This window comes from Halorussus salinus (genome assembly GCF_004765815.2).
GTDB classification, from domain to species: domain Archaea; phylum Halobacteriota; class Halobacteria; order Halobacteriales; family Haladaptataceae; genus Halorussus; species Halorussus salinus.
Genome location: NZ_SBIS02000008.1, coordinates 220,702 through 278,187 on the forward strand (window position 1 = coordinate 220,702; position 57,486 = coordinate 278,187).

A 57,486-nucleotide genomic window follows, 5' to 3' on the forward strand; every position below is an offset into this window, starting at 1 on the left:
CGAGTCGCTCGTCGTCGGCAAGCGCGACCACGGCGACGCGCACACGACGTGGGCCGCCGGGGGCATCAACGGCTCGCTCGGGAGCCTCGACCCGGACGACGACTGGACGATTCACGCCGCGGATACGCTGAAGGAGGGCCACTTCCTCAACGACCCCGTGGCCGTCGAGACGGTGACGAAGGCGATGCCCGACCGACTCCGAGAACTGGACGAGTGGGGGACGAACTTCGACAAGACCGACGAGGGCCGCATCAATCAGCGGTACTTCGGTGCCCAGTCGTTCCGCCGGACCGCGTTCGTCGGCGACCGGACCGGCGAGGCCATCCTCGACGCGCTCGTGGCGAAAGCCCGGTCGCTCGACGTTCCGTACCGCGAGAACGTCATGGTCACGGACCTGTTGAGCGACGGCCAGCGCGTCTACGGCGCGGTCGCGGTGGACCTGACCGACGGCCGCTTCGTGCTGTTCGCGGCCGACAGCGTGGTCGTGGCCGCGGGCGGGTTCTCGGCGCTCTACGGCCGCCACTCGTCGCGTGACGACGAGAACACCGCCGACGGCCCGGCGCTGGCGTACGAGGCTGGCGCGGACCTGATGGACCTCGAATTCGTCCAGTTCCACCCGACCGGCATGGTCGGGAACCGCTACGGCGAGGAGTGGTCCGGTCGCCTCGTGACCGAGGCGGTCCGGGGCGAGGGCGGTCGCCTCTACAACGCCGATGGCGAGCGGTTCATGGAGCGATACTCGCCCGACCAGATGGAACTCGACGCCCGCGACGTGGTGGCCCGCGCCATCGCTCGGGAGGTCCGGGAGGGCCGGGGCACCGAGAACGGCGGCGTGTATCTCGACATCAGCCACCGCGACGCCGACTACGTGCGCGAGCGCCTGCCGAAGATGGTCGAGCGATTCGCGTCGCTCGGCGTGGACATCACCGAGGAGGCCGTCGAAATCGCGCCGACCGCCCACTACACGATGGGCGGGGTGGACATCGACTGGACGACCGGCGAGACGCGCGTGGAGGGTCTATACGCCGTCGGCGAGTCGGCGGCGGGCGTCCACGGGGCGAACCGCCTCGGCGGGAACTCGTTGGCCGAGACGGTGGCGATGGCTCCGGTGGTCGGCCGCCACGTCGCGGAGCGCGACCCCGAAGCCCCGGACCTCGGCGACGCGGACCCGGCAGACGCCGACTTCCCGAGCGGGATGGTCGCGTACGCCGAGCGCGCGATGGGCGCGCTCGCGGACCTCGAAGCCGCCGACGGCGACACGCGACCGGCGGAACTAATAGCCGACCTGCGGAAGCTGATGGACGACCACGCGGGCATCATCCGTGACGGCGACTCGCTCCGCGAGGGCCTCGCGGACCTCCGACTCCTGCGTGACCGGACCGCGGAGGTGCGCGTGGTCGGCGACCGGACCGGCGAGGACTTCGAACTCGCGCTCGACCTCGCGTTCATGCTGACGCTGGCCGAAGGTCTCCTCCGGGGCGCGCTCGTCCGCGAGGAGTCCCGCGGCGCGCACTTCCGGACCGACTACCCCGAGAAGTCGCCTGCGTGGCGACGGAACATCTTGTTCCGCCGGGGCGACACGGGGATGGACCACTTCACCCGCGAGGTGGCCGCGCCCTCGCCCGAGGTGCAGAAAGCCCTCGACGCGGGGTACGAACTGGACTACCACCACCTCGAATAAGCGCGGCGCGTCGGACGCTCCGATGCGACCGACTCCCGGACGCTCCGATGCGACCGACTCCCGGACGCTCGCGCCCGACCGATTTTCCGTCCGGCGCGTGCGGGCGTGGCCGCTCGTGGCCACGCCCGTTCGCGTGAGGGATGAGCATCGCAAGGAGCGAAGCGACCGAGACGCGCAATCGGTTGGGGAGGGTGTGGCCCGCAGTCGCGGTGCGGTGCTTTGCGGTAGACTCGTCGGAGTCGGCGATAATCCGCTTCGCTGTCGTCGCTGTACCGTTCCGGTTGTGTCGATTCGATGACTAAAATTCCCCCCCAGTTCGAGTTTACACTCCCTCGACCGTCTCGCGGTACGACCGGACCTCTTCGCGGGCCGACTCGACATGCACGGACTCCTCGCCCTCTAGCGCCGACGAAATCTCTCGAAGCCCGTGCATCACGCGGTCGAGTCGGCCGTGGTCCGGCCCTCGGTCGGCGTCGGCCATCGACCGGAGTTGGTCGGCGAACGAGCCGAGTCGGTCGGCCGTCTCGTCGTCCGAGATACTGTCCCGCACGTCGCTTAGCGTCTCTGCGGCGGTCCGGAGGTCGCTTCTGTCGTCTGCCATGCGCGAGGCTACGACCGAAGGCGGGAAATGCGTTTGGCTCCTCGCCCGCTCGGCTATCACCGCCCGCCCGCGAACTGCGTCTCCGATTCGGTCGCAATCGGTGTTCTCATTTACCGGCGGTTCCTACGCCGGGGCATGGCCTCCAAACTCAAGCGCGGACTGTACGCACTGGTCGGACTCGTCGGACTCGGCTTCGCGGTCCACTACGCCCTGTTCGGGTCGCTCCCGCTCGGAACGCCGGAGCTGCTGAAAGACGACGACGCAGACGAGGTGCAGTGGCAGGAAGTCGACCCCTGAGCATCGCGCCCCGAACGGCAGCTACATTTAAGTTTTCGACCGCGAAATAAAGCGGTATGGAACAGCGACTCAAAGCGGCGCTCCTGTACTTCGGCGGCGGCCTCGTCGGCCTCGCGTATCTCGTCGGCGTGATGGGTGACCCGCTGGCTACGTCGGGACCCCAACGGTTCCCGCCTATCGTGTACACCGTGGCGATGACGCTCGGTCTCCTCGTCGGTATCGGTCTCTTCCTCGACTTCGACCCGCTGGTGAACCTGCTGGTCGGCGAGTGAACCTGCTGGTCGGCGAGCAAAGAAGGAGTCGAAACGCCACACCGAAACGCGACCCGGAGACGGAACGCGGGGTCCCGATTCAGCAGGCTCCGGCTTCGTTGCAGACCCAATCGGCGTTCTCCTCGGTGTTCGGGAGGTTACAGAGGAGACTCACGAACGTGGCGCACGCGACCAGTCCGACGCCGCCGCTGGCGATGCCCGCCGCGCCGCAGATGTACGGACTCGCGTAGCTACAGCCGATATCCCAGCCCAGTTGGACGGCGGCCGCACAGCCCGAACACGAGTCGATGTAGCCGTGATCGAGCAGTTGCTTCGCGGCGTCAGTCTGAGCGAAGGTGATGGCGGAAGTCCACAGGAACGTCGCGCCCTTGAACCCGCGGGGGAGGTCGCCCTCGTCGGAAAGCTCCTCGGCGAGGTCGAACTTGACGGTGTGAGACGTGATGGCGAGGTCGCCGCCGATCTCCTCTAAGTCCTTGGTATCGACGCTGGAGAAGGCGTTCGTACACCAGTTGATGGCGTCCTGAACCGCGCCCCAGAAGTCGTTCCAGAGACCCTGCGTCCGCACTTGGTCGCCCGCCTGTTGGTGGGCGGTCCGGAACGCATCGACGTTGAACGTGACCGAAGTCGTCGCGAGCGTCGCGCCCGTGCTGGCGACGCTGACCCCGTTCTCCTCGACGCCGTACGACTCGATGAACGCGTTCGACTCGAACACGGTGTTGTCGGCCGACTGAGTGCCGACGCTCTGGCCGTCGAAGGAGTCGAACTCCTGTTGCTTGGTGAAGCCGTCAGAGGTCTTCCACTCGTAGCTAGCGTAGCCGTTCGTGGCGTCCGCACTCGCGGTCGCCAGAACCTGCGCACCGTCGCCGCGCTGGAGGTCCGTCAGGTCGAACACGACCGTCTCGCGGTCGATGTACTCGCTCCCCTCGGGCGGGGAGACGGCGGTGATGCCGCCAGCGTCGTGGCGAACGCGGCCGTACTCCGAGGCGGCCCCGAGTAGCGTCTGGACCTTCTCGCGTCGCTCCATCTCGGCGGCGAGTTGGAGCGCGACCGAGCTATCGACGCGCTCCTCGTCGGCACCGTAGTCGAGCGAGACCGTGACGCTCCGGTTGCCTTTCGAGGACGAGACGACGATTTCGGTCGGTCGGCCCGTAACGGAGACGAGGTCTATCTCGCCGCCCTCGACGGTAACCTCCCGAGCGCGCTCGCCGTTCGCAAACTGGCCCGTGGTGCGAACAGTGAACTCCGCGGCGGTGTCACCCGTGGCTTCGAGTTCGAGTCGCTGGGACCCCGGCGGCGACCTGACGCTCCCCACGCCGGGAACGTCCAGCGAGACGAACCCGCCGATGTACCGTACCGTCGACGTGCCGCCCTTGGCCTGCGATTCGACGACGGCGCGGCCCGAGGCGGTCGCGGTTCCGTCACCCGACACGGCGGCGTCGTGGCCGAAGGTGAGTTCGTAGGACTCGCCGCGGGCCTCGACGGTCGCCTCGCCGAGGTCGGTCAGCGGGAGCGGCGTGTCGGACGCGACTTCCGTCCCGTTGTGGACGAGCGTCGCGTCGCCGTCGAGGTCGAGATAGGTCAGTTCGCCAGCGTACGAGAGAACGTGTGAACCGCCCGAGAGCGTTCCCTCGACGCGTCGGTCGTCGCGTCGGGTCGCGGTGCCCTCGCTCACTTCGAGCGCGCCGCTCGCGGACACGTCGTAGGAGACCGACCCGTCGGCGACGATTTCGAGCGTCTCGTGGGGGAACGACTCGTAGTCGAACGGACGGCCGTCGACGGTGACGTTCGCGTCGCCGTCAACTTCGAACTCGGTGAACTCGCCGGTGAAGGAGAACTCGTGTCGTCCGCCTTCGAGCGACGCCTTCGCGGTGCCCAGTTTGACGCCCCTCGCGGGGGCGTCTACGGCCGAGAGGAGACCGGTGACGCTGAACTCGTAGGTGACTTCGCCGCTGGCCTCGACGACCAGCGTCCGGTCGGCGGCGCTCTTCTGTGCGCGAGCATCGCCGAAGACTTGCAGGTCGCTGGGGCCGACCCCGGTTGCGGTGGCGGTCGCGGCTCCAGCGACTCCGAGCGAACGGAGAACGTTACGTCGAGAAACGGTATTTGAATTCGTATCTTTCACTGCGAATAATTAACCCTACTACTATAATTTAAAACTTTGGAATATAGAAATATTATTGGCGAGGAGACCCGCCGCTCACACTCGTCGTTGGAGCGTCGCGAACGGAGACGCGGAAATCGAGCGTCAGAAGTCGGTTACGGCCTCAGCTCCCGCCCAGAACCCGTTTGAACAGCGTGAACGTCAGCAGGGTGAAGAACAGGCCGTTCAACATCCCTTGTCCCGCGGCGAGAATCTTCGCCAGCCAGCCGACCGGTCCGATGTCGCCGTAGCCGATGGTCGAGAAGCTGATGTAGCTGTAGTACAGTCCCTCGAAGAGCGTCGTCGCCGGTTGCTCGGCCTCCCAGACGACACCGGCCTGCGTCTGGAGCGGGCCGCCCAGCACGTAGAGGACGCCGAACACCGCCGGGAGGAGGAAGGTCCACACCGCGATGCGGGGCAGGCGGTTGCCGTACCCGCAGGTCAACTGCATGAAGAAGTTAAGTCCGACGCTGGAGGCCTTCTTGGCGCGACCCCACGTGTTCAGCGAGTACTCGCGCAACACGATGTCGAGGTTCTTCCGGCGGTTGTAGAAGTACCGCTTGAACTCGAACTCCCGCATCGCGGGCGTGTCGCCCACCGCGTCGGCGCTGTCTTGGGCTTTCCGGTAGGTCTCTTCGACCACTTCGCTGGTCATCTCAACGTCGTAACGACCCGACGACTCGTCGCCGAGGAACCCGTGAACGTTCCAGTCGTTGCGCTCCAGATAGGCGTGGTGGTCGCTGAAGTCGAAGTGGTCGAAGTTCGTCAGGCAGAACCGGAAGTGGTCCAGCAGTTCGTGTTCGCTCCCCTCACTCTCCAAACTGACATCGCCGATGGTCGCCTTCGTCAGGTCGTAGATGACGGCGGTATCGCCCGCGATGACGACGTGTCCGCCTTCGACGGTGGCTTTGGTCAGATCGACGTAGGTATCGGCGCTCCCGCCCGACAGGACCCGGAACTCGACGCCGTTGTGGAACTCCGACTCGCGAAAGTCCGACTCGTCGTGGAACGTCACGCTCTCGAAGGAGCCGTTGGTGAAACTCGACGACTGGAAGTCCGCCAGCGCCTCGAAGGTCGTCTCGTCGAAACAGGCGTTCTCCTCTAAGTGCTTGGCCTCGCCCTCGAAGAGGGTGCCCCGGAAGATGGCGGCGTCCTGAAACTCCGACTCGCGGAACGTCGCGTCCTCCAAGAAGCGGGCCTCGGTGAACCGGACCCGCGAGCGGAAGGTCACGTCCACGAAGTCGGCGTCACCGTGGAACTCGGCTTCGACGCCGACCACGTCGCCGTCGAACCGACTCCCGTCGAAGGTTACGCCGTCGCGGAACTCGACGCGTTCGAGCGTCGCGGCCCCGCCCACCTCGATGCGGTGACAGTCCGCGCGGGCGTCGAACTGCGCGCGGTCGAGGTTGAACTTCCCCCGGAACGACGCGTCCTTGAAGTCGGCGAACCGGAAGCGCGCGAGTTTGAAGTCGGCCTCGCCCTCGAAGATGGCGGCCTCGAAGGTCACGTCGTCGTTGGTCGTCCGACTCCCGCCCTCGAACTCGACGCCGCGGAACTCCGCCAACGCCTTGAACCGGGCCTCCTCGAAGCACACGTCGTCGTAGAACCGCGCCTCGTCGAAGTCGGCCATCCGGTCGAAGACGACGCCGCCGAATCGGGTGTCGCCCTCGAAGGCCGTGTGTTCGAAGTCCGATTCGGCGCGGAACCCGGCGTTCTCGAAGGTGACGTACTGGAAGGTCGCCTGCCGGAAACTCGCGTCGTCGCGGAACTCCACGTCAGCGAACGAGACGTGGTCGTCCAAGACGTGGCTGGTGCCGGTCGTCTCGGCGTTCCGGAAGTGGGCGACGCCGTGGAACGTCGCGCCCGCGAAACTCGTGTCGTCGGCGAACGTCGCCTCGTCGCAATCGACCTCGCCGTGGAAACTCGCGCCTTCGAGGCTCACGTCCTCGCGGAACGTCGTCTCGTAGGCCGCGAAGACGCCCTCGACCGACAGGCCGTCGGCGTCCAAGAGACCGCCCAACGTCGCGCCCTCGAACTTGAGCGCGCCGACGGTCGCTCCGCGGAGGTTCAACCCCTGTTCGAGGCGACCGTGGGTGATGTCCAACCCCTCGATGTCGGCGTACTGGAAGTTGAGGACGTGGTTGGTCCCGCCGTTGATGTCCTGATAGGTCAGCGAGAGGTGCGGGAGGTCGGCACCGACGTACTCGTTGTCGCGCACGTCGCCCGATTCGAGGTTGGTCTTGATGCGCTCGACTATCTCGTCGGGAGACACGTCGTTGCTCGCGCGTTCGTCCCGAGACATGTGGAAACAGCAGTAGTCGCTGTCGCCGTAGGCGTCGTGAGGACACTCCCACGTCGTCTGGAGGTGGGCCTCGGTCCGTCTCGCGGGGTCGAAGGTGTACCGACAGGTCGCAGTCGAGTCGGCGGCCGTGCGTTCTTCAGTTCGTGCCATGGTGTTCCGGCGAGGAGGGCCGGTCGGCGAGTGGCGGTCGGCCCGCCGACCGAGGTCGATTCGCGGGCGACGCGGAGACGAGAGTCATAACGGTCCGTTGCTCACCCCACCGATATATAGATTTGGTCACGTCGGCGCTGTTCCAAGTCGAGGAGCTACCGAACGCAGGTCACTTCAGCACGTCCTTGCGCTCGCGTTCGGAGAGGCTGGCGTCGAAGGCGCTCCGCGAGCAGTGTTCGCACTCCTTGGCGGGGTTCGTGGACTGGTCGTAGGTCTTGAGGGGGTAGCCGAAGACGAAGAACGCCTCCATCTGGTGGCGCGCCACGATGGCGTCGGCGGGTTCCCCGCAGTTGGGACACCAGTCGTCGCCCTCGGCGGGCACCTGATAGGTGACTTTCCGGCGGCCGAACCCGGCCCGGTCGAACGCCTCGTCCTTCGAGGTCTCTATCAACTCCTCGACCGGGTAGGGTTCCTCCACGACCTCGTTGTCGAATCCGGTGTCGGCGACGACTTCGCCCGAGAGGTACGGCCCGAGCGTGACGGTGTTGTCGTACCCGAGGAGGTGAACGGACACCGAGGCTCCTCGGCCGGTAATCTCCACGTCGTGGTCGTGGCCGACGACGTACACGTCGAGGTCGGTCCGGGCCTTCTCGACCGTCACGTCGTGGTGTGCGCCCGAGACGCGAACGCCAGTATCGGGGTCGCTGGCCGTGCCGGACTGCTTCCACCCGGTGAGCGACACGTCGTAGTCGTCGGGGTCGCGGGGCGCGTCCACGTCGTCGGAGTAGACGTTCTCGGGCGCGACGACCGCGAGGTCGCCGCTCGCGGTCCCGGCCGCGACGAACACGTCCTCGGCGTCCGCGACCACCGCGTCGCCGGTCACGCCGCCGGGTTCGGCGTAGCCGTCGCCGAGGTCGCCGCTGACCACCGTCTCGGGGTCGCCGGGACTCGCGTCGCCGGTCGGTTGGTGGCTGAAGACGTACTCGGCGTTCCTGACTTCGAGGTCGCCGTCCACGCTGTCGGTCCGGAGGAACACGTCCTCGGGGTCCCGGAGCGCGACCGGGGCGTCTTCGTGGCCGGTGAGCGTTACGTCGCCGTCGTAGGAATCTGGCTGGTTCGTCATGAGTGGGAAGTGTCGTGGTCGGGATTGGAATCGTCGTCGGAGCGGGAAGCGCCGTCGGCAGTCCGTTTTCTGCTGGCTGGCGCTTCGTGCGCTCGTCGCGCAGGATACAATCGAGTGAACGTGTAGACCGCGAGGTCGTGTTCGGGATAGGTGTGGTACGTCTCGTAAGTCGCCGAGGAGTCCGGGGCCGGGGTCGGAGCCGACTCGTCGGTCCCGGCCGACTCCGGCGAGGAGTTCAACTTGATGGTGGTCCACGCGTCCGGGCCGAACCGGTAGGCGGCGTCGGTCCCGTCCGGGCCGGGGAACTCCTCGATGGGTCGGACTTCGGCCTCGGTCTCGACGCGCAGGCGGTCGGTCTCGAAGGCGAACTCGCGTTCGACGCCCGATTCGAGGGGCGTCACCGCGGTCGAGTCGCCCGAGACGGGCTTGCACGAACAGACCTCGTGGAACTCCAGCGCGGGGACGCCGACGTAGTGGGACTCGCCGATGACCGTCAGCGCGGCGGGTTCGCCACAGAGGTCGCTGGGCACGACGCGCTTCACGTCGAAGGCGTCCAGATTCGGTTCGCTGGTCGCGTACGCGAAGTGGAGTTTCGGGCGGTCGCCGTGAGTCGAGAAGTCGTTCTGTGGCATGAGTTGGTCGGGGAGTGGTCAAGTGTCTACGAGGAGGTCGTAGTTCGGGTCGAACAGCGAGTTGACTTCGACGCCGCGGTAGCGCGGTATCGCGCGCCAGTCGAGGTCTCGATACCGGTCGCCGTGGCGTCGCAGGTAGTCGGTCGCGCGTGACGAGTCGGGGGCCGGGAACGCCGACCGCTGGCCGGGCGCGAGGACGTAGAACTGTTCGACGCGCTCGCGGTCGCCGTCGCGGTCCACGTCCTCCCACGCCCAGTAGGGCGCGTAGCGGTCGAACCCGGCGGCCCGGACCGTGTTGAGGTACGCCTTGTGGTGTTGGGGGTAGCCGTACTGGGAGTAGGCCCACGCCACGACCGCGCCGTCGTCGGTGAGGTGGCGACGGAGCGACCCGTAGAACTCCTTCGAGTAGAGCGTCAGCAGGTCGTCGTCGGTCGCGCCGGGGATGTCCAGCAGGACCAAATCGTACTTCTCGTCGGTGTCCTTGAGGTAGGCGTAGCCGTCGCCGACCGTGGTGTTCAGGCGGTCGTACTCGTAGGCGTCGTCGTGCCAGCGCGAGAAGAACGACTCGTTCTTCGCGTGACGCATGAACTCGCCGTCCAAGTCCACGTGGTCCACGGTGACGTTGTACTCCCGGAGGTGGTCGATGGCTATCCAGTCGCCGCCGCCGACGACCAACACCTTCGTCTCGGAGTCGTGGTCGTACAGCGACATCGGCACGTCCACGAGTCCCTGATGGTAGGAGTCAGCCCAACTCTCACACAGTTGGACCGCCGAACCCATCCGCAGGCACTCCTCGGTCTCGTTGGCGAAGTACGGGTTCGCCCCCGCGCCGGTCCACGTCCGCTGGTAGCGCCAGACGTGCTGGTACTCGGTGGTCCACTGGCTCGTCACCTCGGCGTCCATCGCTCCCTGCGCGTACTCGGATTCGACCTGCTGTTCGAGGTAGAGTTCCGTGACCTCGCGGTCCACTTGGCGGTGGTTGGCGACCGCTCCGGCGTACCCCGCGGTCAGTAGGAGACAGACCACGAGGAGGGTCGCCGACTCGCGGCTCGCGAACGCTCGGCGCTCGCTGTCGCCGGAGAACAGGCCCCACGGACGCTCGCTGAACCGAGCGGCGAACGCGAGCGCGGCCACGCCGTTCAGCAGGGCCAGCACGAAGATGGTCGGTACGAGACCGAGTTGGGGGTACAGCACCTTCGCGTAGACGACCGCGCCGAACAGGCCGCCAACGTAGTCCATCGCCAGCACGACCGAGAGACCGCTCCGCTCGCCCTCGGTGCGCTCGACGGTCCAGAACAGGCCGAAGACGCCGAGGACGAGACCGTAGAGCCGACTGGCTCCCGAAGTCACGGCGGTCGGGAGGAGTCCCGCCGAGTCGGCGGCCCGGTCGGTCTCCTCGGAGGCTTCGACCGCTTCGACCATCCGGGTCAAGAGGGGGAGTTCGAACCCCGAGAGGAACCCGACCGCGACCGCGGGCAGTCGGGCGACGACCCATATCAGTTCCGAGGGGACGGCCGTCGGAAGCGCGACGCTGTTCAGGCCGACGACGAGCATGAATCCGGCGGGCGCGACCGCCGCGAGGTAGACCTCGGTCCGGAAGAAGTTCGAGGGCGCGTCGGCCTGCAAGTCGTCGGAGAGCGCCGACCCGATACCGAGGCTGAAGAAGTACAGCCCCACGGTGATGACGTACTGGGTGACGGTCCCGCCGTACATCACGGTCAGTAGCTCCGAGTAGACGAACTCGTAGGCGAAGCTACAGAACGACACGACGTACGTGATGGCGAGCAGGGTCAGCGTCTTCGTGCGCGCGGCGACCTTCGGCATGGATTGAGGAGGGCCGACCGACGGACGAGGGCCGCCGGTCGCGTCGGCAGAAGCGGCGTACTCTGTGAACTTAAATCCGCGGGGAAACCTTCCACTGCTTTTCGACTTCGTAGCCGTCCCCGGTGAGTTGGTCGTCTACCTTCATGTCCACACATTCCCACTCGAAGTCGTGACCGTTCTTCCCTTCGAGTTCGGCACCGACGCGGTACCAGCCGTCGCGTTCGATGGAACAGGTTTCGGTGCCGTTGGGGTCCGAGACCTGACAGTCCCACGGGACCGGTCCCGCGCCGGGCGCGTCGTCTTCCATCTCGAAGTCGCTCCCGAGGTAGGCCACGCCGAGCGCGGCGACGCCGACGCCGTACCTCGTGACCTCGTCGTCGTGGTCGTCGTACCAGTCGTCGGCGTACGCGCCGCCGTGCCACCACGCGCGGCCGTGGCCGGTCTTGGGCGCACTTCTGTACCCGCCGTTGGCGCGGCCGGTCGCGCCGCGCCCACCGGCTCCGCCCTTGCCTTTCGCGCGGGCGCTTCCGACGGGGGCGAGCGCGCCGACGGAGCCGGGGTCGGCGAGGTCGTTCTGGTTCCCGCCGTCGTAGCGGGACACGACCCACGTCGAGTCTTCCAGCGCGACCTGAATCTTGCCGTCGTGGGCCTCGATGGACTCGAACACGTTCGACTTGCGGGGCGGCGGGGACGTACTGCCGGTACACCCTGCGAGGGCGGAGGCGGCCACGAGGCCGGTACCGGCGATAAATTCGCGGCGTCGCATGGGGGCAGTCTTCGTATGAGACCTATAAATTCTTGTTGGAAGACAGTTCGACAGGTGACGGGAGCGTTTGGCGACCGAAGAAGCCGACAGACTGGCGTCTCAGACCATCGCGTCCGCGGACACGTCCGGATGCTCCCGATAGAACCGGACGAGGAGGTCCGCGTAGCTCTCGAAGGGCGGACACGAGACCCCCGTGTCGCGCAGGTCGCGGACCGCGTTCTCGGCGGTGTAGCTCGTCGGGTGGACGAAGTAGTCCAGCACCGCGGGTTGGACCCCGAGAAGTGACGCGAGACCGGGCACCGATTCGAGCGCGCGCCGGGCCGAACTCGCTCCGCCGGGGAGTCGAATCGTCCGAATCCCGATACCGAGCGCGTCGCCGAACGCCCGGACCATCCCCGCGACGGTGGGCGGATTCGGGTCACAGAGCTGGTAGACCTCGCCCGCCGACGCGTCGAGTCGGCTCAGTCGGTCGATGGCCTCGACCACGAAGTCGCGGGGCACGACGTTGACCTCGTAATCGCGGGGGTCGCCGAACACCGGGACGACCGCCGGAAGCGAGTCGAAATCCGCGATTCCACCGACGCGCTCGCCGAGACCCGCGAGGCTCCCGCCGATGTCGGCGACCCGCTCGCCGAGCGCCCGCTGGCGGTCGAGCAGACCCAAGACGTTGTACGGCCCGTCGTACTTCTGGGTCCTGCCGGTCTCGCTGTCGCCGACCGCGATGGCCGGACGGTAGACGGTGGCCGGTAGCCCCTCGTCCATCCGACGCTGGACCGCGCGTTCGGCGAGGAACTTGGTCTCCTCGTAGTGGTTGTTGAACGACTGGCCCACGTCCAAATCGCGGTGGGTGAACACGCCGTCGTGTCGCCCGCTGACGTAGCAGGTCGAGACGTAGTGGAACCGCCGGAGGTCGGGCGCTCGCTCGGCGAAATCGAGGAGGTTGCGGGTCCCCTCGACGTTGACCGCCATTCCGACTTCGCGCGAGACTCCGAGGTCGTACACCGCCGCGAGGTGGTAGATTTCGGTCGCGTCGGCGGCGAGGTCGGCGTAGTCGTCGTCGCTCGCGGCGTCCCCGCTCTCGTCGCTCAGTCCGAGGTCTGCCTCGGTAATGTCGCCCTCGTAGAGTTCGATTCGGCCGGGCGAGTCGTCCAGTTCGGCGGCGCGCTCCTCGGCGAGGTCCCGGTACTTCGACTGCACGAGACACCGAATCGCCACATCGTCGTCGTACCTGTCCAGCAGGCGCGCGACCAGTTCCGACCCCAGAAAGCCCGGAAAGCCCGTGACGAAGACGGACTCGGCGTCGTCGGCCGCCGTGGAATCGTCGCTCCTCGTCGCGTCAGCGGACGCGTCGCTGGCCATTCAGCGAACCCCCGGAACGCGTTTTATCGCGCGGAGCGACAACGCCATCGCCTTGGCGTACCACCCGTCGGGGACGCCCCGAGGAGCGCCCAACGTCGGCCCGCGCTGGTGGGCGACGGTCTTGGCTTCGGTGTACTTCAGGAACCCCTCGTCGCCGTGTCGCCGACCCAATCCGGAGTCGTTCATCCCGCCCATCGGCGCGTCCACGGAGGCCCACGCCGCGGCGTAGGCGTCGTTGACGTTGACCGTCCCGCAGTCGATTTCGCGGGCGAGGGCGCGGCCGCGTTCGCCGTCCTCCGTCCAGACGCTCGCGTTCAGGCCGTACTCCGAGTCGTTGGCCAACTCGACCGCCTCGGTCTCGGTGTCGAAGGAACTGACCGCGACGACGGGACCGAAGGTCTCCTCACAGCCAGCTTTCATCTCGTCGGTCACGCCCGCCAGAACCGTCGGCTCGTAGAAGTACGGCCCGATGTCGGGCCGGGCGCGGCCGCCGGTCAGCACGTCCGCGCCCTTCGCCACGGCGTCCGCGACGTGTTCCTCGACGGTTCCGAGTTGGTCCGGGCCGACCAGCGACCCCACGTCCGGCCCGTAGTCGTAAGCTCCTCGGAGGTCCAGCCCGCGGGTCCGCCGGACGAATCGGTCAAGGAACTCGTCGTAGATATCCCGGTGGACGTAGAGGCGTTCGAAGGAGATGCAGAGTTGGCCCGCGTTGGTGAACGAGCCCTGAATCGCGCCCTCGACGGCCTTCTCCACGTCCGCGTCGGACAGCACGACCATCGGGTTCTTCCCGCCGAGTTCCAGCGAGCAGTCGGTCAGGTTCGCGCCCGCCCGCTCGGCCACGGTCCGACCGGTCTCGGTACTCCCGGTGAAACAGACGTAGTCGACCTCCTCGACGACCGCGCCGCCCGCCTCGCTCCCCGTGCCGGTCACGACTTGGAACGCGTCGTCGGGGACTCCGGCCTCTCGGAGGAGGTCCCGGAGGAGAAGCGCGGAGAACGGCGTCTCGCTCGCGGGCTTGAGTACGACCGCGTTCCCGGCCAGCAGGGCCGGAATCGCGTCCGAAATCGCCAGCGTCAGCGGGTAGTTCCACGGCGAGACTATCCCGACGACCCCGACCGGTTCGCGGTGGACGGTCGTCTTCGTCACGAGCGGGAACGCGCCCTTCCGGCGCTCCGGTTCGAGGTAGTCCGCCGCGCGGTAGGCGTAGTGGCGCGCCGTCGTCGCCACGTCCAGTATCTCCTCGAAGGCGTCCACGCGGGCCTTCCCGCTTTCGAGTTGCGCCACGTCGAGGAGGTCGCCCCGTCGGTCCAACACGAGGTCGTGGAACCGGAGCATCGTCTCGGCGCGACGTTCGACCGACGTTTCCGCCCACGCGAGTTGGGCCTCGCTGGCGCGCTCGACGGCCGCGCGAACGTCCGCGTCCGTGCCCGCGGGAATCGTTCCGATGGTGTCGCCCGAGTAGGGTGCTTCGACCGCTATCGCCGGTCGGTCGGCCTCGGTCGGGACCGTGGCCGCGAGGCGGGCGAGGCGGTCCGAACCGACGCCGGTCGGCGGGGAGGTGTCCATGACGGGACGTTCCGCCGACAGTTCCATTACTCTGCCGACCAGCGAACGCGGCGCTCCGCGACCGGCGGGAGCGGAGAGCGACCCGTCACTCCTCGCGCACGTCCTTGAACTCGGTGCCCCCGCACTCCGGACAGACCGGTCGGAGCGCCGACAGCGACCCCTCCTCGCGCTTGGCCGAGACGAAGTATCCGCACTGCCGACACATCACCAGCGGGAGTCGAGCGGCCGCGTCGGTGGCGTTGCCCGACGGTTCGTCGGGCCAAGTCTCGGGGTCGGTCACGCTAACGCGTCGCACTCGTCGTCGGCGGTCACTGCGACGAGCGATTCGAGGGTCTGGCTCCCGCGATACGTAACGGTGTTTCCCTCCTCGTCGTACGCGACCACGCCAGCCTCGTCCAGCTTGGGAACCGCGAGGTGGTGGAGCCGCGCCGCGATGCGGGCGCGGGAGTCGGGAACGCGCGGCGCGTCGAGTCGCCGGACGTACTCCGCGAGTTCGCCGAGCGTCGCTTCGTCGTCGGAGTTGCGCCCGAAGTAGTAACAGACGTATCGACACTCGGCGACGGCGAGGAGTGACAGCTCTCCGTCGAGTCGCTCGCTGTCGCTCCGCCCGTCGAGAGACACGTTCCGTTGCACGTTCTGTTCGATGCGGTCGGGTCCCGACGGAAAACGGGTTGTTGCTGTCAGTACAACGTTTTTATAACCCGTCCGGAACGCGAACGATATCGCCGCCGGAACTCAGTCGAAGTCGGTGGCGGACGACAGCAGCACCGACCGGAGGACCTTCTCGTTGGCCCGGCGAACCCTGTCCGAGAGCGCCTGCTGAGTGATGTCGAGTTCGTCGGCGAGGTCCACCAGCGTCGCCTGCCGAGGAGTGTCGAAGTAGCCCCGTTCGAGCGCCAGCACCAGCGCGTCGCGCTGGTCGCCCGAGAGGCCGAGTCGGTGGCCCCGCTCGGTACTCTCGGTCAGGGTGTAGGTCCGGTCGATGTGGACCGGGAAGTCGTTGTCCGTACAGAGGTTGTAGAACGCCGAGAGCTTGTCGTGGTCCGAGAAACGCAGGCGGAACTGCCACCGGTCGCCGTTGCCCTGCGCTTCGAGGATGGTCGCGTCCGTCTCGCCGAGGACCTCCACGAGACCGACGTGGGGTTCGCGCCACCGGATTCTGTACAGCGCGCGGTCGCCCACCTTGTCGAGGGCGTACAGTTCGCTGACCGCCTCGCTGTCCGTGACGTTCGCCTCGAACGACTCGAACTCCTCGCCGGTCGCCCAGACGAAGGGCATGACCGCGCCGCCGGTCGGCACGATGCGCTCCAACTCGAAGGTCATCGCTTCCGGGCCGCAGAGGACGCGCCCGAGGAGGAAATCCTCGCTGTCTATCGAAAATTCGACTAGTACGCTCATCTCGATACCGGAGCGAAGGCCCCCTGCGGTTGTAGCTGTTTGGTACGACCGAGAGCGGAGTCTCGTCGGCGAGAGCGCTCCGGACCGTCAGTCGTGACCCGACACCGGTACGGGTTCGTAGGGTTCTTCGAGGTACGCCAAATCGCTGGCCGAGAGGTCGATGTCGAGGGCTTCCACCGCGTCCTCCAGATGCTCGACGCTCGTGGTGCCGACGATGGGCGCGTCCACCCAGTCTTTGTGCAGGAGCCACGACAGCGAGATTTGAGCCATCGTGACGCCCTTCTCGGCGGCGAGTTCCTGCACGCGCTCGTTTACCTCCTTGCCGCCGCCCTCGCGGTAGGGGTGGTCGTACATGTGTTCCTCCGTCTCGCCGCGCGTGGTCGCGTCTATCTCGTCGTGCGGCCGGGTGAGATAGCCCCGCGCGAGGGGACTCCACGGCATCACGCCGACGTTCTCCTTCTCGCAGAGGGGAAGCATCTCACGTTCCTCCTCTCGATACGCGAGGTTGTAGTGGTTCTGCATCGTCTGGAACCGCTCCAGTCCGAGGCTGTCGCTGGTGTGAAGCGCGTCTGCGAACTGGTGGGTCCACATCGAGGAGGCCCCGATATGCCGGACCTGCCCGCGTCGCACCGCGTCGTCGAGCGCGCGAAGCGTCTGCTCGATAGGCGTGTCGTCGTCCCAGCGGTGAATCTGGTAGAGGTCGATGGTGTCCATCCCGAGGCGGTCCAGCGAGTTCTCCAACTCCTGTTCGATGGCCTTCCGCGAGAGGCCCCCGGAGTTGGGGTCGTCGTCGTCCATCTGGAAGTAGCACTTCGTGGCGACGACGCTCTCGTCGCGGCGTCCGTCGAGGGCGTCGCCGAGTACGCGCTCGCTCTCGCCGTTCGAGTACATGTTCGCGGTGTCGAAGAAGTTGATGCCGAGGTCGATGGCCCGGTCGATTATCTCGCGGCCCTCCTCGGGGTCCAACACCCACGGCCGCCAGTCGCTGGACCCGAAGCTCATACAGCCGAGACAGATGCGACTGACCTCCATGCCGGTGTCGCCGAGCGTGGTGTACTCCATACGCCGACCGTCGGGGGCCGGGACCAAAAGGATACGTCAGGCGGCAACCGGTCTCGTCCCTACGTGGTGTCGTCGATCGTCTCGAAGTGAGTCGCCAGCGAGTGCAGGATGACCGCGGTGAGACACGCACCCGAGCCGACCATCACGAGGAGTACCGTGAGGACGACCAGACCCGTCGAGAGTTCGTCCGTCGCGGTGAAGTTCGAGAGGGTCAGATAACCGAACCCGAACCCGGCGAGTACCACCGCGAAACCGGGGATACCGATGACCGTGACGGGGCGCTTTCGCTCGACGGTCTTCAACAAATTGTTAATTATAGTTAGCCCGTGTCTTACGGGGTGGAGACTGCTCGCGTCCTCCACGTCGTACTCGACATCGGTCCCCACTTCTCGAACGTCGTAGCCGCGTTCGCTGGCGTGATAGAGGATATCCGTACTCGCGCCCATGTTGTCGCCGATAGCGCCGTCGCGCGCGATGGACTCGATAGCTCTCGGCCCGTACGCGCGGAAGCCACACTGCGTGTCGCTAATCCACGACTCCCGGCGCAGGAAACCGAAGCTCAAGTTGGTGAGCAGGTTGATAACCTTCAGTCCGAACAGCCGATAGAGCGGAAAGTCGGTCTCCGACCCGGCGACGAACCGACTGCCGATAACAACGTCGGGGTCGCCGTCCTCGAACTCGGCGAGGAGTTCGGGAACGTCCGAGGGGTCGTGCTGACCGTCGCCGTCGATAATGACGAGCCGGTCAGCGCCGAGCCTGTGGGCCTCCCCGAACGCCGATTGGAGCGCCTTGCCGTACCCCCGATTCCGCGAGTGTGCGACGACGGTCGCCCCCGCTTCGCGCGCGAGGTCCGCCGTCCCGTCGTCGCTCCCGTCGTCTACGACGACGACGGTATCGACGTACTTCCGGACGTTCCGAACGAGCGACTCGATAGTGTCCGCCTCGTCGTAGGCCGGAATAGCGACGACGGTGTCCGTCTCCTCGACGGACCCGCGCCGGTGGGTCGGTGCGAGACGCGTGTACTCCGAATCGGACTCTCGACCCTCCACTCGCTGGTCGTAATCGACGTACGAATCGGTGTCCGGGTGGAACAACAGCCCCGGAAACCCCCGCGCCTTTGCAGTAACTGTCAACAACCGCTCGAATGCTCCCTCGTCGGCCCGTCGCTCGTCGAGACACACCGTCTCGGCCCCGAGTCGGCGAGCTAACCGAGCCGAACGCGGCGTCTCTCGGCCGTGAGCGACGATGGCCTCGTGGCCGTGTTCTCTCGCCAAGGTCACGATTCGGACGATAGCGTCCGCGTTACTTTCGTCGGCCACGACACCGATAGCGGGTCGCTGAAGGGTCTCGTCGTTTTGTACTTCGAACTCTTCCATCGGACTTGCCCTCCGTCGCACGTCCGCTTTGTTATTGAGTGAATTTCCCAATACATCGCCGTGAGAACGAGTCACGTGGCCGAGCGTAATTCGTCGTAATCCCCAGTAGTCCCGATTATCGCTTTCTCAGAGTCTTTCGAGCGGTTTTTGGGCGAATGAAATAGTTACTTTCTGACCGACACCCAGAGGTAGAGGTCCCGATACGCGTTCTCCGCGGTCGGGTGGTCCGGAATTCCGTCCCGATAGAGGAGAAACCGGAGTCGGAGCCGCTGGCCAGTCAGCGTCGGCCGGAGCGAGAGTCGGTCCTCGTCGGTCTCGTTTGGAGCCAACTCCGTCCGGTATCGGTGGAGTACCTGCGTTTCCGTCGCCGTCGAGTTGTCGTCCCCGACCCGTTGGAGCGTGACGACGACGCCGTACTCCTCGGTCCGCTGTTCCCGATTGTGGAGACCGACGACGACGGACTGGTTGTGGCCGTACCGGAACTGCTCGGGGTACTCGTCGGCGACTAACTCGTCGCCGTCGTCCGTCAGCAGGTAGAACTCGGTGTACGTCTCTCCTCGGTCGGGGTCGGCGACGGAGTAGACCACCGTCGACCCCGCGGCGAGCAGACTCACGGCGACCAGTACGGTCAGCGCGGGACTTCCCCCGCCGTCGAACAGCGCGAACTTCGCCCGAGAGAGTATCGTCTGCTCGTCGGTGACGGACCGAGCCGCCTGCACGTCGTCGGCGTTCTGTCGCCGGTACGCTCCGGCGGCGGCCGCGACGAGCGTGAACCCGGCTATCGAGACCATCACCGGGACGAGTCGGATACCCAACGGCGTGTAGTTGAGCGCGAGCGCGAGTAGCGGGCCGACCGCGATACTCCCGACCGTCGAGACGACGACTCGCTCGACCCCATCGACCACCGTCGGCGGCTCCGCGCCGTGTTCGCCCGAGGAGGCGACCACTCCGGTCCTCGTCGGAAACAGCGCGACCGAGAGGGCGTAGCCCGGCAGGAAGAGTACGAGCGGGAGACCGAACAGGGGTTCGAGCCAAGACCCGTCCGTCCGCGACGAGACGACGACGAAGCACCCGACGACCGCGAGGACGCCGACGAAGGCGAGATCGAGCGACGACCGACGTAACCGATACAGCCTCGTTCGGAGGTCGTTCTGGTCCGACTCCATTCCGAGGAGTAGACGGCGCGCGGCGATATAAGAAAGCGGGCGCAAACGCGACCGGCGAGCGGTCTAACGCGCCGTTAGGAGTCGGACCGTCCGTAGTGACGGTCGTTACGCGCTCGTAACTCCTCGATACGGCGAGACCGAACGAGTTCCACTCCGGAGTCGGTGCGACGGGACGCGCCGCCGAGGTCGATCGACTAGCGGCGACGAGGTTCGACCGGTTATCCGCGGCGGAACTCGTACGCGCCGAGGTCGGGGGCCTCCCCCGCGTAATCGAGTCCGGCGTCGACTCCCGCCCCGACGCAGGGACTCCCGGAGTGCAGGTGCAGAAACAGGTCGTCGACCGGAAGCAAACTGACGAATCCGGGGTTTTCGATGCCCAAGTCCCACGTGTTGTGAGTGTGTTCGACGGCATTGCCGAGTGACACCTCGCCCTCGTAGGAGATGTTGTTCTTCAATTCGTGTGGCGCGTCGTAGAACGTGAAGTTGGTTTCGTTGCTCCACGCGGTGTTGTTGACCACCGATATGGAAGTGCCCGCCTCGTTGTAGTCGAATCCGGTGATACCGTTGTTGAACGCCACGTTCCGGTGGACCTCGTGACCGCCCGATTTCGGGGTCCCGCCCCCGAGTTTGAACCCGTTGCCGTTGCCGCGCTGGCCGTACCCGTTCTCCCAACTCATCGACTCCTCGACGGTTATCGACCGGCTTCGCCAGAGGTCGAGTCCGTCGTCGGAGTTGTGGAAGAGTTTCGCGCCGACGACCCTGTTGTTTCTGGAGTTTTCGATCTGGATACCGTCGGCGTCGGACCCGCCGTTCTGCGGGTCGAAGTTGTTCACCGAGGTGACGTTCCGGAGGACGTTGTGCCGACAGTCGTCGTAGAGACCGAACCCGGTGAGGTTGTTGTTTCGGGTCTCCACGTTTTCGAAGACGTTGTGGCGTGACGAAGTGACTTCCACTCCGAGGTAGGGACTGTCGCGGACGACGAGATTCCGGACGGTGAGGTACTCCGCGTCGGCGAACTTCAGCCCGCCGCCGTCCCTTCCGTCGGCCGACCAGCCACCGGGGGTCGGCCCGTCGAACTTGAATATCGGCCACTCGCCGGGCACGCCCGCGAGCGTGATTCGATTCTCCTCGGTCCCGCCGACGCCGGTGAGTTTGATGGCCCGGTCGAACCGATAGACGCCGCCGCGGAGGAATATCGTCTCGCCCGCGGCGACTGCCTCGAAGGCCGCTTCGAGGGTCTCGAACGGGTTCTCCTTCGTCCCCGACGCCGAGTCGTCACCGTCGGGAGCGACGTAATAGTCCGCCGAGTCGTCCTCCCCGCTCGTGGTTTCGTCCGCGTTCGACGTTGCGTTCTCGTTCGACTGTCTCCGAGGCGTCGCCTCTCCGACCTCCGCTGGCTTCGGACCCGTGGCCTCCCGATTCGAGTCGGACGGCTCGCGGAACTCGCTCCGGAGGACGCTTCCGGCCCCCAGTAGCCCCGAGACGGCACCTACCGTTTTGAGAAATTTTCTCCGTGACATCCCACCAACCCATCAGTGGTAGTTACCGGACCCAGTTGACTCTTTCCTCGGAGTCAGCGACCGGTCAAGCGTCCGCGAGATTCCTCGGCGGCCGAGGAGCGAGTGCGCCCGCGGCGCTCGCCGTCGTCGTGTTCTCGGAGCGACCGACCGACCAGACGGCGTACCCGCCGTTTGCGTAGATTCGGTTCACGGCCACGTCGGCCCGAAGTTCGGCGACGGTCTCGTTAGTGTAGACGACGTTTCGCCGCTGGTTGAACTCCTTCAGGGACTCGTAGTACTCGCGGTCGTACTCCTTCGTGACGAGGTACGTCGGCGTCCCGTTGACGACGCCCCGGAGGCTGTCGTTGGACCCGTAGCCGAAGTACCTCGGTATCGGCGACCGCGGACCGAAACTATCGAACACCTCCTCGGTCGTTCCCGAGCCGAGATACGCCCCCATCTTGAACGAAACGTCGTGAGACACCGCGACGCCCTCCGGTTCGTAGTGGTCGTAGAACCAGTCGGTGCCGTCCCGTTCGGTGAACGTCATGTGCTGGCGGAGCTGGTACGAGTTCGTGACCGAAATCGGGACCGCGACGAGGAGCAACACGACGACGCCGACGAGGGCGACCTGCCGGAGACGGTCGCGGGTGGCGACGGTGGGTTCGTCGTCGAGAACCGTCGCGGTCAGCAGTCGGTACACCAGCAACCCCGCGAGGAGGGTCGCCATCAAAATCATGTACCGGGAGTTGCGGACCGGGTTGTACGCGATGACGTACGTGACGATGGTGACGACCGCCATCGCCGCGCCGACGAAGAACTGCGACGAGAGCCAGACCTCCGAGAACTCCGCCCTGCGCCGCCAGAACCGAACCGCCGCGACCACCGTGGCGACGCCCGCCAACCCGCAGATGAGGAATATCGGTCCGTACTTGTCCACGAACCCGAGCGCGAGTTGTTGCAGGCTGTGGGCGCGATTCACCTGCGAGACGCCGTAGGATTGGGCGACCGTCGAGTGAGAACTCTCGGTGAACCCGAGCGAGGTGCGCACGTAGTCGCGTATCAACTCGAAGTGCGCGTACCAGACCAGCCACGTCACGAAGACGAAGCCGAGTATCCCGACTTCGAGTTTGTCGTCGAACGATAGTTCGAGCGTCCGGCTGTAGACGCGCCGCACGACGAGCGAGACGGAGAGAGCGACGACGACGTACAGCGACGTGACCGGGTGGAAGAAGACGAACGACGACGCGACGAGGACGACCAGCCCGAGGTACGAACGGTTTCGCGTGTCGTGGTACTTGACGAGCAGGAACAAGAACGCCGGGAACGTCATGAACGAGAAGATAGCGGGGTGGAGCGTGTGGTGGAACTTCGAGTACAGGAGCGGAACCGCGCAGGCGAGCGTCGCCACCGCGACCCGGTTGCTCCGCACGAACTGTCGGCTGAGTAGGTAGACGCCGAGGAGGTACACGGGGTTGAAGAACGCCGAGAGGAGGGGCGAGAACGCCCGCACCGGAAGCCCGACGAAGCGCAACTCCGCAAGCAGGAGGTGGACGACGGGGTAGATGTTGTACGGCTGGATGTGGTCCGTGCGAAGGATTTCGTTCGTGTAGTGGACGTGGTACAGCACGTCGGCGGCGTTCCGTCCGTACATCGCCCACCCGCGGAATACCGGGAGCAGATTGAATAGGACGTAGATGACGCAGACGAACAGCAGGGCGACGCGCCAGTAGCCGTCTCGGCGCGCCGCCGAGACCAGAAAGACGACCACGGCGGCCATCAGACCGACCGAGACGACGGCCCAAAACGCGTCGGGGTACGCCCGGTACAGCACCTCGTAGTCGGTCGCTGGCGGCGTAATCGCTATCCACGCGCTCATCGCCAGCGTGCAGAGGGCTGTCACGCCGACGAGCAGTCGCTGAACGCGTTCTAACCGTTCGTCTCGCGCGACCGACGAGAGACCGGCCATCGAGGCAACGACTCGTTTGGCGCTCATCGGCGATTACTCCCACTGGCGCTGTTCGGCGAGCGTCCGACGCTCGAACGCTCCCCGGTCTCGGGGTCTGCCCCCCGGTCGGTCGATTCCGCGGCGGCGTCCGCGGACGACCGAACCACGTCGGCGTATCGCTCGGCCGTCACCGAGATGCGGAAGTTCTCCTCGAAGTGGTCGCGGCCGCGCTCGCCGAGCGACTCCCGGAGGTCGGGCGAGTCCGCGAGTCGCCGCGCGATTGCGGTCAGGCGCTCGAAGTCGCCGTCCGCGTAGCCGACCGACTCGCCGCCCAGAAAGCGGCCGGGGTCCACGTCGAGGCTGACGACCGGGGTCCCGCTGCGCCACGCTTCGAGGAACGTGTTCGGGAACCCCTCCTGCGCGGAGGTGTTGACCAGCGCGTACGCCCGGTCGTAGTAGTCGTAAATCTCGTCGGGCGGCACCTTCCCCGGAAACCGGACGTTGTCGAGTCGGTCGGCGCGGCGGGCGATTTCGTCGTAGTACGCGGGGTCGTTCTCCTCCGCGCCGACGAGGAGGAACCGAACGTCGGGCAGGCGCTCGGCGAGGTCCAGAAACAGGTGCGGGCGCTTCTGGTCGCGGTTGATGCGGCCGACGTAGAGGAAGAACTCGCCGTCGGCGGCGGAGTGAGCGTCGGTTTCGGCGGTCTCCTCGTCGGCGTCTGCGCGGGACGTATCCTCCTCGACCGGCGGATACCCGTTGGGGACGACCGTCGAGTCGACGCCGAACGACTCCCGGAGGCGGCGCTGTTGGCGCGGCGATTGGGCGACGATGCCGTCGGCGTCCCGAATCACTCGCCGGAAAGCCGTCGCCAGCGGGTCGGTGCGGTCGGCGTCGGACTCGGCGTGGGAATCGACGGCGAGGTTGTACACCCATGCGCTACCGAGGAGTCGGGAGAAGGCGTAGGTGATGGTCGCCTTGAGGCGGTCGCCCCGGAAGACGCACACGTCGGCGTCGGCCCGCCGCATCGCGTCGAACAGGCGCGCGAGGTCCGGGAATCGGCGATAGGCCGCCCGCTCGTCGGTCGGAGTGTACGCCCGGTGGAGGGTGACGCCGTCGCGTCGCTCGGTCTTCGGTTGGCCGTAGTCGCCGACCACGAAGTGAACGTCGAACTCGTCGCGGAGTTGCTGGCTCAAGAGGTAGAGTTGTCGCTCGGCACCGCCGGGCGAGATGTCGTCTACGTCCCGGAAGTACGTGTAGGCGATGAGCGAGACGACGCAGACGCTGAGGCGGTCGGAGGCCTCGGTCGCGGTCATTGGAAACCAGAGAAAACAGCGATTCGCAAAAGCGTTTGGGCGCGTGTCCCAGTTTCGGCGGGACCGGTTATCGCTCGCGCGCGACCGGTTTGGCGAGCCGATTCGCGCGCCGCGTCCCCGGCTAACCGAGTCGGTTCACCTGCGCCTCGACGAAGCCGCTTCCGTCGTGGTACTTGAGCGTGGCGTCGCGCCACCCTGACCCGTCGTGGTGGCGGACGACCGGGCCGGAGGGTCCCGTCGAGTCGCTCCGCGCTTCGAACGCGCCGAGGTCGGGGGCCTCGCCCGCGTAGTCGAGTCCCACGTCGGTGCCAGCATCGACCACGGGACTGTCGGTCGCGGGCCGGAGGAACCCGTCGGCGTCGGGGTCCGTACTCCGGAACTGCGGGTCGCCGATACCGAGGGTCCAGGTGTTGCGGGTCTCCTCGTCCTCGGAGCCGGTGTCAACGGCACCGTTCGCGTTCTGATACGCGATGCAGTTTCGGTAGACGTGGGTCGCGTCGCTACCGTTGTCCCACGCGACGTAGCCCTGCCCGCCGTTGTCGTAGCTGGTGCAGTTGAACACTTCGATGGTCTTGTTCGCGCCGTTGTGGTTGAACCCGTTGTAGGAGTTGTCGTACGCGCGGCAGTGCTGGACGACGTGGCCGCCGGAGGTCGCGCTCCCGTTGCTCCCTCCGAGTTTGAACCCGTTTCCGTTGCCGCCGTTCAGCCCGTTGCCGAACGAGGCACAGTTCTCGATGCGACAATCGACGCTCTCCCACAGGTCCACGCCGTCGTCGGAGTTCCCGTACGACACGGAGTTTCGGAGCGTGTTTCGCGCCGTGTCCGAGAACTGGATGCCGTCGGCGTCGCCCGCGTTCCCCACGTTCCCGTGGGCAGTCACGTTCGTCACGAGGTTGTCGTGCGCGCCGTTGTAGAGCGCGAAGCCGACGAGGTAGCAGTTGCGAACCTCCAAATCGGCGAACGTGTTGTGGTGGTTCGAAGAGCCGTCGGCGACGATGCCCATGTACGGACTGTTCTCGACGGTGAGGTTGCGTATCTCCCAGTGAGCCACGTTCAGGCTCACCCCGCCCGCGTCGTAGGCGCTCCAGCCGCCGGAGTCGGGACCGTCGAAGCGAATCACCGGGCGTTCGTCCCGATAGCCCGCGAGGACGATGGGGTCGCTCTCGGTCCCGTCGGAGCCGTTCAGGCTGACGTTACTGCTCCGGTCGTACGTCCCTCCTCGGAGGTAGATGGTGTCGCCGGGACCGACGCTGTCGGCCGCCGCCTCGATGCTCCCGAGCGGGTCCGCCTTCGTGCCCGCGTTGCCGTCACTGCCGTCAGGTGCGACGAAATAGGTAGCCATAGTGGAGAGCTAGCTCGTGTCTATCCAGACATCGCCCTGACTCCCGTTCGGCTCGGTGTCCTGTACGTAGATGTCGCCCTCGATACCGCCGAGGGTCGTGAGGTAGTTCCACTGGGAGCCGTCTCCGAGAAACACCTTCTTCGAGTCCGTGGCGAGGAACTTCGCACCCTGCTTGGGGTCGTAGTCGCCGCGGTTGGACTCGGCGTCCCTGATTTCGACGCCGGTGTCCAGTTTCTCGAAGTTCTCGTTGACCGGAACGTCCCAGTCATCTGTCCCTTTCGTCGGCGTGTTGTATCCGTGGTTAGTCGTCATTGGTAGCTCGCGTGCAGTTGAGCAGAGTGAAGAGATAGCTTATAAATCTTCTTCTCTGCATTGAGATTTCTTCGGTCTGACCCCCCGATTTTCGACGCTCCGCCGGCGAAGTCGGCGTCGCGTCGGGCGACCGTTCGTCGTCGCCACCGCCTGCGAGGCCCCGGACGCCGCCAGCACCGCGACGGAAGCCGACCCCGCCACCGCCGGACGAACTTTTTTCTCGGAGAACGGCGAGGCTCAGAGCCATGAACGTTGGCTATCTCGTCGGGACGTTCTCTACCGGGGGTGCGGAGACGATGCTGTTGCGCCAGATTCGACACGGTGACAGACGGCCCGTGGTATTCCGACTTGGCGGTCCCGACGACCTCGAAGCGAAGTTTCGAGCGACCGGAGCGACGGTCGTGAACCTCGACGTGGGTTCTATCGCCGACCCGCGGGACCTGAACCGCGCGCGTTCGACACTCGCGCGCTACGACCTCGACGTACTCCACGCTCACCTCCCCTACTCCATGGTCGTCGCTCGACTCGCCGGACGGGCGGCGGGCGTCGAAGCCGTCGTCGCCACCCACCACAATGTGACCGCGGAGTGGGGTCGGGCGATTCGGGCCGTCGAGCAGGCGACCCGACCGCTCGATAGCCGCGAGGTCGCGGTCTCGAACGCGGTCCGCGAGAGCCAGTCGTCGCCGTTCGACGCGACCGAGTGGAGTACGATACACAACGGTATCGACGTGGCGGGGTTCAACGACGAGGTCCGGAGCGCCGCGGTCCCGTCGGAGCTACGGGCGACTCTCGATTCGGACGGCCCGGTGTTCCTGAACGTCGGGCGGTACGTCCCGCAGAAAGCCCAGCACCTCCTCGTGGAAGCGATGGACCGAGTCGCGTCGGAGTTGCCCGAGAGCCACGCCGTCGTGGTCGGCCACGGGCCGCTCGGCGACGCGCTCGAAGCGCGCGTCGCCGAACTCGGACTCGAAGACCACGTGTCCGTGACCGGGAAGGTCCCCGAGATACACCCCTACTACGCGCTGGCGGACGTGTTCGTCCTGCCGTCGCTGTACGAGGGCCACCCGCTAACCGCGCTCGAAGCCATGGCCGCGGAACTCCCGCTGGTCGGCACCCGCGTCTCGGGCATCGAGGAAACCGTCACTCCCGAAGTCGGGCGACTCGTCCCGCCGCGGTCGCGCGAAAGTCTCGCCGAGGCGATGCTCGAAGTCGCGCGGGACGACCCCGAGGGCATGGGGTCGCGCGCCTACCAGCGTGCGAGCGAGCAGTTCGACATCTCGCGGATGGTCGCGGCCCACGAGGAGTTGTACGAACTCCTCGTAGAAGGGTGAGCGTACGAGAGTAGTTCAGGGGGAGCGAACGCACGGCGCGAACGTTACGGCGAGCCGCAAGCAATACAACGGCATTCTTGAAATAGGTATATAATATCTTTCCACATCTATGTCGTTCTCAGACAGTGATATAGAATTTTCTCAGGGCGAAGGACCGAGGAGCCTCGACTAAAGCCATCCCGGCGGGCGCACGTCCACCGCGCTCTCGCCGCGGGACCGAGCGCGACCGCCGCGCTCCTGCCCGGAGATTTTTGCCCGCGCACGTGGTGGCCGGACAGAGATGACTATCGAACAGCGCGCGACGACCGGCGACGAGTCGTACCGCGTCCTCGCGGGCGCGGTCCAACACCCGACCCGCGTCCACCCGTATCGGACGGTGTTCAATCAGCGGTCGCTGGAGGCGCTACAGGAGGCTGGCGCGGCGGTGGACGTGCTGTCGCCGACGCCGTTCGCGCCGCCGGTCGGCCCCTACTCGGAGTACGGCGAGGTCCCGACGGTCGAGTCGTTCGACGAGTACCCGGTCCACCACCCGCGGTTTCTCTACGCGCTCCCCAAGCGGTTTTTCTACCACCTCTCGGGTGACTCGCTGGCCAAGCGCGCGAGTCGCTACGCCGCCCGGACGTTCCCCGAACCCGACGTGGTCCACGCCGCGTCGATATACCTCGACGGCTACGGCCTGCTCCCGTACGCCAGACGGCGCGACCTCCCGCTGTTCGTCGTGGCCCACGGCGACGTACTGCTCAACTACGAGACGTTCTCGAACGCGGTCAGAGACCGCATCGCCGAGACGCTCGACTACGCGACCGAAGTCCTCTGCGTGAGCGAGGACTTCGCCGAGCGCGCGACGCGACTGACCGACGAGGAGAAGATTCGGCTCCTCCCCATCGGCGCGAACCCCGACCGGTTCCCGACCGAGCGCCGCGACGAGATACGCGCCTCGCTCGGCATCGACCCCGAGACGACGCTGGTGCTGTTCTGCGGCCAGTTCATCGAGCGCAAGGGCGTCGGCGAGATAATCGACGTGTTGCCGCGTCTGGACGACGACGAGACCGAACTCGCCTGCATCGCCCACACGGGCGACCTGAAAGCCGACCTCGAACGCGCGCTGGCCGAGTCGCCGGTCGCGGGCCGACTGCTGGAGAGCGTGCCGACGCCCGAACTCCGGGAGTGGTTCGCGGCCGCCGACCTCCTGTTGCTCCCGAGTTACGGCGAGGGTCGCCCGACGGTCATCTACGAGGCGATGGCGAGCGAGACCGCGGTCCTCGGTTCGACGGCGGGCGGCATCCCCGAGCAGGTCGCCGACGGCGAGACGGGACTCCTCGTGCCGCCGGGCGACGCCGACGCGCTGGAACGCGCCCTCGCGGAACTGGTCGGCGACCGGAACCGCCTCCGCCGGATGGGCGAGCGTGGCCACCGGCGACTCCTCGAAGAGGGCTGGACGTGGGAACAACACGCCGAGCAACTTCGGCAGGTCCACCGCGAGGCGATACCGCAGACCCAGACGTGAGAGCGCGGTCGTTCGAGTACGGTCGTTCGAACGTTCGAACCGAGTTACGAAGTTCGAGTTTTCGAAGGACGAGTTACGAAGTACGAGTCAGCGAGGAGCGACGTACGAGGTCGGAGTCGGCGAGTTCCGAGTTACGAGAGACGAGTGAGCGGGACGAGTTACGACTCGACCAGTCCCCGGAGGAACCCGACCCCGTAAACGAGATACTGGAGCGGGAGGAGCGCGACGACCGCGAGCGCGAGGGGGTCGCCCGTCCGCCGGAAGGCGTACGCGCAGGTCCACCCGGCCACGAGGAGGAACGCCGCCAGCCCCGCCGGGAAACCGCGCCGGACCGCTCGCGGGGCGACCACGCTCCCGGTCGCCGCCGAGACCAGCGCCGCGGAGGGGAGGACCGCGTACCACCGGAGCGGCCGCCCGTGACGGCGACTGACCTTCGCCATCGCCACGCCGTAGGAGTACATCTTCGAGACGAACTCGCCGAGCGTCCCCGGTCGGTGGTGGTCCACCGGGGTCGTCGGGTCGTACAGGAACTCGTAGCCCCGTCCGGCGAGTCGGTGGTGGAACTCCGCGTCCTCCCCGACGTTGATGTCGGCGAAGGAGTGGTCCTCGAACACGGCCGCGTCGTAGAGGACGTTGCAGGCGGGCATGTTCGACACCCGGCGCACGTCGCCGACCCGGTAAGCCTGTGAGGCCTGTCCCGACCCGAAGACGGTCTCCTGCATCGCCTCGATGACCTTCGAGAGCCGGGAGTCCTCCTCGAAGGTCCAGTTCGGCCCGCCGACCGCGGCGATGTGTTCGTCGTCGGTCTCGGCGAACCGCTCGACCAGCGATTCGAGCCAGTCGCTCGGCACGCGACAGTCCGCGTCCGTGAACGCGATATACTCGCCGCTGGCGGCCGCCACGCCCGCGTTGCGACCGTGCCCGATGGACCCGCCGGAGTCGTCCACGAGTTCGTCGGCGTACTCGTCGGCGACGGCTCTGGTGCCGTCGGTCGAACCGCCGTCCACGACCACGACCTCGTACCGGTCCCGGTCGTAAGTCTGGTTCGAGAGCGACCGGAGACACTCCTCCAGCGTCTCGGCGGCGTTCAGTGCGACGACGACGACCGACACCTCCGGCAGTGGCGAGTCGCGCTCCGCTCGGTGGTCGGGTGTAGATGCCTGCGTTCCCATCGTTCCCCGTCTCGACAGGGCGACTGCGAGACGAAGCAGGGTTCGACGACGCGCTATTTCAGCGTTGTGCCGGGCGAAACCGGTCTCCTCGGCTGTCGGGAGCGCGCCTCCTTCCTCGGCTCCGTTTCCGACGAGCGACTACTGTGCGACGTGTTCGTGGTACCACGCGACGTAGTTGAGAATCCGCCAGAGTTCGTCGTCGTGGTTCGCGTCGCCGCGCCGGTGGGCCGCCCACAACTCGAAGACGCTCGGCGCGTCGAGGTACGGCGTCGCCGACACGCGCTCGTCGGTCAGCCACTGCGCGATGGCCTCGTGGTCGTTGCGGAACCACCGCGCGACCGGCACGTCGAACCCGTGTTTCGACCGACTCCGGACTCGCCGGGGCACGACATCGCGCACCGCGGCCCCGAGCAACGGCTTGTAGTCGCCGCCCTGCGTCTTGTACTCCGAGGGGAGACCGTGCAGGAACTCCACGAGCGAGTGGTCGAGAAACGGGACGCGCGCTTCGAGCGACGCCGCCATGCTGGCGTGGTCCACCTTGTAGAGCAAGTCGTCGCTGAGCCAGTGGCGGATGTAGTACGACGAGAGTCGCCGGAGCGTGTCGCCGTTCGGTCCCATCGACTCGGCGACGACGGTGTCGAGACTGTCGCCCGGCGGTCGGCCCGATTCGCCCTCGCGGACGCCGCCGAGGGCCGACTCCCCCTCGCCGTCGCCAGCGCGGTCCGGCTCACCTTCGCGGTCGCCGCGGAGGTACGACTCGGGAGCGACACCGCCGTAGCCGCGGAGCCAGTTGGTGAGCGTCTGCTCGTCGGACTCTAACGCCGCGAAGTACCGGAGGTAGTCGTCGCCGACCGGGGTCAGGTCGCTGGCGACCGAGGCCGCGTCGTAGACGGGCGACGGGAGGTCGCCGAGCCACTCGCGGTGTCGTCGCAACTGGTGGAAGTAGTCGTACCCGGCGAACAGCTCGTCGGCTCCTTCCCCGGTCAGCGCGACCGTCACGTGGTCGCTGGCGTACGCCGAGAGGATAGTAGTCGGGAGCGTCGCGGGGTCGGCGAGCGGTTCGCCGAAGTGGCGCACCACGTCGCCGAACACGTCCATCGACGAGAGGTCCACGGTGGTCTCGTGGTGGTCGGTGCCGAAGTGGTCGGCGACGAATCGCGCCTCGTCGCTCTCGTCGTACTCCGCGCCGCGGAACCCGACCGAGAACGTCTCGACCGGCTCCTCCATCGCTCTGTCCGCGAGACCGACGATGGCCGTCGAGTCGAGACCGCCCGAGAGGAACGCGCCGAGCGGAACGTCGGCCATCAGGCGTCGCTCGACCGCCTCCTCCAACTGGCTCCGGACTCGGCGCGTCGCTTCCGACCGGCTACACGTCGTCTCGGTGGGTTCGAGCCGCCAGTAGCGGTCCCGCCGGACCTCTCCGTCGGTCACGGTCAGCGAACATCCCGGCGGCAGTTTTCGCACGGAATCCAACAGCGTGTCGGGCCACGGCGTGTACCGGAGCGCGAAGTAGTTGCGGACCGCCCGCTCGTCGAGGCGACGGTCCACGCCCGCGGCGAGGAGCGCCGGGAGTTCGCTTCCCCACACGAATCGCTCGGGTTCGTCGGCGTAGTACAGCGGTTTGATGCCGAGCCTGTCGCGCGCGAGAAAGAGGGTCTCGGTCTCGTCGTCCCACAGCGAGAACGCGAACATCCCGTCGAGGAGTTCGGGCATCGAGGTGCCGTACTCCTCCCACAGGTGGACCAGCACCTCGGTGTCGCAGGCGGACTCGAACGCGTGGCCCTCGGCGGTCAGTCGCTCGCGCAGGGTCTCGTGGTTGTAAATCTCGCCGTTGAACACGACCGATACCGTGCCCTCCTCGTTGGTCTTCGGTTGCGACCCGCCCGCGAGGTCCACGATGGCGAGCCGTCGAGCGCCCATCGAGAGCGGTACGTCCGGCGCGACGTGCGCGGCCTCCTCGTCCGGCCCGCGGTGTCGAATGCAGTCGAGCATCTCCGAGAGGGTGTCTCGGTTCGCCTCACCGTACACCCCCGCGATTCCACACATCTCGATAGAGTCACGGTCGAAGTGTACATGTGTGTTGTCCCCGGCGAGGGTCGAAGCGCGGTTTGGATTGGCTCACCACGGAGGGTCGAAGCGCGGTCCCGGCGGCCGCAACGCTAACGTGTGGATTCGTAAACTACAGAACCGTGACCGACGGCGACAGCGACCATCTCGACGAGTGGCCCGTCGAGCGGACCGTCTACTTGACGCTCGACCTCGAATGCGACTACGGGACCGCGCTCGAACGGAACGACTACGAAGCGGCCCGCCACACCGACAGGCTGGCGGCGATACTGGAGCGCCACGACGTGCCGGTCTCGTGTTTCCTCCAGACCGAAGTGCTGGAGGCCGCGCCCGAGGCCGTCGAGGGACTGACCGAGGCCGACGTGCCGGTGGAGTTCCACGCACACTCCCACACCCACCCCCGGACCGACGAGTCCGACGTGGGCTTCGAGGTGCGCGAGAGTGCCGAGCGCGTCCGCGACCGGTTCGGGACCGAACCGCTCGGCTATCGGTTCCCGAACGGCGAGGCCAGTTCGGCGGAGTACGCCACGCTGGCCGCCGAGGACGTGTCCTTCGGCGCGAACCTCTTCCCGATGTGGTACCCCGGACGGTTCGACAACACCGGCGAGTCGCCGTACCCGTTCCGCCACGTGCCGACCGGCGTGGTCGAACTGCCGTTTACGGTGTACTCCCCGCGGTTCCGCGTCCCGGTCGCGCTCTCGTACCTCAAACTCCTCGGACGACCGTACGAGGAGTTGGCCACGCGGCGGCCCCCGAGCGTCGTCGTCTTCGACTTCCACATGCACGACCTGTTCGTGCCCGAGTCGTACGACGACCTCTCGCGGCCCTATCGCGCGGTGTACGCCCGGCGGAAGTACGACGGCCCGGCGACGTTCGACCGGTTCGTCGGGCGACTGAAACGCCGCGGCTACGAGTTCGGACTGATGAGCGACCTCTACGCGCGGACGGCCGCGGAACTGCGAGAGCGCGAGCGGGAGGTCCCGGTATGAGCGACGCGAGCGAGCGCATATCGACCGACGCGCTCGCCACCGAGGAGTCGGACGGTTCGGTCGCCGACCAGTCCGACGACCCGCTCGAAATTCTCGTCGTGACCGTGGACGAGTACTACTACGTCCCGAAGTTCCTGCGCGGCGTCTTGGACGCCGACGACGTTCGCGTCGTCGGCATCACCGCGATGTCGCCGACGCTCGGCACCGAGAGTACGCCCCGATTCGCGTGGCGGCTCTACCGCACGTTCGGGCCGCGCGTCTTCGCCAAGCACGTCGGGTTCTACGCCAAGCACGCGCTTCTCGACGCCGCGAACCGGCGACTCGGCCGCGGGAGCGCGTACTCGCCGCGGACGCTCGCCGAGCGCAACGACATCGAGTACCGCCACGTCGCGGACGTGAACGACCCCGAGTACGTCGGGTACGCCGAGTCGCTCGCACCCGACGTGGTGGTCTCGGTGGCCGCGACTCAGAAGTTCGAGTCGGGACTCCTCGGGGTTCCCGACGAGGCCGCTATCAACCTCCACTCGTCGCTCCTCCCGGAGTATCGAGGCGTCTCACCGAGCTTCTGGACGCTCCGAAACGGCGAGTCCGAGACCGGCGTCACGGTCCACCTGATGGACGAGGAGATAGACACGGGCGACGTGCTGGTCCAGCGACCGCTGTCGATACGCGACGACGACACGCTCCACTCGCTGAACGAGCGGGTGGCCGAGCGCGGTTCGGACCTCCTGCTCGACGCGCTCCGCGGCCTCCGCGACGGCGAGGTGGACCCGACACCTATCGACCCCGACGAGGGGTCGTACTACTCGCTACCCGACAGGAGCGACGTAGAGCAGTTTCTCGACCGCGGTCGGCGGTTCTACTGACGCGAGGTCGAACAACCGATCCGACATCCGGTCCAACGCCGTCCGACACCGGTCTAACATTGGTCCGACGCCGGTCCGACATCCAGTCGGCCGACTCGGGGTCGAAGCTATCGGGACGCCGAGACGATGCCGTGGTCCACGAAGAACCGGCGCGTTCGCCGGTCGCGCAACAGCGGGCGGAACGTCTGATACGTCTTGAGTTCCGGCACGCTGTTCACCTCCACGACGGTGAAGTCGCCGGAATCGTCCACGAGGAGGTCCCAACCGAGATACGGGGTGAACGCGTGGGACTCGGCGATGTCGGCGATGCGCTCGCGTATCTCCGGCCAACCGGGAACCGTCGTCCCCTCGATTCGCGCCTGCGTGTCGGGGTGGGTCGCTCGGCGGTCGATGCGGATTCCGTCCTCCTCGATGGCGGCGGAGAGTTCGCCGGACTCCACGTCCACCCACGCCGCGATGCCGCCTCGGTCGATGTTGTCGATGGGCTTGGACGCCTCCGTTCCGATGTGGTGGACCGCGGCCGGGACGAACGCTCCCTCGTCGTCACACAGCGTCAGGACGCGAATCGTGTTGGTCGCGTCGGGGAACAGTCGGTCGCTGTAGTCGGCCTGCTCGACGAACTCGCAGACGAGGTACGCGTCGAGCGTCGAAATCGTCTCTTCGAATTCACCTCTCGACCGGGACTCCCCGTCGACGTAGTGCGTTCCGTCCTCCTTCGAACAGATTAGCACGTCCTTTCCGCCCCACCCGCTGTTTCCTTTCAGGACGACCGTTCCCTCCGCGTCGAGTCGGTCGTCCACCCGCGCGGCCGCGGCCCCGTTGGCGGACGTGTTGTTCCGCCAGTTCTCGTACGACGGTCCGCTGTCAGTCGATTCCTCGCTCGCCGTCCAGTCGAGCGGATAGAAGTCGCCACCGTCCACGATGCCGTACATCTCCATCCGATGCTCGTCGTACGGTTCCATGAGGAGGTGGTTGTAGAGTTTGTCGTCCAGCGTATTCTTCCACGGATGGTTCACGGGACGACCCAGAACGTACTGCTCGAAGTCCGAAACGTAGTCCGAGAGCGAGTACGTATCGAGGTCGTACCGAAGGTCGGTACTCGGCGTGAACCCGCGTCGCCAGAGCCACAGTCGGCGTCGGAACGGGACCGGAAGCGGGTCCTCGGCTTCGTCGTCGCGCAGTCGCCACCGGTACGTTCTGAACCGGCCGATCTGCCAGAGCAACAGCAACTCCGGATACGGGGGTGGCGACCGTTCGACGGTCCGGTGGGTCAGCGACCGAACGGCGTCGGTCTTCACGTCGTACAGGAGGTCGGCGACTCCTCGAACGTCGTCCGCGAAATCGACCATAGAACGCTTCTCCGGCAGGTATTTGTCCGAAAGTTCCCAAAACACGACAACCGAATTCGACAACGACGGCCATAAATCTACGCCTCCGAGGGAGGCCCTACTCGTCCACCGACCGCCGGTCGTTTCACGTCCGTTCGACGTACGGTTTGTTCGAGGTACGGCGTGAGGGGACGAGCGCCAGCGAACTCCGCGCCACAACACTCAAGACCGGAGATAGCCTGAACAAATCGTATCGGCCGAGGTGGGGAAGATGGGAGTGACAACGAGAAAACGACGGAGACAAAGAGAGGGACCGCCCGTCGCCAGCGGCGGACTTCGCGGCGACGAGACGGAGCGCGTCGTCCCGAGGAGAGAGACGCCGACCAGCGTCGCCCCGAGGAGAGGGCCGCCGAAGAGCCTCGGGGAGAAACGGGGCGAGCATGTCTGAGGACCTGTCGAAGCGGGAGCGACTGCGGTCGCTAACCGACGTTGTGACCTATCGACCGGCGCTGACGCTCGCCATCGTCGCGCTGAGTATGGTCGCGGCGGCGCTGGAGGGAGTCGGACTCAGCTTCCTCGTGCCGATTCTCGAACAGGTCGATTCGGGCGGCAGTCCGCCGCAGAACCCGGAAGGACTCCTCGGGGCGTTCTACGGCGCGTATCAGTTCCTCGGCGTGCCGTTCACGCTGGAGTACATCATCCTCGGCGTCGGGTTGGTGATGGTCGCGCGCTACGGTGCCAGTTTCCTCGTCGCGTGGCTTCGGGCGGCGCTCCAGACCGACTACATCCGGTACCTCCAGACGGAACTGTTCGACGCGGCGCTCGACGCGCGAGTGTCGTACTTCGACCGGCGCGGGTCCGACGAGATACTCAACGCCGTCGTGACGCAGGCTCGCTACGCCGGGCGGTCGATTCGGTACGTCGTGCGCATCGTGGAGATGGCGCTGGTCAGCCTCGTCTACCTCGCCATCGCGATGTACCTCGCGCCGACCCTGACGGTCATGACCGCGGTCGTGTTGGGCGGTTCGGTCGCCGTCATCAGGTACGGTCTCGAATCGGGGTACGCGGTGGGCGACCGCGTGGCCGACGCCAACGAGGAGGTCCAAGAGGTCGTGCAGGCGGGGACGCAGGGAATCCGCGACGTGAAGCTCTTCCGAATGAGCGACGAACTGTTCGCGCAGTTTCGGACCTCGGTGGACAAGTACGCCGACTCGCTCATCACGCTCCAGCGGAACAAGGCTGGCATCGACAACCTGTACCAGCTTACCGTCGCCGTCACCGTGTTCGGTCTCATCTACTTCGCGGTCACGTTCTCGTCGCTCTCGCTGAGCGGACTGGGCGTCTTCCTGTTCGCCATGTTCCGACTCGGACCGAAGCTGAGCGCGCTGAACGACTACGTCTACAACGCCGAGGGGAACCTGCCGCACCTCGTCCGGACGCAGGAGTACATGGACGAGTTGAACGACTGCGAGGAGCCGAACCCCGCCACCGAGACGTTGCCCGAGCCGGTGGACCGCGTGACGTTCGAGGACGTGTCGTTCGCCTACGAGACGGACGATGCGACGGTAGACGACGTGTCGTTCGGCGTCGAGCGCGGCGAGTTCGTCGCGTTCGTCGGTCCCTCCGGGGCCGGGAAATCGACAATCGTGAGCCTGCTGACGCGGCTCTACGACCCCGACGAGGGCCACATCCTCGCCGAGGACACGCCGATAGAGCAGGTGGACGTAGACGAGTGGCGCTCGCGGGTGTCGGTCGTCCGCCAGAATCCGCACATCTTCAACGACACGCTCCGGTACAACGTCACGGTCGGGAACCGCGACGCGACGCAGGAGGAGGTCGAGCGCGTCTGCGAAATCGCGCAGGTGACGGAGTTCGTAGACGAGATGCCGAACGGCTACGACTCGATGCTGGGCGACGACGGCGTGCGCCTCTCGGGCGGCCAGCGCCAGCGCATCGCCATCGCCCGGACGCTGTTGGAAGACGCCGACCTGCTGTTGTTCGACGAGGCGACCAGCGACCTCGACACCGCGCTCGAACAGCGCGTCCACGCCGGTATCGAGGAGATGGAGCGCGACCACGCCCTCCTCGTGGTCGCCCACCGCCTCTCGACGGTGACGAACGCCGACCGAATCTACGCGATGAAGGACGGCCGCATCACCGAGCAGGGGCCACACGAGAAGTTGCTGGAAGAGCAGGGGAACTACGCCTCGCTCTACTCGGTCCAGCAGTAGGACCTCGACCGCGTCGGTCTGCCAGTAGCCGGTTCACAGCAGTCCCCCGGCCGGGAAACGCTCGGAACGACCCGCCCATAGGCTTATCTCGGGGACTCTTGTACAGAGTCGAAGACGGCAAACATGACTAATATACTAAACGAATTGCCCCGCCAACTCTTCCGCGGTCTCTCTGAGGCCGGACTCGGCACGCGGACGCTCGAACTCTACGACGAATCGGTCGGTCTCTCGAACACCGACCACCTCCGGGGCGTGGACGAGCGCATTCGGAACTTCGAGTTGGACGACGACGACGTGAAGGGGTCGGTGCTGTTCCCGATGATTCCGGGCTACGAGGGCGTCACCTTCCGGGCCGCCATCCTCGCGCACGCCTTCCGGACGCGGGGGTACCGACCGACCGTCCTCCGGTGTGCGAGCGACGGCGGTTCCTGTGACCTCGGGACGTGTCTGTATCGGTCCTTCGACTGGGACGAGTCGTACGTGTGTGACTTCTGCCAGCGACTCAGCGCCGCGACGACGGAGGCGTTCGGGTTGGACACCATCGCCACCAGCGAGGTGTTGCCGCCGTCGTACGACCCGCCGTCGAAGCCCGACGACATCCGGTCGGTGACGTATCGCGGCGTTCCGGTCTCGGAGTTCGCGCTCGCCACGACCCGGAAGTTCTTCCGGCGCTACTCGGTAGACCTGACCGAGTCGCCGGACCGCGAGCGATACCTCGCGTACCTCCGGGACGCGATGAAACTCGTGGACGTGTACGAGACCCTGTTCGAACGTCGGAACTTCTCGGCGGTCGTGGTCAACGAGTCGGTGTACGTCCATGGCGGGGTCCCGCTGGCGGTGGCCGAACGACACGACGTGCCGGGGTACGTCCAAGAGGTCGGATTCCAAGCGGGGTCGCTGATGTTCGGGCGGGCCGAGAACCGCAGTCCGATGCCCCACTTCGTGGATTCGGCGGCGACCGAGGAGTTCCTCGCGCGGGAACTCGGCGACGAGCGCCGCGAGCGAATCGCGGCGGTGATGGCCCAGCGCAAGACGGGCGACGGGTCGATGAACTTCTCGGCCACGAGCGACGTGTCGGTGGATGTAGGCGACGACACCGTCGTGGGCCTGTTCACCAACCTACTGTGGGACGCGTCGATGGAACTCGGCGACGCGGACCTCCCCTTCGAGAACACGTACGACTGGCTGGAGACGACGATAGCGGCGCTCGAATCGGCCGACGGCGTGCAGTTAGTCCTGAAGACCCACCCCTCGGAGTACCAGCGCGACACCAACGAGAGCGTCGCGGCGTGGGTCGAGCGAACGTACGACGGCACGCCCTCGAACGTCGAACTCCTCCCGCCCGACACCGAGGTCGATACGTACGAGTTGATGGCGGAGGTGGACCTCGGACTCGTGTTCACCTCCACGACGGGCCTCGAAATGGCGTACGACGGGACGCCCGTCGTCGTCGCGGACAGGGCACCGTACCGAGGCTTCGGCTTCACGTTCGACCCGACGACCGGAGACGAGTACGAGCAGTTGCTGGCCGAGCGCGACGAGTTGTCGATGACCGACGAGATGCGGGCGCGCGCCCGGCGGTACGCCTACCTCTCGTTCGTCCACCAGAACTTCGAGTTCCCGTTCGTCGGCGTGTGGAGTTCACAGGAGATAGCCGACGCTCGCGTGAGTCACGACCAACTGAAGCCCGGAAACGAGAACTTCGACGCGATAGTCGAGCGGATTACGAGCGGCGACCCCGCCCTGCCAGCACTGCCGAGAGCGCCCGAACAGACGTGAGCGTCCGGCGGACGTGAACGTCCGAGAAGGCGTCACCTCCTCGAACGCTCGAACCCGGCGAGCGGTCCGCTCAGCGACCGGCCGAGTACGGTTCGAACTCGTCGCGCTCCCGTAACTCGCCGTTCGGATAGCGTATCGTCCACGGCGGCACGTCCTCGTCTACGTACGACAGGGCGGTGACGACCGCACCCTCGCCGATGGTGACGCCGGGCATCACGACCGCGTTCGAGCCGACGAAGGCCTCGTCGCCGACCGCTATCGGGGCCATCACGTCGTCTCGCTCCTCGCTCGGGACGCGCGTACTCATGTGCGAGGTCGCCTTCGAGTAGCGCGTCACGAGGACACAGTTGTACGTCACCGCCACGTCCGAGCCGACGACCAACTCGCCGCCGCCGACGACCCGCGTCCCGGCGTGGAGACACGAACGGTCGCCGAGTTCGGTGCGCCGACCGCAGTTCAGGAAGACGAAGTCGTCTATCTCGACCTCCTCGCCGAGCGTCAGGTTCTCGGGGTTGACGATGCGCGCCCCGTCGTAGACGTACTCGTGGGACGCCTTGAGTTCGGCCTCGTCCATGGACGCCATCACGACGGAATCGCGTAAAACAGTACCTCCGGGTTCGGCGTTCCACCGAGTTCGGCGTTCCCGGTCGGTCTCCTCGGCTTCGTCGGCGGGGTTCGACCGGAGTCTGCGAGGTTCGACCGGAGTCGGCGGCTGGCGGCCGGACTTATTGGACAGTAGGTCGTACCCCGGACGGTCACATGAACGATTCTGTCCTCGGAGTCGTCCCGGCGCGCGGCGGGTCCAAACGCGTCCCGCGCAAGAACCTCGCCGAGGTCGCGGGCAAACCGATGGTCGCCCGCGCGGTCGAACAGGCCGAGAGCGCCGACGCGCTGGACGAGGTGGTCGTCTCGACGGACGACGAGGAGATACGTCGCGTCACCAGAGAGTTCGGCGGGGATGCCCCCTTCGAGCGACCGGCCGAACTGGCGACGGACACTGCGAGTAGTACCGACGTTATCGACCACGCGCTGTCGTGGTACGAATCCGAGCGCGGCGAGACGTTCGACGCGGTGGCGATGATTCAGGTGACGACGCCGCTCCGGGAATCCGCGGACGTGGACGGTGCCCTCGAACGCCTCCGCGAGACCGACGCCGACTCGGTGACAACCGTCACCGAGTACCAGACGCCGCCGGTGTGGGCCGTCTACGAGGAGGACGACCGACTCCGCCAGTTCTTCGACGGCGACTACCTCTGGACCGACGGCGAGGTGCCCCGGAGCCAAGACCTGCCGACGCTCTACTATCCGAACGGCGCGGTGTTCGCCGCGACGGTCGAGGCGTTCCGGCGGGCGGACGGCTTCTACACCGACCACACCGTGGGCTACGAGATGCCGCCCGAGCGGTCGATAGACGTGGACGAACCGTTCGAGTTGCGGATGGTGCGCGCGCTCGCCGAGTACGATTCGGAGTGAACGGCGACCCGAAGTGAACGAACGCGCTCACTCGGGGTTCCGGAGCAGAAACGCCCGGTCGAGGTCGTCGTTCTCCCGGTACTCGATGAATCGCTCGTCCGTGCAGTCGAGTCCGTGGCGGTCGAGGTAACGAGCGAGGAAATCGGTCTTCCAGAGCATTCGCTCCTCCCCGCGCCACTCGATTTCCGTGTACTCGTCGGCGTGGAACTCCAGCCCCCAAATCCACTCGTTCGAACACCGCACGATTTCGTCTATCACCGCATCGACCGACTCGGGCGGGACCGTCACCAGCGTCTCGTTGGTGAACACGAGGTCGAACTCGCCGTCTCGGAACGGGAGGTCGGTCGCGGTGGCCTTCAGCACCTCTATCTCGGAACGGTCGCGCCGACACCGGCGGAGACCGCCCGTGTGAACGTCCACGCCGTACAGGTTCTCGAACCCCATCTCGTGGAGTATCTCCAGTTGGATACCGATGCCACAGCCGACTTCGAGGACCGTCGCGTCGCGGTCCACGCGGTCGAGGAACTCTCCCATCACGTCCGACTGGCCGAACCCCCACTGGTCGGTCCTGAGTCGGTCGAAGCCTTCGACGGTGGTCGGATGGCGCTCCCAGTATCGCCGACCGAACTCGCCGTCCCACAGGTCTATCTGTCTGGTGCGTTCTGGCATCGCGTCGGTACCGACCCACGGCATCGAGTGGCTTAACTACTGACGCGGCCGCGACGAGTCGGCCGGGAGTAAATATAACACCGGGGATGACGACAGGAGTCGTAGGCGGTCTCCGACCGCCGGGGAGGATATGGGACACGAAACCGACGCCGACGACGAGCAACGCGTGCGAGAACTGTACGACGAACTATACCCGATATGCCGGAGCATCACCGGGCCGGGCCTCCGCGAGAGCCTCGGGATACTGGGCGAGGAGTTCCCGCTGGAAGTCGAGGGCGTCCCCTCGGGAACCGACGTGTTCGACTGGACGATTCCCGACGAGTGGCATATCCGCGAGGCGCGACTCGTCGGTCCCGACGACGAGGTGTACGCCGACTTCGAGGACCACAACCTCTCGGTTGTCAACTACTCCGCGCCGGTGGACCGAGACGTGTCGCTGTCGGAGTTACAGTCGCACCTCTACTCCAGCGAGGGGGTGCCCGAGGCGATTCCGTACGTCACGAGTTACTACGAGCGCCACTGGGGGTTCTGCGTGCCCGAGACGGTCCGCAAGTCGATGCCCGAGGGCGAGTACCACGCCTACGTGGACAGCGAGTTCGTCGACGGCGAACTGAACTACGGCCACGCCCTCCTCGACGGCGAGACCGACGACGAGGTGCTGTTGAGTTCGTACCTCTGCCATCCCTCGATGGCGAACAACGAGTTGAGCGGTCCGCTCGTGATGGCCTTGCTCTACGACCGCATCGCCGACTGGGACGACCGACGGTACACCTACCGGTTCGTCCTCTGCCCCGAGACCATCGGGAGTCTGGCGTACCTCCACCGCTACGGCGACCACCTGCGCGAACGCGTCGTCGGCGGACTGGTGTTGACCTGCCTTGGCGGCCCGGAGCCGAACCTGAGCTACAAGCGAAGCCGGGAGGACGACGCCCTGCTGGACAGGCTCGTCGAACAGCGCGCCCGCCGAGGAGAGCCGGTCGAGACCAGACCGTTCGCCGAGATGTTCGGCTCCGACGAGCGCCAGTACTGCTCGGCCGGGTTCGACCTCCCGGTCGGACAGGTCGCGCGCACCGTCTACGGCGAGTACGACGAGTACCACACGTCGGCCGACGACCGCGAGTTCGTGGAGTTGGAGTCGCTGGTCGAGAGCGCCGACTGGATAGCCGACCGACTGTGGGAGTTCGAACACGCCGGGCGACAGCGAAACCTCGAACCCTACGGCGAACCGATGCTGAGCAAGCACGACCTCTTCCCGACGGTCAGCGACTGGTCGGACCAGACCCGGCAGTTGACCGGGGTCGAGGAGCTTTCCGAGGAGCAGTTCCTCAAGCGCGTCCTGCTCGTCCTCCAGTACAGCGACGGCGACCACGACTTGGTCGAAATCGCGGACGAACGCGACTGCACCGTCGAGGAACTCGTCCCCATCGTCCGCCGACTGTACGACGAGCAGTTGCTCGAACCGCTAGGCTGAGTCGGTCTCGTCGTCGGTTCGGGCGTCGGCTTTCCGGAGCAGGAATATCTCGTCCTTGTTGTCGGTCTCGTCGTAGTGGAGGAACCGCGACCGGACCGTTTCGAGGTCGTGGTTCTCCCGGTAGTGTCGCCGGAAGTCGGTCTTCCAGTAGAGCTGTTCGTCGTGATCGCTGTCGATTTCGACGTACTCGTCGGCGTAGAACTCCGACCCGAGGACGTACTCGCGCGAACACCGCACGATTTCGGACTGCACGTCGGCGAGCAGTTCGGGCGGGATGGCGACGAGACAGCCGTTCGTGAACACGAGGTCGAACGCGTCGTCCTCGAAGGGAAGTCGGCTCGCGTCGCCGACGACGGCGGGAATATCCGGCGAGTACTCGCGGGACTTGGCAATCGCGTACGACTGTACGTCGATACCGACCACGTTCTCGAAGCCGAGTTGCCGGAGACACCGTAGTTGGACGCCGACGTTCGACCCGACTTCGAGTATCTCGGCGTCGCGGTCAACGTCGCCGAGGAGGTCCCGGTATATCTCCGACTGGGTGAGGCCGTACTGCTCCCGGCGGAGCGTTTCGAGGTCGTCGACCGTGTGGGGGTTGCGCTCGGTGTACTCGACTCCGGCGTCACCGGCCCACTTCTGGCCCTGTTCGCTCATCGTCCCGCCTCGGGTTGGGGCGTCGGTCTCTCCTCGGCGTGCAGACTCGCCGCGCCGAGAGCCGGTCGTCTCGCTGGCTGTCCGTCGAGCGTCGAGTGGCTTGGACGGGTAGTCATGCGGTCAGGATTCGGCCGCGTCGAGTTCCGATTCGAGCGTCTTGTAGTTGCTGTACCGGGTCTTCGTGTAGTCCGGGAACCGACCCTCCGCGAGCGCCTGCTTTATTTCGCGGGCGGCGTCCGGAATCGTCCGCCGGACCTCGTAGTCGAGTCGGTCGTGAATCTTCGAGAAGTCCACTCGGTAGCTCCGGTCGTCCTCGTTCTCGGGTTGGTGGTCGATAGTCGCGTCCGGGAACACCTCCGAGACCATCTCGCCGATCTCCTCGACGCGGTAGTTCTGGGCGTTCGACCCGACGTTGAACACCTCCGAGGAGACATCCTGAATCGGTGCCTCCAGACAGGCGATGTAGGCCCGCGCGGCGTCCGCGACGTGGACGTTCGGCCGGTACTGGTCGCCGCCGAATATCGGAATCCGGCCCTCGTCGTGGGCCTTCGCCGAGAGGATGTTGACCACGAGGTCGAAGCGCATCCGAGGAGAGAGACCGTAGATGGTCGCCATCCGAAGGATGGTCGGCGAGAAGTTCCCGTCGGCCATGTCCAACAGCGCCTCCTCGGAGTCGATTTTCGTCTGGGCGTACAGCGAGACCGGATTCAGCTCCGAGGTCTCGGTCAACAGCTCGTTCTCCTCGTCGAGACCGTAGACGCTACACGTCGAGGCGAATAGGAACCGATTAACTTGGTGGTATTTACAGATACCCGCCGCGAGTCTGACCGCGTGAAGGTTCATCTCCAAGGTCTTCTGGGCGTCGATGCTCGACGCCGGGTCGCCGACGAGCGCGCCGAGGTGGATAACCGCATCGACGCCCCGAATCGCTTCGGTCACGTCGGCGATAGAGCGCATATCGCCCTCCATCAGGGTGAACCGGTCGTCGTCCGCGAGGTCTTCGACTCCCTGACGGCCGTACAGGAGCATGTCGAGGACGCGAACGTCGTACCCCGCCGAGAGGAGTTCCCGAGAGAGGACCGACCCGATGTACCCCGCCCCGCCGATGACGAGGACGGTCTCGACGTTCCGGCCCGCCTCGACGGATTGGTTCGAGACGACCCGTCCGTTACGGTCCACCTGTTCGAAGCCTAAGACGTGGCCCTCGGAGACCACTGGGACGATAAGCGTCTCGTGGTCGGAGGTGCGTCGTCGCAACTCTTCGAGGTCCAGTCGGCCGGACACGTCGCCGGATACGTCCTCGGCGTTCAGGACGACGGAGTCCTCGGTCGTCACCTCGGCGATAGCCGTGTCGAGGTCGAGTCCGTCGAGGATACCCCGACGGATGTCGCCGTCGGTCGCGGTCCCGCGGAAGCGACCGTCGTCGTTTACCACTGCGACGAAACCGGTACCTACTCTATCCATCGTCCGCATCGTCTCGGCGAGCGACGCGTCGGCCGAGACGGTCATATCGTTCGGATTATCGAGTGTCATCGTTCGTATTTCCCCCAGACAGAGCCGATAGCGGTCATCTCCGGGGTCGTCCCACGTAACCACAAACGCGGGCATTGTTATTGGCCGAATGAACGTAGAGTATCGGTGGTTTTCGTCGTTCTCGGTCGCTGTTACTTCGGTTAAGCGTCCAGAGACGGAAGTGAGTCGAGACGGAACCAAGACGACCGTACGACGAAGACGGACAGCGGGCGAAGACGAGCGCCCGACGACTCATACCCCGGCACGCACGGCCGCGACGATTCTGTCGGCCTCCTCGGCCGAGAGGTTGGGATGAATCGGCAGCGAGAGGACTCGTCCGGCCACGTCCTCCGTGACCGGGAGCGCGCCGGGGTCGTAGTCGTAGCGCCCGCGATAGTAGTCGGTCAGGTGGACCGGCGGGTCCCAGTAAATCTTCGAGGAGATATTCCGGGCGTCGAGCGCGTCTATTACGCCGTCTCTGTCCACGTCGGGGGAGAGCGTGACCGTGTACAGTTGGCGGACGTGCGTCGAGTCGCCGAGTCCGCGGTGGGGTTCGACGCCCGACACGTCGGCGAGGCCATCGGTCATCCGGTCGGCCGCCCAGCGTCGCCCGGCGATTAGCTCCTCGACTTTCTCCATCTGCGCACAGCCGATGGCGGCCACCACGTCCGCCATACGGACGTTCGTCCCGATGTCGGGGTACCGACCGCTCCCGCTCGACTCGAAGTAGTCGGTGGACTCCCGGCCGTGCGAACGGTAGAGGCGGGCGTTCTCCGCGATTTCCGAGTCGTCCGTGAGGACCGCGCCGCCCTCCCCGGTGGCGACGACCTTGTTCTGGCAGAAGCTGAACGCCGCCGAATCGCCGAACGTGCCGACCGACCGGCCATCGAACGTCGCGCCGAGCGATTCGGCCGCGTCCTCGACCAGCGCGAGGTCCTCGTCGTCGGCTATCGCGGCCAACTCGTCGATTCGACAGGTCGTGCCGTAGGGATGGACCGGTAGGAGCGCGGCCGTCTCGTCGGTTAGCTCCTCGCGGACCGAGGAGGGGTCGAGACCGTACGTCTCGCGCTCGATGTCGGCGAACACCGGCCGCGCGCCGACCAACTCGACGGCGTTGGCGGTGGCGACGAACGTGAACGACGGGACGACCACCTCGTCGCCCGGACCCACCCCGTGCGCTCGAAGCGCGGTCACGAGCGCGGTCGTCCCGGAGTTGACGACGACGGCGTGGTCCAATCCCACGTACTCCGCGAGTTTCTCCTCGAACTCGGTGACGTACGGGCCTTTCGCCCAGTAGCCGCCGCGAGTGATGGAGTCCGTCGCGTTCTCGACATCGAGTTCGTCCCACGCGATTTCGAACAGCGGTATCTCCGGTCGCTCGCTCGCCGGACGGTCGCTCACGCTATCGGGCCTCCTCGTGAACTCGACATGGGACGCACTTCGACGGGAGCCAGTATTGTAATTGAATCGTTAACCGGTATTGCAGAGCGTTAACAGTCGGTAAGCTCTGACAAAATTGTTCGGCGCGTCGGCGGGAGCGGAAGCTATTTCGAGGTCACGGTCGGACACCAGACGATGCATTTCGGCCTACGTGCTGACGGCGGTCCGGAACGGGGGTTCGGCCACCTCGTCCGGACGCGGACTCTCGCGCGGGAACTGCTCGACAGAGGCCACGCAGTGACCTACCTGTCGAAGACTCCCGAGAGCGTCGAGCGCGTCTGCGACGCCGAGGAGTTGGCGGTCGTCTCGGTGCCGACCGAGGAGGAAGCCGACGACGACGAATCCGAAGCGGATGAGGACGCCGCGAGGCTCCTCGATGCGGCCCGCGAGGAGGGAATCGACGCCCTCGTCGTGGACCGCGGCGCGGTCGGACTGGAGACCCAGCGCGACCTCTCGGCGGCGCTCCCGCTCGCGCTGATACTCGACGGGGAGGGAGGGACGGTCGCCTGCGACCTCGTGGTCAACGGCCACCTCTACGCGACGGTCGAGGACTACGAGTTCGAGGGCGACGAGCCGGACTGGTGCGTCGGGAGCGACTACTACCTCCTCGACGCCGACCTCCGGCGACTCGCCGACCGGGAGGTGCCGTGGCGCGACCCGCCCGAGCGCGGCCTGATAACGATGGGCGGGAGCGACGTGGGGAACGCGACCCCCGACGCGGTCCGGGCCTTCGACGGGACCGGTCTCGAAATCGACGTTATCGTCGGGCCGGGATTCCAGAACGAGGAGCAAATCGACGCCGCGGTCCGAGAGACCGACGCGACGTTCGACGTGGTTCGGGACCCCGACGACCTCCCGCAGCGGATGTTCGAGGCCGACCTCGCGGTCACGGCGCTCGGACTCACCGTCTACGAGTTGCTCGCGCTCCGGACGCCCTTCGTCGGACTCCCGCAAGCGCCCGACCAGTATCCGAAGGTCGCCCCGCTCCGGGAGCGGGACGCCGGACTCGTCGTCGCGCCGGGCGACGACCGCGAGTTGGCCGACGCGGTCTCGACGCTACTGCACGACGCCGAGCGCCGCCGGACCTTCTTCGAGCGCGGCCGGGAACTCGTCTCCGGCGACGGCACCGCGGCGGTCGCCGACCGACTCGAAGAACTCGGGTGAGAACCGCGGTCGGCGAAAACCGGCCCGGCGCTACTCGTCCACCGGGTCGCCGGTCACGTCGTCCCACCGGATACCGCTTCCGGCGTCGAGGTCTCGGGTCGCTTCCCGGCCGACCACGGCGTCGAGGAACTTGGGTTCGACTCCGCGCTCGCGCTCGCCCGAGCGGAGCGCCGACACGGCGGACTCCTCGATGACCTCGCCAGCGTCGAGGTCTTCGGTCGCGTGAACCGTCCGCCGGGCCGACTCGTACCAGTCGCGCTCGACGGCTTCGACGCCGACCGACCCGTCGCCGAGCGCGACCTCGGCGTCCCGAATCGCGGTTATCATCCGGTCGAGTTCGTCGGGTTCGAGCGCGAAGGAGTGGTCCGCGCCCTCCAAGTCGCTGTCCAGCGTGAAGTGCTTCTCGACTATCGAGGCTCCCAACGCGACGGCGGCGGCGGGCGCGACAACCGGGTCGGTCGTGTGGTCGGAGTAGCCGACCGGCACGTCGAACTCCTCGGCGAGCGTGGCGACGGCGCGCACGTTCGCCGATTCGAGCGGCGTCGGATACGACGAGACGCAGTGCAGGAGCGCCACCTCCGAGGCTCCGGCGTCTCGCAGGACCGAGAGCGCGCTCCGCACGTCTTCGAGGTCGTGCGCACCGGTCGAGGCGACGACGGGTTTGTCGCGCTCCGCGACTCGCCGGAGGAACGGATGGTGGCTGAGCATGGACGAGGCGATTTTGAACGCCGGGACGTACTCGTCCAACTCGTCGAGCGCGCGCTCGTCCAGCGGCGTGGACATGAACAGCACGCCGCGGTCGTCGCAGTGGTCTCTCAGTTCCGGAATCCAGTCGTACGGCATCTCCATCTCGGCGACGAACTCCCGGAGCGACTGGTCGTCCCCGACGCTCCCGGCCTCCTCGGCGTACATCGTCTCGGCGCGGAAGTTCTGGAACTTGACGGCGTCCGCACCGGCGTCGGCCGCGGCGTCTATCAGCGACTTGGCCTGTTCCAAGTCGCCGTCGTGGTTCGACCCCGCTTCCGCGATGACGAAGGTCGGCCGGTCGGTCCCGATTGCGTGCCCCCCGATTTGCATGGCCTCTGATTCCACGACGAGCCACCAAAGCGTTGGGGGCCGCGGCGCGAGGAGCGGCCGGGGGAGTCGAGACCTACCCGTACACGTTCGAGAGTATCGCCTCCAGATTGACGATGCGATGGAGCTTCCGGGCCTCGTGGTACGTGGCGGTACCGCCGACGCGACCGAGCGCGGACTCGTAGCGAGTGCGGAGGTCGGCCGCCAGCTCGTCGTCGGACGCCATCGAGACGACGAGCGACTCGTCGGGGTCGAGTCGGTCGGCGTTGCGCCCGAGGAGGGGCAGGGGAAGGTCGGCTTTGTACGCCGACTCGGCGGCCATCTCGCGCTTCCTGTCGGCCACGCTGTCGAACGCGGCGTCCTGATACGTTCGACCGAGGCGGTCCGCGACGTACTCGTAAATCTCGCGCTTGGGCGAGATAGCGTCGCGAAACCTCCGACGTTTGCCGAGGAAGTACGAGACGAGCGGTCCCCAGTTCGCGGGCAACGACATCCGCGTCCCGTCGGCGACCGGGAACGTCGTCAGTTCCTTGCTCATGTTGTGCGAGTAGTAGTAGAAGTTGAGTACGTCGATGGCGGTCCGGAGGTCCGACTCGCGGGTCCGCGCGAGGAGCGTCCCGACCTCCTCGGTCGCCGTCTCGTCGTCGCCGGGCGCGACGAAGGTCGGGCGCATGCACGAGACCGCGCCGACCAGATAGCCGATGGCCGACGGGTCGGCCGCGAAGTCGGTGTCGCGCACCGAGAGCGCGAGGCGAGCGTAGAGTCGTCGGAGGGTCTCGCTCTCGACGTACGGGTCGGTGAACTGGGCGTTCTTGGCGACTTTGAACGCGAACCCGCCGAAGTCGCGGGTCGCGTAGAGGTACGCGCCCGGCGAGAGTTGCGGGCGCTTCATGTCCACCGTCGCCACGGCGTCGGTGTTCTGGCCGTTGCAGACGATGTCGTACCGGTCGTCCGCGTCGAGGCCGTTGCTCGGCGCGAACGGATTGACGAAGTCGCGCTCCAGATTCCGCTGGAGTCGGTCGAGAGTCGCCGCCGAGTCGGGCGGCCAGCGGTAGTCGAACACGTCCAACTCAGCGCCCGCGGCGTCCGCGACCCTGCGCGCTCGGGGGACGTTGTTCGCGTTCGGGCCGATGTCCACGGCGGCGAGGTCGAGCGCCCCGTCGCCGCGGTGTCGGTCCAGCGCGAGGTAGTAGGCCGTGCTATCGACGCCGCCCGAGAACAGCAGGAGAACGTCCTCGTCGGCGACGGGTCGCGCTATCTCTCCGAACGCGGACGCGAGATTCGCCGGACGGCCCTCTCCCCGGCCCGCGAAGTGGCGGAACTCCGCGATAGAGCCGCCGTCTACGTCGATGTAGCTCGCAGGCGGGAGTCGGTGAATCGACTCGAAGACGCTCGTAAACGGTAACTGCAACTCGACGCGCTCGTAGAACCGTTCGAGCGCGTCGGGGTCGAACGACAGTCGCTCCCGCGGTACGTACTCCAGCGCGCGCGACAGCACGGTGGCGACCACCGTCGAGTCGCCCAGCGGCGCGACGTACCCGCCGGGGTAGCCCGGCGACGTGACTAGTCGGACGCCCTCCTCGGCGAAGTCCGCGAGGACGTAACTGCCACACGACCGCCGCGCCTCGGCGGCCAGAAAGTCCGACAGGTCTCGGTTTCGGTACTCGTCGGCCAGTCGCTCGGCCGACGCGTGGAGCGGCCTGCCGAACACGCGAACCCCGTCGTCGGGCGAGTCGGTCGTGTGAACGCGAAACTCCTCGGTCTCGTCCGGCGTCCCCGCGGACGCCGAAGCCCCGCGTGCGCCCGTCGCTCGGCCACCGTCAGTTCGGTCTCCCGCGGTCTCGTCCCCCGTCATTCTCTCTCAATGCCAATCAGACGGGTATTAAAAATGACGCCCCGGAGGACCGTCACGACGGGCGACCCGGACGAGCGGGTTCCAAATCGCTCGCGGTCGCTACCGCGCGGGCGGCGTCGGACTCCGAGACCGGTTCCGGCGCGAACGCCGCGCGCTCGTAAGTCTCGGTCAGGCGTTTCAGGTCGTCGGCGCGCTCCGCCGAGAGGCCGCCGTCGCGGCAGTCAGCGTAGAACTCCCAGTGGGTCTCGGCCGAGGAGCGCCCGACCGCTCCGTCGAGTCGCTTCCGGGCGGCGGCGTAGGCCAGCAAGGCCGCCTCGTCGGCGGGGTCCGTGGTGGGGTCGCTCGCGGCGGCGTCACCATCCAGTCGCTCGGCGGCCGCGTCGAGGAGGGCGTCGGCCGACCGGTCGGCGTCGCCCGGAACGGTCGCCGAGAGGTCCGACGCCGCCGACGCGGGCGCGGGCGTCTCGTCGTCGCCGAGGCTCCAGTCGTCGCCGCCGAGGCGTCGCGCGAGGACGACGCCGATGACCGCGAGACCGAGCAGTCCCGCGACGCGGAGCGCCAGCGGGTAGTCGAGTCCGTTCCCGCCGGTCTCCTCGAAGGCGACGGTGGCGTCAGCGCGGCTCGACTGTAGGTTCTCGCCGACCGGCGCGTAGGAGGCGTTGACAGTGGCGTTCGGCCGGTCGCTCACCGACGATGGCACGGACACGACTTCCGCGTAGCCGCCGGTCGCGTTCGTCGTCACCGTGCCCACCGCGGTCCCGCCGACGGCTAGTTGGACCGTCCGGTTCGGGAGCGGCGCACCGCGCGCGGTCAACCGACCCGAGACGAACAGGCTCCCGTTCACGCGCCGGAGTTCGGTCATCGAGAGGTCGGTCGGGGTCGGTTCGACCGTCACCGCCGCGGTGGCGTTCGCCGCGCTGAACCGCGAGTCGGCGAGGCGAACCCGGAGCCTGCGCTCGCCGGTCGAGACGTTCGCCGGAACCGCGGTCCGCAGGTCGAACGAGCCGTTAGGGGCCGTGGTGGTGCGCCCCATCGGAACGCCGGCGAGCGTCGCCACGACCGCCACGTCGCCGGTCGAGACGTTCTCGGCGGCGACGGTGCCCGCGACCGTCAGCGAGTCGCCGAACCCGACCGACTCGGCGTAGTCCCGGAGTTCGACCGCCGGTTCGACGCGTTCGACGCCGAACCTGACCGTCGCGTTGTCCCGGAGGTACCGCGAGGAGTTCGCCGGTCGGAACTGGACCGTGCGGGTCCGGTCGCCGACCGACGCGAGCGTCGGTCGGTAGCCGACCTCGAAGTGGCCCGTCGCGTTCGTCGCCGTCCGGACGGTCCGGTTCTCGATGCGGAGCGAGACGTTTCGCGGGCCGACCGCGGTCCCGGTCGCCGCGGTCACGAGTCGGCCGCGGAGCGTCACCCGGTCGGTGAACGACCGGTTCGCCGAGCGGGCTTCGACCGAGAGGTCGGTCCGGACGAGCGTCTGGTCGCGGACGGTCCGCTGGGTCGTCAGCACGTCCTCGCGGACCGCCTCGATTTGCCGGGAGGCGTTCGTCGTGGCGTTGCGCTCGGCCGAGGAGGCCGCTCCTCTCGACGAGACGTTGGCGTAACTCTCCCGGAGCGCGGCGGCCGAGCGGTTGACCGCGGACAGGCGGCGTTCGAGCGCGTGGGCGAGGCGGCGCTCTCGATCGGTCGTCCCGTTCTCGCGGACCCGCTGGTAGCGTTGGAGCGTCGTGCGGTAGTCGTTCACGTCCGCGAGGAACGCGCTCTGAATCGCGCCCACGCCGTCGAGGTCCGAGAGGTTCCGGTCGCCGCCGGACGACTCGCCTTTCAGTTCCGCGTACTTGTCGGCGAACTCCTCGAACTGCGAATCGTTGCCGACGATGCGGCGCGCGCGGTCGGCGTCGCGCTCGCTCACCTCGACGCTCCGGACGAGGCGTTCGACCATCCGGTCTTGGAGCCACGACCCCACGTCGCTGGCGTTCGACCCCTCGCCGACCCGACCGGGGTTTCGGTGGCGGACCGTCGCGTTCGCGGTGTCGTTCCCGCCGGGCGTAGTCGTCTCCTGTGCGCCGACTGCGGAACCGCGCGCGCCGACGGCGGGAGTGCCCGCCTTGGAGACGGGTCTAGATATGCTAAAGTCGTACTCCTCGGTTCCGGGCAAATATTTATTTGTCTCAAAGGATTGTGTACCGGTCTCCGACGCGGACGCGCTCGGCGTGGACGCACCCGCCGCGGACGCGCCGCTCGCCGCGGCGGCTAACAGCAACAGCGCGACGGCGACGCTCCGCAGTCGCTCCCCATCGACCCCCCTCACAGACCACTGGTACTGCGGCGAGCGTAATACCTCTATTGGGGGACCAGTTGGGTATGCTAGACATTTGGTACCACGCTCTCGGGACGAGGAGGACCCCGCCGACTCGTCGCTACCTGCCGTCACCGGCGACTTCGCTGGCGTCACCGGCGACCGCGCCGGTGTCTCCTCGTCACCCGCGTCTAAGGACGGAAACGACAGCAGGTTGGATTTTCCGCGCTCGAACGACCAACAGTTTGAACTACGGATGCGTCGTGCGTGGTTGCGATGGGGGTTACTCGCGGGTACTGGGGAGAGGTCGGACTGGTCGTCGCGTTGGCCGGAGCGGCCGCGCTGTTGGGCGAGCCGCTGTTGCTCGTCGGCGCGGCGGGCGTCGGCGGATGGCTGGTCGCGCGCCACTACGCCTTCGTGCGCGACCTCTCGGGGGTCGTCGCCGCGCTGTCGGTCTCGCAGTCGCCCGAACGCGAGCGCGTCACCGAGGAGAACACCGTGGACCTCACCCTCGAAGCGACGCTCCCGGCCCCGACGCCGCTGGCGCTCGACGTGGAGACCGACGCGCCGGTCGGCGTCCGGCTCGACGGCGAGGCCCGGACGACTCTCCAGAGAGGAGACCGGGAGGCGACCGCGACGGTCGCCGCCGACTGCCCGCTGGCGGGCGAGTTTCGCTTCGACCGGGCGACGGTGCGGACGACCGACCGGTCGGACCGGTTCACCGCCGAGTTCGCCGTCGGGGACCCGGCGACGCTGACCGTGGACGCCCGCGCGCCGCGGGACATCCACGTCGGGACGGGCGGGGACGCCATCGGGACACCCTACGGCGAACTCGACACGGGCGAGCGCGGGACGGGACTCGACTTCGCGGAACTGCGGTCGTACGTCCCCGGCGACGCGGTGCGAAACATCGACTGGAAGGCCACCGCGCGCTCGGACGAGGCGTACGTCCGGACCTACGAGACCACCGCCGAGCGTCGCACGGCGCTGTTGGTCGATTGCCGGACCGCTATGGCGGCCGGGCCGTCGGGCGCGACCAAGTTCGACTACCTCCGGGAGTTCGCGCTCGGACTGGTGACGTACGCCCGCGAGCGGAGCGAACCGCTCGGTCTCTACGCGGTCGGCGACGAGGGCGTGCTGACCAGTCGCGCGCCCGCCGCCAACGAGGAGGCCTACGCGACGATAGAGCGGCGACTCCGCGAGTTCGCGCCGAACGACGCGAGCGGCGACGCCGAGGCCGCGACGACCGACGCCGACGACGGGACGACCCGTGCCGACCGCACGCCAGCGCGGACCTCCCCGGCCGTGGCGCGCGAGCGGTCGCGGCTCCTCCGGGGCGACGATTCGGCGTACGCCGACCGATTGGGACCGTTCTTCGGCACCGCCGACCCGTACGTCGAGCGCATCGCAGGCGACCCGCTGTACGGTTCGGTCCGCGCGGGAATCTCGCGGCTCTCGGGCACCGTGACCACCGTCGTCCTGACCGACGACTCGAACCGCGCTCGGACCCGCGCCGCGATTCGGACCGCCGCGCGGAGCGAGGGCACCGTCCTCGCCTTCCTGACGCCGACGGCGCTGTTCGAGCGCGCGGACGGCGACCCGGAGGCGACCTACGAGCGGTACGCCGACTTCGAGCGGTACCGGCGCGAACTCGACAACGAGCGCGGCGTCGCGGCGTTCGAGGTCGCGCCCGGCGACGAACTCTCCCGACTGCTGGCGAGCCACGAGGCCCGCCGTCGGTCCGCGGAGGCGGGTGACTGAGATGGCCGGACTCGCCGACCGAATCGGCCTCGCGGACTCGCGGGCCGAGGAGCGACTCGCCGACCGAAGCCGACTCGGCGGGGCCAGTCTCGTCGTCGTCGCGGCCGCGCTCGTCTTGCTCTACGGCGCGCCGGGGGTCGCGGCGGCGGCGGCCGTCGTCGCCTGCTGGCTCGCGCTCCCGGCGACCTACGCCTTCGCGCTCGGCACCGTCGCGCTCGCGGCGCTCGCCGGGGAGTCGGTCGCCGAAATCGCGCTCGTTGAGGTCGGACTCGTGGGGCTCCTCGTCGCTCCGGCGGGCCTCCTCGACCGGCCCGCGCGACCGGTCGGCATCGCGGTAGTCGCCGTGGCCGCGGGCGGCGCGCTCGCGTGGGCGACGAGTCACGGCGCTATCGGTCTCCCGCTCGCGGGCCTCGTCGTCCTCGGGGGGACCGCGCTCGGCGGCTACGCGCTCCACCGCTACCAACTCGTAAACATCGGCCTCGCAGGTGATGCCAGTGAGTAACGACGGACGACTCGACCGAACCGACGACCGGCGCGAGGAATCGAGCGACCGACCCGGAGAATCGGACGACGACCGACGGAACTCGTCGGCCGACGAACGCACGGAGAGCGACCCCGAGGAGCGCGTCGAGGACCTCGCGGCGCAGGTCGAACTGCTGGCCGACGAGAACGAGCGCCTGCGCGAGGAGTACGTCCGCGCCCGCAGGAGCGACTACCGGCGGACCGCCGCGGGCCTCCTCGGGGTCGGCCTCGTCGCGGTCGTGGGCGCGCTGGCGTTCCCGAGCGCCCGCGAGGTGCTGTTCGCGCTCGGCGGGACCGGCGTGTTCGGCGCGCTGTTGACCTACTACCTGACGCCCGCGCAGTTCGTCGCGGCCGAGACCGGCGAGCGCGTCTACAGGGCGACGGCGGCGACCGGCGCGCAACTGGTCGGCGAACTCGGGTTGGGGGACGCTCGCGTCTACGCGCCCGCTCGGGCGACCGGCGACGAGTTCGCCAACGTCCGTCTGTTCGTGCCGCAGCGCCGCGACTACGCGGTTCCGGCCCCCGACGAGTTGGACTCGCTGTTCGTCGTCACGGACGACGAGCGCGAGCGGGGCGTCGCCCTGCCGCCGACCGGCGGGTCGCTCTACCGGGAGTTCGACTCCTCGATGGCCGACGAACTCGCCGCGAGTCCGGCCGGGGTCGCCGCGCAACTGACCGACGCGCTGGTCGAGACGCTGGAACTGGCCGAGAGCGCGAGGGCCGAGACCGACGCGGGGAACGGGGTCGTCCGCGTCGAAGTCTCGGACGCGACTTACGGCCCACTCGACCGCTTCGACGACCCGGTGGTCTCGTTCCTCGCGGTCGGACTGGCCGACGCGCTCGCCGCACCCGTCGCAGTCGAGGTCGCGCCCGAGGAGGGCGGCGACGTGTTCGTCGTGACCTACGAGTGGGACCCCGAGCGCGCCGCCGCCGGGGACGGAGACCGCGGTGCGGGAGCGAGGACGGAAGCAGAAGCAGAGGCGGAACCGGAAGCGGAAACAGAGCCGGAATGAGGGGAGGAGCCGAGAGCGGAGCCGGTGTGAGGGGCGGAGCCGAGAGCGGAGCCGGTGTGAGGGGCGGAGCCGAGAGCGGAGCCGGTGTGAGGGGCGGAGCCGAGAGCGGAGTATAGAGCCGGGACCGGAGTAGCAAGCTACGACCCGCCAGCGGCCGCGTCCGACTCAGACACATCCGACTCCGACGCGCCGGACTCCGTGGGGTCCTCCGGACCGCTCGGCGGTTCGACGCTGGCCAGCACGTCGGCCACCACGTCCTCGACCGTCACGTCGCCGAGTTCCGCCTCCGCGCTCAGGGTCAGGCGGTGGGCGAGCAGGGGTTCGGCCAGCGCCTTCGCGTCGTCGGGAATCACGTAGTCGCGGCCGCGAATCGCGGCGCGGGCCTTCGTCGCGTGGAGAAAGGAGAGGGCGGTCCGCGGCGAAGCACCGTATTCGAGGTCCGGACTCTCTCGGGTCGCGCCGACCAGTCCGAGGAGGTACTCCTTGACCGCGCGCTCGACGTGGACCTCCTCGACAGTCTCGCGGGCGTCCAGAATATCGGCGGTCGAGACCACCGGCGACACGTCGCCGGGACCGAGGTCCGGCGACTGGTCGAACCGGTCGAGCAGGGCCATCTCGTCGTCGGCGTCGGGCATCCCGACGGTGAACTTGAACTGGAAGCGGTCGCGCTGGGCGATGGGCAGTTCGTAGGTCCCCTCCATCTCGACGGGGTTCTGCGTGGCGACGACGAGGAACGGTTCGGGGAGCGAGAGCGTCTCGCCCTCGATGGTGACCGCGCTCTCCTGCATCGCTTCGAGCAGGGCCGACTGGGTTTTCGGCGTCGCGCGATTTATCTCGTCGGCCACGACGAGGTTGGTGAACACCGGCCCGCGCTGGAGGTCGAACTCGCCGGTCGCCTCCCGGTAGACGTTCGTCCCGGTGATGTCGGCCGGAAGGATGTCGGGCGTCATCTGGATGCGGTTCGAGTCCATCCCGGTCGCTTCGGCGAACAGCAAGGCGATGGTGGTCTTGGCGACGCCGGGCACGCCTTCCAGCAGGACGTGGCCCCGCGTGAGTAGCGAGATGGTCAGTCCCTCGACTATCTCCTCGTTGCCGACCAGCACGGTGCCGACGCGGTCTCGCAGGTCCTCGTAGATAGCGGCCGGTTCGGTCATCGTCCACTCTCACCACGCGGAGTCGG

General features: G+C 67.2%; 47 protein-coding genes (1 of these 47 only partly in view). 15 read left to right on the top strand and 32 right to left on the bottom strand.

Going from position 1 to position 57,486, the window contains the following annotated elements:
• Positions 1 to 1,681: the 3' portion of an L-aspartate oxidase gene (locus EPL00_RS18135; RefSeq protein WP_135854140.1), read on the top strand. The gene continues 218 nt to the left of window position 1, outside the view; 1,681 of the gene's 1,899 nt are visible here — the last part of the coding sequence; its start codon lies off the left edge, out of view; the stop codon is at positions 1,679 to 1,681.
• 322 nt (positions 1,682 to 2,003) lie between these two features.
• Here EPL00_RS18135 and EPL00_RS18140 read toward each other — a convergent pair whose 3' ends face one another.
• The gene (locus tag EPL00_RS18140; protein ID WP_135854139.1) at positions 2,004 to 2,282 is read right to left on the bottom strand and encodes a DUF7553 family protein; all 279 of its coding nucleotides are present in this window, start codon (positions 2,280 to 2,282) and stop codon (positions 2,004 to 2,006) included.
• A 135-nt stretch (positions 2,283 to 2,417) separates the two neighbouring features.
• On the opposite strand from EPL00_RS18140, the gene EPL00_RS23650 reads away from it, so the two are divergent.
• Both EPL00_RS23650 and EPL00_RS18145 read left to right on the top strand, forming a co-directional pair.
• Positions 2,418 to 2,579: a hypothetical protein gene (locus tag EPL00_RS23650; protein WP_202932689.1), complete on the top strand. Its 162-nt coding sequence runs from the start codon at positions 2,418 to 2,420 to the stop codon at positions 2,577 to 2,579.
• 56 nt (positions 2,580 to 2,635) lie between these two features.
• On the top strand, positions 2,636 to 2,851 hold the full coding sequence (locus EPL00_RS18145; protein WP_135854138.1) for a hypothetical protein: 216 nt from the start codon (positions 2,636 to 2,638) through the stop codon (positions 2,849 to 2,851).
• A gap of 79 nt (positions 2,852 to 2,930) precedes the next feature.
• On the opposite strand, the gene EPL00_RS18150 is transcribed toward EPL00_RS18145, so the two are convergent.
• The 19 genes from EPL00_RS18150 to EPL00_RS18240 form a co-directional block, all read right to left on the bottom strand.
• Positions 2,931 to 4,973: a halocin C8-like domain-containing protein gene (locus EPL00_RS18150; protein WP_135854137.1), complete on the bottom strand. Its 2,043-nt coding sequence runs from the start codon at positions 4,971 to 4,973 to the stop codon at positions 2,931 to 2,933.
• Between the two features lie 142 nt (positions 4,974 to 5,115).
• Entirely contained in the window at positions 5,116 to 7,443 is a 2,328-nt protein-coding gene (locus EPL00_RS18155; RefSeq protein WP_135854136.1) for a pentapeptide repeat-containing protein, read from the bottom strand.
• Positions 7,444 to 7,612: 169 nt separating this feature from the next.
• Positions 7,613 to 8,566, bottom strand: coding sequence for a hypothetical protein (locus EPL00_RS18160; RefSeq protein ID WP_135854135.1), 954 nt, complete (start codon positions 8,564 to 8,566; stop codon positions 7,613 to 7,615).
• Entirely contained in the window at positions 8,563 to 9,198 is a 636-nt protein-coding gene (locus EPL00_RS18165; protein ID WP_202932690.1) for a hypothetical protein, read from the bottom strand. Before EPL00_RS18165 ends, EPL00_RS18160 begins: the two co-directional genes overlap by 4 nt.
• 18 nt (positions 9,199 to 9,216) lie before the next feature.
• Positions 9,217 to 11,022, bottom strand: coding sequence for a spermidine synthase (locus EPL00_RS18170; RefSeq protein WP_135854134.1), 1,806 nt, complete (start codon positions 11,020 to 11,022; stop codon positions 9,217 to 9,219).
• Positions 11,023 to 11,092: 70 nt separating this feature from the next.
• Positions 11,093 to 11,788, bottom strand: coding sequence for a hypothetical protein (locus EPL00_RS18175; RefSeq protein ID WP_135854133.1), 696 nt, complete (start codon positions 11,786 to 11,788; stop codon positions 11,093 to 11,095).
• Positions 11,789 to 11,887: 99 nt separating this feature from the next.
• Positions 11,888 to 13,147, bottom strand: a complete 1,260-nt coding sequence (locus EPL00_RS18180) for an SDR family oxidoreductase (RefSeq protein ID WP_135854132.1) — start codon at positions 13,145 to 13,147, stop codon at positions 11,888 to 11,890.
• A complete protein-coding gene (locus EPL00_RS18185) occupies positions 13,148 to 14,713 on the bottom strand; it encodes a succinic semialdehyde dehydrogenase (RefSeq protein WP_202932691.1) in 1,566 nt (521 codons plus the stop codon).
• An 85-nt stretch (positions 14,714 to 14,798) separates the two neighbouring features.
• Entirely contained in the window at positions 14,799 to 14,993 is a 195-nt protein-coding gene (locus EPL00_RS18190) for a hypothetical protein (protein ID WP_135854130.1), read from the bottom strand.
• Positions 14,990 to 15,346, bottom strand: coding sequence for a DUF7344 domain-containing protein (locus tag EPL00_RS18195; protein WP_135854129.1), 357 nt, complete (start codon positions 15,344 to 15,346; stop codon positions 14,990 to 14,992). Before EPL00_RS18195 ends, EPL00_RS18190 begins: the two co-directional genes overlap by 4 nt.
• A gap of 102 nt (positions 15,347 to 15,448) precedes the next feature.
• Positions 15,449 to 16,111: a helix-turn-helix domain-containing protein gene (locus EPL00_RS18200; protein WP_135854128.1), complete on the bottom strand. Its 663-nt coding sequence runs from the start codon at positions 16,109 to 16,111 to the stop codon at positions 15,449 to 15,451.
• Positions 16,112 to 16,198: 87 nt separating this feature from the next.
• The gene (locus tag EPL00_RS18205; protein ID WP_135854127.1) at positions 16,199 to 17,173 is read right to left on the bottom strand and encodes an aldo/keto reductase; all 975 of its coding nucleotides are present in this window, start codon (positions 17,171 to 17,173) and stop codon (positions 16,199 to 16,201) included.
• A 59-nt stretch (positions 17,174 to 17,232) separates the two neighbouring features.
• A complete protein-coding gene (locus tag EPL00_RS18210) occupies positions 17,233 to 18,549 on the bottom strand; it encodes a glycosyltransferase family 2 protein (RefSeq protein ID WP_135854126.1) in 1,317 nt (438 codons plus the stop codon).
• 164 nt (positions 18,550 to 18,713) lie between these two features.
• Positions 18,714 to 19,715 carry a DUF1616 domain-containing protein gene (locus EPL00_RS18215; RefSeq protein WP_135854125.1) on the bottom strand — a complete coding sequence of 334 codons (1,002 nt, stop codon included), beginning with the start codon at positions 19,713 to 19,715 and terminating at the stop codon, positions 18,714 to 18,716.
• A gap of 218 nt (positions 19,716 to 19,933) precedes the next feature.
• The gene (locus tag EPL00_RS18220; RefSeq protein ID WP_135854369.1) at positions 19,934 to 21,235 is read right to left on the bottom strand and encodes a right-handed parallel beta-helix repeat-containing protein; all 1,302 of its coding nucleotides are present in this window, start codon (positions 21,233 to 21,235) and stop codon (positions 19,934 to 19,936) included.
• 64 nt (positions 21,236 to 21,299) lie between these two features.
• Positions 21,300 to 23,210 carry a hypothetical protein gene (locus EPL00_RS18225; RefSeq protein WP_135854124.1) on the bottom strand — a complete coding sequence of 637 codons (1,911 nt, stop codon included), beginning with the start codon at positions 23,208 to 23,210 and terminating at the stop codon, positions 21,300 to 21,302.
• Positions 23,207 to 24,475 (bottom strand): glycosyltransferase family 4 protein, encoded by a 1,269-nt coding sequence (locus EPL00_RS18230; protein WP_135854123.1) that lies wholly within the window; start codon positions 24,473 to 24,475, stop codon positions 23,207 to 23,209. Before EPL00_RS18230 ends, EPL00_RS18225 begins: the two co-directional genes overlap by 4 nt.
• 121 nt (positions 24,476 to 24,596) lie before the next feature.
• The gene (locus EPL00_RS18235; protein WP_135854122.1) at positions 24,597 to 25,817 is read right to left on the bottom strand and encodes a right-handed parallel beta-helix repeat-containing protein; all 1,221 of its coding nucleotides are present in this window, start codon (positions 25,815 to 25,817) and stop codon (positions 24,597 to 24,599) included.
• A 9-nt stretch (positions 25,818 to 25,826) separates the two neighbouring features.
• Positions 25,827 to 26,129, bottom strand: a complete 303-nt coding sequence (locus tag EPL00_RS18240; protein ID WP_135854121.1) for a hypothetical protein — start codon at positions 26,127 to 26,129, stop codon at positions 25,827 to 25,829.
• A gap of 245 nt (positions 26,130 to 26,374) precedes the next feature.
• Here EPL00_RS18240 and EPL00_RS18245 point away from each other — a divergent pair, with 245 nt between their 5' ends.
• Together EPL00_RS18245 and EPL00_RS18250 are read left to right on the top strand one after the other, a co-directional pair.
• Positions 26,375 to 27,460: a glycosyltransferase gene (locus EPL00_RS18245; protein WP_135854120.1), complete on the top strand. Its 1,086-nt coding sequence runs from the start codon at positions 26,375 to 26,377 to the stop codon at positions 27,458 to 27,460.
• Positions 27,461 to 27,740: 280 nt separating this feature from the next.
• The gene (locus tag EPL00_RS18250; protein WP_135854119.1) at positions 27,741 to 28,967 is read left to right on the top strand and encodes a glycosyltransferase family 4 protein; all 1,227 of its coding nucleotides are present in this window, start codon (positions 27,741 to 27,743) and stop codon (positions 28,965 to 28,967) included.
• 158 nt (positions 28,968 to 29,125) lie between these two features.
• Here EPL00_RS18250 and EPL00_RS18255 read toward each other — a convergent pair whose 3' ends face one another.
• Positions 29,126 to 30,139 (bottom strand): glycosyltransferase, encoded by a 1,014-nt coding sequence (locus EPL00_RS18255; RefSeq protein WP_135854118.1) that lies wholly within the window; start codon positions 30,137 to 30,139, stop codon positions 29,126 to 29,128.
• Between the two features lie 138 nt (positions 30,140 to 30,277).
• Positions 30,278 to 32,185, bottom strand: coding sequence for an asparagine synthase (glutamine-hydrolyzing) (gene asnB / locus EPL00_RS18260; protein ID WP_135854117.1), 1,908 nt, complete (start codon positions 32,183 to 32,185; stop codon positions 30,278 to 30,280).
• A 143-nt stretch (positions 32,186 to 32,328) separates the two neighbouring features.
• Here asnB and EPL00_RS18265 point away from each other — a divergent pair, with 143 nt between their 5' ends.
• Entirely contained in the window at positions 32,329 to 33,195 is an 867-nt protein-coding gene (locus tag EPL00_RS18265) for a polysaccharide deacetylase family protein (protein WP_135854116.1), read from the top strand.
• Positions 33,192 to 34,061: a methionyl-tRNA formyltransferase gene (locus EPL00_RS18270; protein ID WP_135854115.1), complete on the top strand. Its 870-nt coding sequence runs from the start codon at positions 33,192 to 33,194 to the stop codon at positions 34,059 to 34,061. The genes EPL00_RS18265 and EPL00_RS18270 overlap by 4 nt, the downstream gene beginning before the upstream one ends.
• A gap of 107 nt (positions 34,062 to 34,168) precedes the next feature.
• On the opposite strand, the gene EPL00_RS18275 is transcribed toward EPL00_RS18270, so the two are convergent.
• Positions 34,169 to 35,410 (bottom strand): sugar-transfer associated ATP-grasp domain-containing protein, encoded by a 1,242-nt coding sequence (locus EPL00_RS18275; RefSeq protein ID WP_135854114.1) that lies wholly within the window; start codon positions 35,408 to 35,410, stop codon positions 34,169 to 34,171.
• A gap of 419 nt (positions 35,411 to 35,829) precedes the next feature.
• Here EPL00_RS18275 and EPL00_RS18280 point away from each other — a divergent pair, with 419 nt between their 5' ends.
• Both EPL00_RS18280 and EPL00_RS18285 read left to right on the top strand, forming a co-directional pair.
• Positions 35,830 to 37,620 carry an ABC transporter ATP-binding protein gene (locus tag EPL00_RS18280; protein ID WP_135854113.1) on the top strand — a complete coding sequence of 597 codons (1,791 nt, stop codon included), beginning with the start codon at positions 35,830 to 35,832 and terminating at the stop codon, positions 37,618 to 37,620.
• A gap of 123 nt (positions 37,621 to 37,743) precedes the next feature.
• The gene (locus EPL00_RS18285; protein ID WP_135854112.1) at positions 37,744 to 39,399 is read left to right on the top strand and encodes a capsular polysaccharide export protein, LipB/KpsS family; all 1,656 of its coding nucleotides are present in this window, start codon (positions 37,744 to 37,746) and stop codon (positions 39,397 to 39,399) included.
• 70 nt (positions 39,400 to 39,469) lie between these two features.
• Here the strand turns inward: EPL00_RS18285 and EPL00_RS18290 are convergent, their stop codons facing one another.
• On the bottom strand, positions 39,470 to 39,973 hold the full coding sequence (locus EPL00_RS18290; RefSeq protein WP_162224259.1) for an acyltransferase: 504 nt from the start codon (positions 39,971 to 39,973) through the stop codon (positions 39,470 to 39,472).
• Between the two features lie 185 nt (positions 39,974 to 40,158).
• Between EPL00_RS18290 and EPL00_RS18295 the strand changes: the two genes are divergently transcribed.
• On the top strand, positions 40,159 to 40,872 hold the full coding sequence (locus tag EPL00_RS18295; protein ID WP_135854110.1) for an acylneuraminate cytidylyltransferase family protein: 714 nt from the start codon (positions 40,159 to 40,161) through the stop codon (positions 40,870 to 40,872).
• Between the two features lie 27 nt (positions 40,873 to 40,899).
• On the opposite strand, the gene EPL00_RS18300 is transcribed toward EPL00_RS18295, so the two are convergent.
• Positions 40,900 to 41,541 (bottom strand): pseudaminic acid biosynthesis-associated methylase, encoded by a 642-nt coding sequence (locus tag EPL00_RS18300; RefSeq protein ID WP_162224260.1) that lies wholly within the window; start codon positions 41,539 to 41,541, stop codon positions 40,900 to 40,902.
• Positions 41,542 to 41,671: 130 nt separating this feature from the next.
• Here EPL00_RS18300 and EPL00_RS18305 point away from each other — a divergent pair, with 130 nt between their 5' ends.
• Complete coding sequence (locus EPL00_RS18305; protein ID WP_135854108.1) at positions 41,672 to 43,012, top strand: DUF4910 domain-containing protein; 1,341 nt, start codon at positions 41,672 to 41,674, stop codon at positions 43,010 to 43,012.
• Here EPL00_RS18305 and EPL00_RS18310 read toward each other — a convergent pair.
• The 3 genes from EPL00_RS18310 to EPL00_RS18320 form a co-directional block, all read right to left on the bottom strand.
• Positions 43,004 to 43,666 (bottom strand): pseudaminic acid biosynthesis-associated methylase, encoded by a 663-nt coding sequence (locus tag EPL00_RS18310; protein ID WP_135854107.1) that lies wholly within the window; start codon positions 43,664 to 43,666, stop codon positions 43,004 to 43,006. The two genes, EPL00_RS18305 and EPL00_RS18310, sit on opposite strands and share 9 nt — an antisense overlap.
• A gap of 120 nt (positions 43,667 to 43,786) precedes the next feature.
• Positions 43,787 to 45,199 (bottom strand): NAD-dependent epimerase/dehydratase family protein, encoded by a 1,413-nt coding sequence (locus tag EPL00_RS18315; RefSeq protein WP_162224261.1) that lies wholly within the window; start codon positions 45,197 to 45,199, stop codon positions 43,787 to 43,789.
• 231 nt (positions 45,200 to 45,430) lie between these two features.
• A complete protein-coding gene (locus EPL00_RS18320; RefSeq protein WP_135854105.1) occupies positions 45,431 to 46,579 on the bottom strand; it encodes a DegT/DnrJ/EryC1/StrS family aminotransferase in 1,149 nt (382 codons plus the stop codon).
• A gap of 174 nt (positions 46,580 to 46,753) precedes the next feature.
• Between EPL00_RS18320 and EPL00_RS18325 the strand changes: the two genes are divergently transcribed.
• Positions 46,754 to 47,782 (top strand): PseG/SpsG family protein, encoded by a 1,029-nt coding sequence (locus EPL00_RS18325; protein ID WP_135854104.1) that lies wholly within the window; start codon positions 46,754 to 46,756, stop codon positions 47,780 to 47,782.
• A 30-nt stretch (positions 47,783 to 47,812) separates the two neighbouring features.
• Here EPL00_RS18325 and EPL00_RS18330 read toward each other — a convergent pair whose 3' ends face one another.
• From EPL00_RS18330 to EPL00_RS18340, 3 genes are all read right to left on the bottom strand, one after another.
• Positions 47,813 to 48,859, bottom strand: a complete 1,047-nt coding sequence (locus EPL00_RS18330; RefSeq protein ID WP_135854103.1) for an N-acetylneuraminate synthase family protein — start codon at positions 48,857 to 48,859, stop codon at positions 47,813 to 47,815.
• Between the two features lie 73 nt (positions 48,860 to 48,932).
• Positions 48,933 to 50,711 carry an asparagine synthetase B family protein gene (locus EPL00_RS18335; protein WP_135854102.1) on the bottom strand — a complete coding sequence of 593 codons (1,779 nt, stop codon included), beginning with the start codon at positions 50,709 to 50,711 and terminating at the stop codon, positions 48,933 to 48,935.
• Between the two features lie 52 nt (positions 50,712 to 50,763).
• Positions 50,764 to 53,022 (bottom strand): DUF4129 domain-containing protein, encoded by a 2,259-nt coding sequence (locus EPL00_RS18340; protein ID WP_135854101.1) that lies wholly within the window; start codon positions 53,020 to 53,022, stop codon positions 50,764 to 50,766.
• Between the two features lie 264 nt (positions 53,023 to 53,286).
• Here EPL00_RS18340 and EPL00_RS18345 point away from each other — a divergent pair, with 264 nt between their 5' ends.
• The 3 genes from EPL00_RS18345 to EPL00_RS18355 are packed head-to-tail and all read left to right on the top strand — an operon-like array spanning position 53,287 to position 56,306.
• Complete coding sequence (locus EPL00_RS18345; protein WP_135854100.1) at positions 53,287 to 54,771, top strand: DUF58 domain-containing protein; 1,485 nt, start codon at positions 53,287 to 53,289, stop codon at positions 54,769 to 54,771.
• Between the two features lies 1 nt (position 54,772).
• Positions 54,773 to 55,273 carry a hypothetical protein gene (locus EPL00_RS18350; RefSeq protein ID WP_135854099.1) on the top strand — a complete coding sequence of 167 codons (501 nt, stop codon included), beginning with the start codon at positions 54,773 to 54,775 and terminating at the stop codon, positions 55,271 to 55,273.
• On the top strand, positions 55,266 to 56,306 hold the full coding sequence (locus EPL00_RS18355) for a hypothetical protein (RefSeq protein ID WP_135854098.1): 1,041 nt from the start codon (positions 55,266 to 55,268) through the stop codon (positions 56,304 to 56,306). The genes EPL00_RS18350 and EPL00_RS18355 overlap by 8 nt, the downstream gene beginning before the upstream one ends.
• 137 nt (positions 56,307 to 56,443) lie before the next feature.
• Here EPL00_RS18355 and EPL00_RS18360 read toward each other — a convergent pair whose 3' ends face one another.
• Entirely contained in the window at positions 56,444 to 57,460 is a 1,017-nt protein-coding gene (locus EPL00_RS18360; protein ID WP_135854097.1) for an AAA family ATPase, read from the bottom strand.
• Positions 57,461 to 57,486 lie beyond the last annotated feature (26 nt).

Bases quoted from the DNA above. Each gene is read 5' to 3' on its own strand.
- EPL00_RS18140 (WP_135854139.1), bottom strand. From the start codon at position 2,282: ATGGCAGACGACAGAAGCGACCTCCGGACCGCCGCAGAGACGCTAAGC.
- EPL00_RS23650 (WP_202932689.1), top strand. From the start codon at position 2,418: ATGGCCTCCAAACTCAAGCGCGGACTGTACGCACTGGTCGGACTCGTC.
- EPL00_RS18145 (WP_135854138.1), top strand. From the start codon at position 2,636: ATGGAACAGCGACTCAAAGCGGCGCTCCTGTACTTCGGCGGCGGCCTC.
- EPL00_RS18155 (WP_135854136.1), bottom strand. From the start codon at position 7,443: ATGGCACGAACTGAAGAACGCACGGCCGCCGACTCGACTGCGACCTGT.
- EPL00_RS18160 (WP_135854135.1), bottom strand. From the start codon at position 8,566: ATGACGAACCAGCCAGATTCCTACGACGGCGACGTAACGCTCACCGGC.
- EPL00_RS18165 (WP_202932690.1), bottom strand. From the start codon at position 9,198: ATGCCACAGAACGACTTCTCGACTCACGGCGACCGCCCGAAACTCCAC.
- EPL00_RS18170 (WP_135854134.1), bottom strand. From the start codon at position 11,022: ATGCCGAAGGTCGCCGCGCGCACGAAGACGCTGACCCTGCTCGCCATC.
- EPL00_RS18175 (WP_135854133.1), bottom strand. From the start codon at position 11,788: ATGCGACGCCGCGAATTTATCGCCGGTACCGGCCTCGTGGCCGCCTCC.
- EPL00_RS18180 (WP_135854132.1), bottom strand. From the start codon at position 13,147: ATGGCCAGCGACGCGTCCGCTGACGCGACGAGGAGCGACGATTCCACG.
- EPL00_RS18185 (WP_202932691.1), bottom strand. From the start codon at position 14,713: ATGGACACCTCCCCGCCGACCGGCGTCGGTTCGGACCGCCTCGCCCGC.
- EPL00_RS18200 (WP_135854128.1), bottom strand. From the start codon at position 16,111: ATGAGCGTACTAGTCGAATTTTCGATAGACAGCGAGGATTTCCTCCTC.
- EPL00_RS18205 (WP_135854127.1), bottom strand. From the start codon at position 17,173: ATGGAGTACACCACGCTCGGCGACACCGGCATGGAGGTCAGTCGCATC.
- EPL00_RS18210 (WP_135854126.1), bottom strand. From the start codon at position 18,549: ATGGAAGAGTTCGAAGTACAAAACGACGAGACCCTTCAGCGACCCGCT.
- EPL00_RS18215 (WP_135854125.1), bottom strand. From the start codon at position 19,715: ATGGAGTCGGACCAGAACGACCTCCGAACGAGGCTGTATCGGTTACGT.
- EPL00_RS18220 (WP_135854369.1), bottom strand. From the start codon at position 21,235: ATGTCACGGAGAAAATTTCTCAAAACGGTAGGTGCCGTCTCGGGGCTA.
- EPL00_RS18225 (WP_135854124.1), bottom strand. From the start codon at position 23,210: ATGAGCGCCAAACGAGTCGTTGCCTCGATGGCCGGTCTCTCGTCGGTC.
- EPL00_RS18230 (WP_135854123.1), bottom strand. From the start codon at position 24,475: ATGACCGCGACCGAGGCCTCCGACCGCCTCAGCGTCTGCGTCGTCTCG.
- EPL00_RS18235 (WP_135854122.1), bottom strand. From the start codon at position 25,817: ATGGCTACCTATTTCGTCGCACCTGACGGCAGTGACGGCAACGCGGGC.
- EPL00_RS18240 (WP_135854121.1), bottom strand. From the start codon at position 26,129: ATGACGACTAACCACGGATACAACACGCCGACGAAAGGGACAGATGAC.
- EPL00_RS18245 (WP_135854120.1), top strand. From the start codon at position 26,375: ATGAACGTTGGCTATCTCGTCGGGACGTTCTCTACCGGGGGTGCGGAG.
- EPL00_RS18250 (WP_135854119.1), top strand. From the start codon at position 27,741: ATGACTATCGAACAGCGCGCGACGACCGGCGACGAGTCGTACCGCGTC.
- EPL00_RS18255 (WP_135854118.1), bottom strand. From the start codon at position 30,139: ATGGGAACGCAGGCATCTACACCCGACCACCGAGCGGAGCGCGACTCG.
- asnB (WP_135854117.1), bottom strand. From the start codon at position 32,185: ATGTGTGGAATCGCGGGGGTGTACGGTGAGGCGAACCGAGACACCCTC.
- EPL00_RS18270 (WP_135854115.1), top strand. From the start codon at position 33,192: ATGAGCGACGCGAGCGAGCGCATATCGACCGACGCGCTCGCCACCGAG.
- EPL00_RS18275 (WP_135854114.1), bottom strand. From the start codon at position 35,410: ATGGTCGATTTCGCGGACGACGTTCGAGGAGTCGCCGACCTCCTGTAC.
- EPL00_RS18280 (WP_135854113.1), top strand. From the start codon at position 35,830: ATGTCTGAGGACCTGTCGAAGCGGGAGCGACTGCGGTCGCTAACCGAC.
- EPL00_RS18285 (WP_135854112.1), top strand. From the start codon at position 37,744: ATGACTAATATACTAAACGAATTGCCCCGCCAACTCTTCCGCGGTCTC.
- EPL00_RS18290 (WP_162224259.1), bottom strand. From the start codon at position 39,973: ATGGACGAGGCCGAACTCAAGGCGTCCCACGAGTACGTCTACGACGGG.
- EPL00_RS18295 (WP_135854110.1), top strand. From the start codon at position 40,159: ATGAACGATTCTGTCCTCGGAGTCGTCCCGGCGCGCGGCGGGTCCAAA.
- EPL00_RS18300 (WP_162224260.1), bottom strand. From the start codon at position 41,541: ATGCCAGAACGCACCAGACAGATAGACCTGTGGGACGGCGAGTTCGGT.
- EPL00_RS18305 (WP_135854108.1), top strand. From the start codon at position 41,672: ATGGGACACGAAACCGACGCCGACGACGAGCAACGCGTGCGAGAACTG.
- EPL00_RS18310 (WP_135854107.1), bottom strand. From the start codon at position 43,666: ATGAGCGAACAGGGCCAGAAGTGGGCCGGTGACGCCGGAGTCGAGTAC.
- EPL00_RS18315 (WP_162224261.1), bottom strand. From the start codon at position 45,199: ATGACACTCGATAATCCGAACGATATGACCGTCTCGGCCGACGCGTCG.
- EPL00_RS18325 (WP_135854104.1), top strand. From the start codon at position 46,754: ATGCATTTCGGCCTACGTGCTGACGGCGGTCCGGAACGGGGGTTCGGC.
- EPL00_RS18330 (WP_135854103.1), bottom strand. From the start codon at position 48,859: ATGCAAATCGGGGGGCACGCAATCGGGACCGACCGGCCGACCTTCGTC.
- EPL00_RS18335 (WP_135854102.1), bottom strand. From the start codon at position 50,711: ATGACGGGGGACGAGACCGCGGGAGACCGAACTGACGGTGGCCGAGCG.
- EPL00_RS18345 (WP_135854100.1), top strand. From the start codon at position 53,287: ATGGGGGTTACTCGCGGGTACTGGGGAGAGGTCGGACTGGTCGTCGCG.
- EPL00_RS18350 (WP_135854099.1), top strand. From the start codon at position 54,773: ATGGCCGGACTCGCCGACCGAATCGGCCTCGCGGACTCGCGGGCCGAG.
- EPL00_RS18360 (WP_135854097.1), bottom strand. From the start codon at position 57,460: ATGACCGAACCGGCCGCTATCTACGAGGACCTGCGAGACCGCGTCGGC.